This is a genomic window from Lysobacter claricitrinus (genome assembly GCF_045866565.1).
GTDB lineage: Bacteria > Pseudomonadota > Gammaproteobacteria > Xanthomonadales > Xanthomonadaceae > Cognatilysobacter > Cognatilysobacter claricitrinus.
Window position 1 is genome coordinate 217366 of sequence record NZ_BAAFZV010000002.1, and the last position, 54939, is coordinate 272304.

Consider the following 54939-nt stretch of genomic DNA (forward strand, 5'->3'; position numbering starts at 1 on the left):
AGGGGATTGCTCGCCGCATGCAGGCCGAGCACCTTGGTGCCCATCGCGTTGGCGATGTGCATGGGGCCGGAATCCGGCGTCATCACCAGATCGGCGCGGGCGAGCAGCGCGGGAAGCTGTTTCAGCGTGTCCTTGCCGATGAGGTCCAGCGCCGGGTGCGCCATCGCGGCGAGGATCGCGTCGCCGGTCGCGCGTTCGAGCTCACTGCGGCCGCCACATAGCACCACGCGCCAACCGCGTTCGACGGCGTGGTCCGCCACTGCTGCGTAGCGCTCGCTACGCCAGTTGCGTCGCACATGGCTGGAGCATGGCGAGATCATCAGCGTGCGGCGACCGTCATCGGGCCACTGCGCCGCGGCCCATTCGAACGCGTCAGGCGGCACCGGCATTTCCCAGCGCACGGGCAGGCGCGTGAGCCCGAGCGGTTCGGCGAAGCTGCCGATCGCGTCGAGCACGTGGATGCCCGGCCGATCGGGGATGCGTTCGCGCACGAACAGGCCGTGCAGATCCTTCGAACGCGAGCGGTCGTAACCGATGCGCCGACGCGCGGGCACGAATGCCGACAGCAGGTTCGCGCGCGCGGCCACCTGCATCTGCAGCAGCGCATCGAACGGGCGGTCGAAGCCGCGCCGCAGCGCGCGCATGCCGGCAAGGCCGCTCTTCTTGTCGTACTCGATGAACTCGACGTCCGGAAGTCCGTCGAGCAGTCGATGTTCGCCTCGCCCGATCAGCCACGTGATGCGGACGTCGGGAATGCCCGCGCGCAGCGTGTCGATCAGGGGCAGCACGTGGGTGACGTCGCCCAGCGCGGACAGGCGAAGCAGGCAGACGCGCGCGCCGGGCGGAAGCGGAAGGGGACGTGTCATGCGCTGCTAGACTCCGGCGATGGCGACCGCGCATGCCAACGAGGCACGGATCGAGTTCGACGGCCCCCAGGGCCGCGGCGTGATTGTGTTCGACCCCGAGCGCACCGGACAAGCGAAGCCCGAATGGTTCTCGCCCGGTGCATGGGGTGAAAGCGCGCGACCGGTCGCAACCGGCGGTCGCGGTGCGGCCTGGTTCGTCGATGCGCCGTTCGGCGCCTGCGTATTGCGCCAGTACCGGCGCGGTGGCCTTGCCGCACGCGTCAGCACGGCAGGCTACCTATGGCATGGCGAAGCGCGCGTGCGCAGCGTGGCCGAATACGAACTCGCGCGCGAAGCGCAGCGACGCGGCATCCCGGTACCGACGCCGCTCGCTGCGATCTACGAACGTCGCGGCCTTCGCTATCGCGCGGCGATCCTGATCGAGCGCCTGCTCAACGTCGAGACGCTGGCGGAACTCGCGATCGAAGGCGCGGCGCCCTGGCGCGACGCGGGCCGACTCATCGCGCGCATGCATCGCGCAGGCCTCGACCATGCCGACCTCAATGCCGACAACCTGATGTTCGATCGCAACGGCGGCGGTTGGGTGATCGATTTGGATCGCGGCGTGTTCCGCACCATCGGCAACGGATGGCGGCAGCGCAATCTCGCCCGCCTGCATCGGTCGCTGCTCAAGCGCCGCGGCGTGCGCGACGTCGGTGAAGTCGAGGAGGACTTCACTCGGCTGCAGCAGGCCTACGAGCAAGCGTGGAGCGCCGCATGAGCGACTGGACGCTGCGCCTGCATGGCGTCGGCAATGCGGCGGCGGTGACGCTGGGTTCGGCAATGGCGACGATCGAACGGCGCGGACGTCCATGGCTGACGATCGACTGCGGCGGCGAAGGGCTGACCCACTACCAGTCGATCTACGGCGAGTCACCGCGCGCGTTGTTCATCACGCATACGCACCTCGACCACGTCGCCGGTTTCGAGCGCCTGTTCGTCGACACGTTTTTCGACGACGCGCGTCGCGGCAACATCGTCGTCTACGTGCCTGCGCGGCTGGTGCCGCTGCTGCACCAGCGCATCGCGGCGTATCCGAACGTGCTCGCCGAGGGTGGCGTGAACTTCTGGGACGCGTTTCGCTTGGTGCCCGTCGTTGACGCGTTCTGGCATGACGGTGTCCGCGTCGATGTATTCCCGGTCCGTCACCACTGGCCTGATACCGCGTTCGGCCTGCGCCTGCGTGGCAGCGTGGTGTGGACCGGCGATACCCGGCCCATCCCCGAGATGCTCGCGTGCCATGCGGGCGAGGGTGAACTCGTCGCGCACGACTGCGGCCTTCACGGCAATCCGTCGCACAGCGGCATCGACGACCTCGAGCGCGAATACCCGCGCGAACTGCTCGATCGTTGCGTGCTCTACCACTACGCCAGCCATGCCGACGGCGACGCGTTGGCGGCGCGCGGTTATCGCGTCGGCCGCGCCGGCGAGGTGATCGCGCTCGCCGAGCCGACCGCCGACCGCGCCACGCCGTGGCCCGGCTGACCATCGCGCGATTCTTACGAGCGGCCGGTTAGCCTCGGCGGCTCCGATGATCTGAGGTCGCCATGTCCAAGCGTCGCCACCGCCTGCGCGTGTTCCTGACCGAGCCTGGCCGCATCGAGCTGGGCACCTTGCTGACGCCCTGGCTTCGCGTCGGGTCGGCATTCGGCGCATACGTCGAATGTCGCAAGGTCGATCTCGATGGCACCTACGTCGAACTGAGTCTCGACCTGCAGGGCAGCGACGACGAGAGCGTCGACGTGCACCTGTCGGTCCCTCACCACTGCGTGTCCGCGGTGCTGGAGACGGCGGACTTCGAGGCGTTCGCGGCGCTGTACGCGGACTGACGACGAGAGGTTGTCGCGGGCGGGGGCACCACCAGCGTCCGTGGAGATGTCGGGCGTCACGATGACTTGACCGGCTGGCGGCGGCACCGTCCCGAACGGCCGGCGCAAGTAAACGTCCAGAGCACCTTGCCGCAACGAACGTGCGTGCCGGTTCTCGAGCGGCCGAAATGGCGACGCCACGTCGCGTAACCGCGCCCACCGGAGTCGGAAACGGCGAAAGCGGCATCGCGCCGCAGCCCGCGACAGACCGCAGTGCCGGCTTCGATATCCAGAATGGCGATGACCCCGCCGGCTGGCCTCGGCACCCGCGTCAGTCGATACCGTTGCTGCCTTCCGGCCCTGGCGGGGTTTTCGACCTAGCGTCGCGAGGGGCCGACGGGGCCACCATAGAGACTTGCGTGGAACACGCCCGGAGCGGGGCGTCGATGTAATGGCGGAGAGAGGGGGATTCGAACCCCCGAAGCGCGGTTTAGACGCTTACACACTTTCCAGGCGTGCTCCTTCAACCACTCGGACACCTCTCCGCACCTGGCCTGAATGCGGCGTCCGGCCACGCTCAGGGCCGGTGATTCTACGCCGCGGCACCTCGCAGCCACAAGGCGCGCACGGGCTGCGACGGGCCTCTGGCACAATCGTTCGACCTCGCCGGATGCACCGGCGACCCCGCGTCCGGATCCGCATGTCCTATCTCGTTCTTGCCCGCAAATGGCGTCCGAAGCGCTTCGCCGAGCTCGTGGGACAGGAGCACGTCGTACGCGCGCTGACCAACGCGCTCGACAGCGGTCGGGTGCACCACGCCTTCCTGTTCACCGGCACGCGCGGCGTCGGCAAGACGACCATCGCACGCATCTTCGCCAAGTCGCTCAACTGTGAGCGCGGCACCTCCGCCGACCCCTGCGGCGAATGCAATTCCTGCCGCGACATCGACGCCGGCCGCTTCATCGACCTGCTCGAGATCGACGCGGCCAGCAACACCGGCGTGGACGACGTGCGCGAAGTCATCGACAACGCGCAGTACATGCCAAGCCGCGGTCGGGTGAAGGTCTACCTGATCGACGAAGTGCACATGCTGTCGAAGTCGGCGTTCAACGCACTGCTGAAGACGCTGGAAGAGCCGCCGGGCCACGTGAAGTTCCTGCTCGCGACCACCGACCCGCAGAAACTGCCGGTGACCGTGCTGTCGCGCTGCCTGCAGTTCAACCTCAAGCGACTGGACGAGGAGCAGATCCGCGGCCAGATGCGCAAGATCCTCGGCGCCGAAGGCATCGCGGTGGAAGAGGGGGCGGTGAAGCAACTGGCGCGCGCGGCCGACGGTTCGCTTCGCGACGGCCTGTCGCTGCTCGACCAGGCGATCGCGTACACGGGCTCGCAGCTCACCGACGAGGGCGTCGCCGCGATGCTCGGCACGGTCGACCGTGGTCGCGTGGGTGCATTGCTCGACGCGTTGTCGTCGGCCGATGGTGCGGCGCTGATGGCGGACGTCGAACGCCTCGGCGAGTTTTCGCCCGACTGGGACGACGTGCTCGAAGCGCTCGCCGAAGCGCTGCATCACTTGCAGCTGCGGCAGCTGGTGCCGGGCGCGGCGATCGAAGTGGATGGTGTCGATATCGACGCGCTCGCCGATGCGTTGCCGGCCGAAGTCGTGCAGCTCTGGTACCAGATGGCGTTGAACGGCCGACGCGATCTTCCGCTCGCGCCAAGTCCGCGCGCGGGCTTCGAGATGGTGATGCTGCGCATGCTGGCGTTTCGTCCGGGCGCGAGCGGTTCGACGTCGAGCGGTGAATCGCGACCGGAGCGCGCGTCTGCGTCTACCCGTGCCACGGGCAATGCCGCGGCCGCCGCGCGTGCCGCGCTCGATGCGTCCTCGCCAGCCCCCGCGGCGGAAACGGTCGGTGCGCCTCCGCGTGCGCGCGCCGTAGACGCCGTCGCTGCGCCGCCGGTCGTCGAGACGAAATCGGCGCCGGTCGAGGTTGCATCGATCGAGCGCGCGCCCGTCACGTCCACCGTCGCCGAGGCCGTGCGCAGCGAAGTCCGTGAACCGGTCGCGGCGGCACCTGCGTCCGCACCCGCTGGCGACGGCGGTCTGTCCGACGCCGATGCATGGCGCGACTGGGTCGAAACCTGCGACCTTCGCGGCCCCGCGCGCCTGCTCGCAGAGCACGTCGGCTTCGTCGGTTGTCGCGACGGCGTGCTGAGCCTGTCGATCGAGCCATCCGACGAGCACCTCAAGGGCACGGTGATGGTGAAGATGCTGGCCGACGCGCTCGCCCCGCGCTTCGGCCATGCGCCGCAGGTCCGCTTCGAGTCACCGGCGCGTCCGGTTGATTCCGTGCGCGTGCATGTCGAGCGCGCGCGCGACGCGAAGCAGGCGGCCGCGCAGCGCGACTTCGAGCAGCATCCCGACGTGCAGCGCCTCGTCGCCGCGGGCGGCCGCATCGTTCCCGAATCCGTGCGTCCGCTCGAGCGTTGACGCGACACTTTTCGTTACGGAGAAACTCCCATGCGTGGAAACATCGCCCAGCTGATGCAGCAGGCGCAGAAGATGCAGGAAAACCTGGCGAAGGCGCAGGAAGACCTTGCGAAGATCGAAGTCACCGGCAACGCGGGCGCGGGCATGGTCAGCGTCACGATCACCGGGCGCATGGAGTGCCGCAAGGTGCGCATCGATCCCAGCGTCATCAGTGACCCCGAGATGGCGGAAGACCTGATCGCCGCCGCATTCAACGACGCGGTGAACAAGGTCAATGCCGAATCGCAGTCGCGCATGTCGGCGGCGACCGCGGGTATGCCGATTCCGCCGGGCATGAAGATCCCGGGGATGTTCTGAGCGACGTGACCGCGTTGAGTCACGGCATCCACCGCTCGCGGAACGCGTCGAGATGAGCACGCTGCTCGACCAGCTGATCGAGGCGCTGCGCGTGTTGCCGGGCGTCGGCAACAAGTCGGCGCAGCGCATGGCCTACCACGTGCTCGAACGCGAGCGCGCGGGCGGACGCCAGCTCGCGCAGGTGCTTGCCGAAGCGGTGGAACGCATCGGTCATTGCGAACGCTGCCGCGACTTCAGCGAGAACGCGGTCTGCGACGTATGCGCCAGCGCGTCGCGCGACGTCGACCAACTTTGCGTGGTCGAGACGCCGGCCGACCGCCTCGCGATCGAACAGGCGACGGGTTATCGCGGCCTGTATTACGTTCTGCAGGGGCGGCTGTCGCCGCTCGACGGCATCGGCCCGCGCGAGCTCGGGCTTGATCGCCTGAGCGCACGGCTCGGCGAAGGCGAGGTGCGCGAACTCATCATCGCCACCAACCCCACCGTCGAAGGCGAGGCCACCGCGCACTACATCGCGCAGCTGGCACGCCAGAAGGACGTGACGCCCAGTCGCCTCGCCTACGGCGTGCCGCTGGGTGGCGAGCTCGAATACGTCGATCGCGGCACGCTGTCGCATGCGTTCGGCAGCCGCAGCGAAATCAGGGAGTGAGCGCCATGACCGACACGACCATCTTCGGCAAGATCATCCGTCGCGAAATTCCGGCCGATATCGTGTTTGAAGACGACGACCTCATCGCGTTCCGCGACATTGCGCCGAGCGCGCCGGTGCATGTGCTGTTCGTGCCGAAGACGCCGATCGCCTCGCTCGATGCGGCCAAGCCCGAACACGCGGAGGTGCTGGGCAAGTTGATGCTTGCGGCCGCTGCATACGCGCGACGCGAGGGTTTCGCGGACGATGGCTACCGCGTCGTGGTCAACACCAATGCGCACGCCGGGCAGACGGTGTTCCAGGTGCACCTGCACCTGCTCGCCGGTGCGGCACTGGGTGGATTCGGGGCGCGCGCCCGCTGATGACGCCCGCAGCGCCCGCCGGTTATTCGGGCAAACCGCTGTGGGCGAAGCTGGGCTACGCGGAATCGACCGTCGCGCTCGTCGTATCGGCGCCGGAGGATTACACGCAGATGCTTGCCGGCCTCCCGGCCGGCGTGGCCTTCGCGAAGACACCGAGCCGGCGCGTGCAGCTCGTGCACGTTTTCTCGCGATCGCTCGATGAGTTGCGCACCTGGCTGTCGGACGTCCCCCCATTGCTCGCGCCCGACGCGATGATCTGGGTGTCGTGGCCGAAGAAGGCATCGAAGGTGCCGACCGACATCACCGAAGACCGGATCCGCGACGTCGCGCTGCCGCTCGGACTGGTCGACATCAAGGTCTGTGCGGTGGATTCGGTTTGGTCGGGATTGAAGCTGGTGCGGCGCAAGGCGTTGCGCGTGCCGGCGTCGTGATCGACGTGATCGCACCCGGTAGCGCCGAACAAAAAGCCCGCGAAATCGCGGGCTTTTTTCGTGCGTTGCGATGCAACGCCGATTCGAGCAGATGGCCGGTTTACCACCAGCCCCACCACGGCCACGGCGCCGGACGTTCGACGACGTCGACGTAGTCGCGCACCGGCCACAGGTAGACGACGTCCGCGGCGACGCGCGGGACGCGGTAGTCGTAGTCGCCGATCCGACGGTTCTCGTAGCCGTCGATGTGGCCGGTGAACGTCACTTCGCGGTTCTTCTCGAACACGGCCGGGTCGTAGAAGCCGTTGCGACACGCGATGAAACGGCCGCCCACGTCGTCGCTCGCCCAGTACGGGCGACCGTAGGCGTCCAGGTGCGTCGAGATCATCTGGAAGCAGGTGCGGTTGCTCTGCGGCTCGACCTCGACGATGCGGCCGCCCCATCGCACCACCGTGCCCGCGTTGTCGTGGTCGGTCGCTTCGCGTGGCGTGATCGGCGCGTACTCGCCGACGAGGGGCTGCGGCAGCGTCGCGCAGGCCGCGAGGGCCATGGCGAGCGCGCCGGGAACGACGAGGGTGCGAAGTTTCATTGCGGCCTCCGGACGGGAGCGCGTCCAGCGCGTGATTCGGGTGGAGAAGGCCGATGCGCGCGCAGATCGCGAGCCAGCCTCCGCGCGGACGCCTCGTCCGCGACACCGGCAGCGTATCGCGAATTCGTGAAGCGGGCGGTGAGATCCCGCAGCCCGTCCGCAGCCTCGCCGCGCGCCTTCGTGATCCGTTCAGCCCACGCGGTCGCGGGCTCGTGCGGCGCGCGGCCGAGGCCGATGCGGGCATATCGCGCGCCGAGCTGGTGCCACGCGCGCAGCACGGGATCCTGCTCGCGCGGGGCACGCAGGCTCAGCCACACCATCAGCCCGAGCGCCAGCGACGCGGCGATCGCGAACATCAGCACCAGCTGCATGCCGCTCATCCGCCCGAACCCGAACGGTGCGAACAGGCGTTCCTGGCGGTCGGCGTTGAAGCCGAGCACGAGGTCGTTCCAGTTCTGCCGCATCCAGTCGCCGACCTGCGCCAGCCCGCGCGGCCCCTGCAGCGTTTCCAGCAGGCCGCCGGCGGGCAGCTGGTCGTCGACGGTGTCGTAGATGCGTTCGGGCGCGACCGCCGCCGTCGGGTCGACGCGCACCCAGCCGCGCTCGGGCAGCCAGACCTCGGCCCACGCGTGCGCGTCCATGCGGCGGATCATCCAGTAGCCACCCAGGCGGTTCCATTGACCGCCGACATAGCCGGTCACCACGCGCGTGGGAATGCCCGCGGCGCGCATCAGCAGGGTGAAGCTGCCGGCGAAGTGCTCGCAGTACCCGATGCGCGTCCGGAACAGGAAGTCGTCCACGGTGTCGCGCCCGAGCGGCGGCGCATTGAGCGAGTACGCGAAGTCGCGACGGATCCAGTCGAGTGCGTACTGCACGATCGCGCGATCATCGTGCAGGCGCGTGCGCAACTCGCGGCCGAGCGCGACCGTGCGCGGGTCGTAGCCGGCAGGAAGCGCGAGTGCGTGCTGGCGACGTGGTGCCGGAAGGTCCGGCTGCATCACCAGTGGTGGCGACGACGCCATGTTCCAGCGCGTGAGGGTGGCCAGCGGACGCTTCGCACGAAGGCTGTAGTCGGACGATAGCGACGCGCCTTCGGGAGCCGCGAGTGGCACGTCGAGCGCGACCAGTTGCGTGCTGTCGGTGGGCTCGATCTCGAGCGTGTACGTCCAACGAACGCGTCCGACCTGCAGGCGATCGCGCGCGCCGAGGCCGATGTTGTCCGAACGCTGCCACGTGCGGCCGTCGAAGTCGGACAGCACGGGGCCGCGCCAGTACATCGCGCTCTTCGCCGGCGTCGCACCCAGGAAACGAGCGCGCGCGGCGACGCTGTCGTCGGCGAGCAGGTCGACCCAGTCGCCGGGCGACATGCGGTCGGACAGGCCGACCTTGGCCTTCGCGCGATCCGGCACACCCCACAGCGGCGTACCGATGCGCGGGAACAGCCAGAAAATCGCGAGGGCGAGCGGGATGCCGTAGGCGAGCAGGCGCATCGCCTGGCGCATCGGCGGCAGCAGGCCGGGTGCGGGCATCTCGCCTTCGAGCGTCGTGAGCCGCTGCAACGCGCCGAGGCCGAGCATCGCGGCGACAAGGCCCAGCACCAGCGTCCACGGACCCTGGTCGAGCAGGAATGCGGAGAATGGTGCGAACAGTGCGAAGCCGACGAGGCTGCGGCCATCGCGAACGCTGACGGTCTCCGACGGCTTGAGCGCGATCATCGCGCCAAGCAGTGCGCAGCCCGTGTCACGCCCGAAGTTGAAACCGAACTGCGCGGACACCGCAGCCACGATCGCCACCGCCAGCAGCGCGCGCACCAGCGTCGACAACGGTTTGCGCCGCGACAGCGCCGCGATGACGACCGCCGTCACCGCGATCGCGAGCGCGGTCGGGCCGGGCAACTGCAGCAGCAGCGGCACGAGGCAAAGCCCTGCGACCAGCAGCGTCCAGCGCCGGCTGCCTCCGTCGAGCGGATGGGAAATGACGTCAGCCATGTGGCAGCAGCGCGAGTGCGCGCAGGCAGGCGTGGCGATGGGCGGGGCCGCGGTCGGGGCCGATCGCCGCCTGCGTCGGAAGCCAGAGGCGATAGCGACGACCGTCGCGTTCCGCGTCCTCCACCCAGCGCGCGAGGCGGGCGATGCGCGCTTCGTGCGACAGGCCGTACAGCTCGCGCCAGTCGAGTTCGATGTCGGTGCCGGTCGGCTGTTCGAACTCGCGTACCAGCAACGTGCCGCGTCGCGCGGAAGGCTTCCACGCGATCGCGCGTTGCGGATCGCCGGCGCGGTAGTTGCGCAGGTGGTGCACGTCGTCGCCCGCGGCATGCAGGCGGCGCGCGGCGGGATCGCCCGAACCGGTCGGCAAGGGCGGGGCGACGGCCTCCGGCGTCGGATACACCAGCACCGGCGTCTCGGGCCAGACGAACGACCACGCGCGTGCGAGGCCGAGCGGCCACGTCGTGTAGACACGGAGTCGTGGCGCTTCGAGCCAGCCGCGACGCTGCGTCGCGACGTCGAGCACGACTTCGCCGGAGCCGTCGCGCAGCGAGAGCGGCAGCGCGGTCACGTCTTCGTAGTCGACCTTGAGTCCCGAATGCGGGCGTCGATCAGCCGTGCGCGCGTGCACGCGAAGGCGCAGCGTGCGACCCGCGTGCACGGGTTCGGCGTCGACCGCGACGATGGACACGCCGCTGATCTGCAGCTGCGCCGACACCAGGCTCGCCATCGCCGCGCCCGCGAGCAGGAACGCCATCAGCAACGCAGGATTGTTGTTGTAGTTGAGGCCGCCGATCGACATCGCGGCGATCAGCGCGGCGAAGAACAGGCCGAAGCGTGTCGGCAGCACGTAGATGCGGCGACGGTCGAGGTGCGCGGGCAGGGCTTCGGGATCGCGCGGTCGCGCCAGCGCGAGCAGCCGCCGACGGAGGCTGCGTCTCGGCGCCATCAATCCACCGGTACGGAATGCAGGATGGATTTCGCCGCCGCGTCGTCGCTGCCGGCGTCGGCGTCGATGACAAGGCGATGCGCGGCGACGTGCGCGAACAGCGCCTGCACGTCTTCGGGCACGACATGGGCGCGACCCAGCAGCAAGGCATGGGCGCGTGCGGCACGAAGCAACGCCAGGCCCGCGCGCGGTGACAGGCCCACGCGCACGCCCGGATGCCGGCGGCTGCGCGCGAGCAGCGCCTGCACGTAGGCGATCAGCGCGTCGCTCGCGTGCACCTGCGACACCGCGGCACGCGCGGCGTCGAATTCGCCGTCGGCGAACTGCGGCGTGAGCTCGGCGATCATCTGGCGCCGATCGGTGCCTGCAAGCAGCTCGCGTTCGGCGTCCTCTCCGGGATAGCCGAGCGAGAGGCGCAGCAGGAAACGGTCGAGCTGCGAATCGGGCAGCGGATACGTGCCCGACAGGTCGACCGGGTTCTGCGTCGCGATGACAAAGAACGGCGGAGGCAGCGCGCGCGTCACGCCGTCGACGGTGACCTGGTGTTCGGCCATCGCTTCGAGCAGCGCGCTCTGCGTACGTGGCGGTGCACGGTTGATCTCGTCGGCCAGCAGCACCTGCGTGAACACCGGGCCGGGGTGGAACGCGAACGCCTGCTGCGTGGTGTCGAAGATCGACACGCCGAGGATGTCGGCGGGGAGCAGGTCCGAGGTGAACTGCACGCGCTGGAACTTCAGGCCGACCGTCGCAGCGAGTGCATGCGCAAGCGTGGTCTTGCCGAGGCCCGGCAGGTCCTCGATCAGGATGTGGCCATCCGACAGCAGCGCGACGAACGCGAGCCGCACCTCGTGCGCCTTGCCGAGCACGAGCGCATTGACCTGCGTCTGCGCGCGGTCAAGGGCGTCGCGGTGTGGGTGCGTTAGCATGCTCGCCGCCGTGCCTGGGGCCATGTTGTCTCCGTGCAGTGGAATCGGGCGGCATCCCGCCGCAACCCGAGTGTAGCGAGGTCGGATGAGGATGCAGTCGGAGCCCGTGGCGACGCGTGCGCGGCGCCAGTTCTGGGCGTTGTGGGCGGTCGTGTTCGTCGTGAAGGTCGCCGTTGCGACGCACCTGCCGTTGTTCGTCGACGAGGCGTTCTACTGGCAGGAAGGCCAGCACGCGGCCGCCGCGTATTCCGATCTTCCCGGCCTGACCGCATGGATGACGCGCCTGGGCGTGACGATCGGTGGCGCGCACACGCTGGCGCTGCGCATGCCGTTCCTGCTCGTCGCGATGCTGGTGCCGCTGCTTGTCGTCCGCATCGCACGGCGGACGTTCGGCGAATCCGAAGGTTGGCAAGCCGGTGCGTTCACCCTGTTGCTGCCGCTGGCCGGCACGCTCGGGCTACTCGCGGTGCCGGATCCGTTGCTGGCGCTCGCGACGCTGCTGTGCATGGATGCCGGCGCCTGCCTGTTGCGTCGCGTCGATGCCGGCCATGCGCTGGAGCTCGCGGCCGGACTCGCCATCGGCGCATTGAGCCACTACCGCTTCATCGCGGTCATCGGCGTGGGGTTCGTTGCGCTGCTTGCGACGCCGGAGGGACGGCGCGCGTTGAAGGACGTGCGCGTGATCATGGCGGTCGTGCTCGGCGCGGCGGCGTGGACGCCGCTGGTGTGGTGGAACTACGACAACGCCGACGCCGGCCTGCGCTTCCAGCTCGTCGAGCGCCACCCGTGGGCGTTCCATGCGACGGGCCTGTGGTTCATCGCCATCCAGGCGCTGCTGGTCACGCCGTTGCTGTTCGTCGCGCTGCTGCAGGCCGGTCGCGACGGCCTGCGCAGCCCGCTGCTGGCCGCGCGCTGGTGCGCGATGCTCGGGCTGCTCGTCGTGACCGGTTTCTTCGTGCTCGGCTTCTTCGCCGACACCGAGCGCGTCAGCTTCCATTGGCCGGTGCCGGGCTTCCTCGCGCTGATGCCACTCCTGCCGCGTTTCATCGCCGGCTGGCCCCCACTGTGGCGGCGCGCGACCGCCGTGCTCGCCGGCCTTGGCCTGATCTCGGTGATGGGTTACTACGTCGCGGTGTCGATTCCCGATGTGCGCGCGCGCGTCGCCGCCGAGAAGTGGTACCCGTCCAACTTCGCGGGCTGGGACGAAGTGGCCGATGCAGCGCGCGACGAACTGCGTCGCATGCCGCCCGGCACGCGCGTCGTCGCCGACAACTTCAAGCTCGGCGCCGAGCTGGGTTTCGCACTGGGCGATCGGGACATCGTCGTGCTCGACCACCCGCTCAACCGCAAGCACGGCCGCGCACCGCAGTTGCACCTGTGGGGCCTGGACGCCGATCCGCGCGAGGTGCTTTCGCACGGCCCGGTGCTGCTCGCCGTCGGCGTCAGCGAAGTGGAGTTCAAGAACCTGCATCGCCGCTATCTCGAGCTGTGCCAGCGCGTCGGTCCGCTGCCGGCGCCGCGCATCCTCAACGTCGACCATGGGCGCCAGCGCCTCGCGCTCTTCCGTCTCGACAAACCGCCGCAGGGTGCGTGCACGACGCCCGCGATGGCGTGGATCGATCGGCCTGCGATCGACGCGAAGGTCGGGCGCACCTTCGATGTATCGGGTTGGGCGTTCCGACACGGCGTCGGCTTGCTGCGCGTCGAAGCGACGCTGGATGGGCATGTCGTCGGTGAGCTGCGCTACGGCGTTCGCTATCCGGGCCTCGAGGTGTCGTGGCCCGGGTTGGTTGACCCGAACGCGCCCGCGCTCGGCTTCTCAGGCGCCGTCGACGCCACGAACGCATCGCCCGGCCGCCACTGGCTCGGCCTTCGCCTGCACGGTCGCGATGGCGCAGTGGAAGAGTGGCCGGAAGTCCCGGTCGAAATCGCGCGCTGAGTCAGGGCAGGGCGAAGCCGGCGTCGCGCAGCAGCCGTGCGGTCGCGATCAACGGAAGCCCGACCAACGCGGTCGGATCGTTCGTCTCGATCGCCTCGAACAGCGCGATGCCGCGACCTTCGGATTTGAAGCTGCCCGCGCAGTCGTACGGACGTTCGGCGTCGACGTAGCGCTCGATCTCCGCGTTCGACAGGTCGCGAAAGCGCACGACCGTGCGATCGACATGCAGGCCGATCTCGTTCTCGTCGCGCATGACGCAGAGCGCGGTGAGGAACGTGACGCGGCGTCCGGACATCGACGCGAGTTGCGCAACGGCGCGCTCGGGCGTGCCCGGCTTGCCCAGGATGCGGCCGTCGAATTCGGCGAGTTGGTCAGAACCGATCACGCAGGCGCGCGGGGTTGCATTCGCGACGGCACCTGCTTTCGCGCGAGCCAGTCGTTCGACCAGCGCTTGAGGTGACTCGTCGTCGCGTGGTGTCTCGTCGACGCCGGGCGCGATGCAGTCGAACGGCAGGCCGAGGCGCTCGAGGAGTTCGCGCCGGTAGCGCGACGTCGAAGCGAGAACCAGGCGCGACTCAGTCACGCGGCAGCCTCGCTTCCTCGATCTGCGTCAGCTGGTGCTCGATGCGGCCGCGCGCCTCGTCGATCGCGTCGCGAACGCGCGCGAGCTGCTGCGGGGTGGCGTCGTGGCCGTGGTCGCGCAGCCACAGCCGCTGGCGAAGCATCTCGCGCATCGCGTCGCCGACCGCGTTCGGGCCGTTGTCGCCCGCGACGGCCTCGATCTCGGCCTTCGCCACGCGCAGGCGGTCCTCGAGGGCGTCGGCGGCGTCCAGCACATCGCGCACCGCGCGCTGGTGGGGCGAGAGGCGGCGGGTGCGTTGCAGCAGGAACACGGTGACGAGTGCCGCGATGGCGGCGAGCAGCAAGGCAACAACGGTCACGGCGGTCTCCGGCTGAGGCCTCGCAGTCTGACGCCCCGGCCGGGCGGGCGGCAACGCGCCAGGCGTGACGCGCGTCTCCGGTTTGACACCACGAAAGCGCCTCCCTAACATTCCGCGGCTTATGTCCGCGCAGTCGCCCCGGCAGTCCGTTCCCGCGACCCTGGACGCCTGGCGCCAGGTCACCGCGCGGAGCGCGTTCGAGGGCCGCGTGCCTCTGGCATCGCTGCGCAGGCTTGCCAGCCTGCTGGAAGCGCCGGATGGCGATGCGGTGTTTTCCCTCGATTTCGATCGCGACAGCTTCGGCGTCGCCTACGTCGAGGTCCGCGTCGAAACCGAGCTGCCGCTGGTTTGCCAGCGAACGCTGGAGAGGTTCCTGCTGCCGGTCCACATCGACCAGCGCATGGGCCTGATCCGCGACGAGGCCGATGAAGCGGCCCTGCCGCCGGGTTACGAAGCCCTGCTGGTCGACGAGTCGGGCGAGCTTGAAACGCTCGCGCTGGTCGAGGACGAGCTGATCCTGGCGGTGCCGGTCGTTCCGGTGAAGCCCGGGTCGGAGGCTGTGGAGCATGAATGGGGCGACGACGAGGTCGTCGAGGTCGAGAGGCCGAACCCCTTCGCTGCACTGGCTGCATTGAAGAAGACGCCGGAGTAACGCTCCGGTCAGCCCGCCGGTGGCATGCGCCCCCGGGCTGGGCGATAATTTCCCTCTTTCGGCCCGGGCGCGACGCCCGACGCCGCCACACGTTGCACCGGAGCACCCCGATGGCCGTTCAGAAGTCCCGCGTTTCTCCCTCCCGCCGTGGCATGCGCCGCGCCCACGACGCGCTGAGCCCGAAGCAGCTGGCGACCGATCCGACCACTGGCGAGACGCACCTGCGCCACCACGTGACGGCCGACGGCTACTACCGTGGCAAGAAGGTCATCGACACCCGCTCGAAGGTTGCCGACGAGGAGTGATCGACGGGCGCCCCGGCGCCTGACGACACGGTCCGCGTCGATGGCACGGCCTCCGACGCGGGCGGCGGGTGATCCGCCACCGATCTCGATGCGACCTCCGGGTCGCATCGCCGTTTTTCCGGCCGCCGTACATACGGCGGCGTCCGCGAACGCTCCGCGTTCCGCGGTCCCGGCGAGGCAGGGGATGACCCAGACCATTTACGCGCGCATCGCGGGCACCGGCAGCTACCTGCCCGAGAAGGTGCTGACCAACGACGACCTCGCGAAGTTCGTCGAGACCAGCGATGAGTGGATCGCCGCCCGCACCGGCATTCGCGAGCGCCACGTCGCCGCCGAAGGCGAAACCACCTGCGACCTCTCGTTCCACGCCGCCACGCGCGCGATGGAAGCCGCAGGCGTTACCGCGGCCGATATCGACCTGATCATCGTCGGCACCACCACGCCGGACCTGATCTTCCCGTCGACGGCCTGCCTGCTGCAGCACCGCCTCGGCGCCCACGGCGTTCCGGCGTTCGACGTCAACGCCGCCTGCTCGGGCTTCGTCTACGCGCTGACAGTGGCGGACAAGTTCATCCGCTCGGGCGCGTCGAAGACGGCGCTCGTGGTCGGTGCCGAGACGCTGACCCGCATGCTCGACTGGACCGACCGCGCGACCTGCGTGCTGTTCGGCGACGGCGCGGGTGCGGTGGTGCTGAAGGCGGACACCGAAACCGGCATCCTCAGCACGCATCTGCACGCGGATGGCAGCAAGAAGGACCTGCTGTACAACCCGGTCGGTGTGTCGGTGGGCTTCAAGCCGGAAGAACACAACGCCGGCGTGCGCGTGATGATGACCGGCAACGATGTCTTCAAGTACGCCGTGAAGGCTCTGGATTCCGTCGTCGAAGAGACGCTCGAAGCCAACGGCCTGGATCGCCACGACATCGACTGGCTGATCCCGCACCAGGCCAACCTGCGCATCATCGAGGCGACCGCCAAGCGGCTCGACATGCCGATGGAGCGCGTGATCGTCACCGTCGACAAGCACGGCAATACGTCGTCGGGGTCGGTGCCGCTGGCGCTGGACGAGGCCGTGCGCTCCGGTCGCGTGCAGCGCGGCCAGCTGCTGCTGCTGGAAGCCTTCGGCGGCGGTTTCACATGGGGCAGCGCGCTGCTGCGCTACTGATTCCATCGTTCCGCGTCGCCGTCGAACGCCCGCCGCATCCCGGCGGGCGTTCGCATTTTCGGCAAACGGCCGTGGGATGCGCCGATCAGCGGCGTACGCCGGAGTACAGACACCGCGAACGCTTCGTCCGTATGATGGCGCGTTCCCCCTTCGGGCTGTCGCGCGTGACCGCTACGCAACTCGCATTCGTCTTCCCGGGCCAAGGCTCGCAGTCGGTCGGCATGCTGGCCGAGCTCGCCGCGGCTGATCCGGTGGTCGTGGCCACGTTCGCCGAGGCCAGCGAAGGCGCGGGCGTCGATCTCTGGGCGCTGAGCCAGAACGGTCCCGACACCGAACTCAATACGACCGAATTCACCCAGCCGGCGCTGCTCGCGGCGGGCGTTGCCGTGTGGCGACTGTGGCAGGCGCGCGGTGGCGCGATGCCCGCGCAGCTTGCGGGCCACAGCCTCGGCGAATACACCGCGCTGGTCGCGGCGGGCGCGTTGCCGCTCGCCGACGCCGCGAAGCTCGTACGCCTGCGCGGCCAGCTGATGCAGGCCGCCGCGCCGACCGGTACCGGTGCCATGGCGGCGGTGCTCGGCGCTGAAGACGCACTCGTGCTCGAGGTCTGCGAGGCCTGCAGCGGTCGCGAAGTCGTCGTTCCCGCCAACTTCAACTCCCCGGGTCAGATCGTGATCGGCGGCCATGCCGACGCGGTCGATCGCGCGCTCACAATGCTCGCCGAGCGTGGCGTTCGCAAAGCGGTGAAGCTCGCGGTCAGCGTGCCGTCGCATACGCCGCTCATGCGCGAAGCAGCGAACCGCCTTGCGGAGGCGATGAACGGCCTGCAGTGGTCGACGCCGCAGTTGCCGATCGTGCAGAACGTCGATGCCGAGGTCCGCACCGATGTCGCTTCGATCCGCGATGCGCTCGTGCGCCAGCTCTACCTTCCGGTGCAGTGGACGCAATGCGTCGAAGCACTCGTCGCGCGCGGCGCGGGTCGCATCGCCGAATGCGGTCCTGGCAAGGTGCTGACCGGGCTGATCAAGCGCATCGACAAGTCGGTGGATGCGCGCGCGCTCGGCACCCCGGCCGATTTCGACGCCGCACTCGCGGATTGGCGCGCCTGATTCCACGACGCCGACCGCTCGACGCGGTTCGCACCAACGCGGCGGGCGCGCCCCGCGCGCAGTAACGGAGATTCAACATGTCGGATGCATTGAAGGGCGAGATCGCACTGGTCACCGGCGCGACGCGCGGTATCGGCGCGGCCATTGCGGACGAACTCGCCGCGCAGGGCGCCATCGTGATCGGTACCGCGACGTCCGAATCAGGCGCGGCGTCGATCACCGAACGTCTCTCCGCGAACGGCGGCCACGGGCGCGTACTCAACGTCACCGGCGCGGGCGCGATCGAAGACCTCGTCGATGCGATCACGAAGGACGTCGGCCCGATCTCGATCCTCGTCAACAACGCCGGCATCACGCGCGACAACCTGCTGATGCGCATGAAGGACGAAGACTGGCAGGCGGTGCTCGACACCAACCTGACGAGCGTCTATCGCTCGTCGAAAGCGGTGATGCGCGGCATGATGAAGGCGCGCAAGGGCCGCATCGTCAACATCGCGTCGGTGATCGGTGTGACCGGCAACGCGGGGCAGGCGAACTACGCGGCCGCGAAGGCCGGCATCATCGCTTTCAGCAAGTCGCTGGCGCGCGAGATCGGTTCCCGTGGCGTGACGGTGAACGTCGTCGCCCCCGGCTTCATCGATACCGACATGACGCGCGGACTGCCTGAAGACGCCAAGGCGGGGATGCTCGACCAGATCGCGCTGGGGCGCCTCGGCGAGCCCGCCGACATCGCACGTGCGGTGGCGTTCCTGGCCGGCCCGTCCGCGTCGTACATCACCGGCGAAACCCTGCACGTCAACGGCGGCATGTACATGCCGTGAGGCCGCCCGAGCCGGCATCCGAACGACTTTTTCACGCGGCACCGGCCGCTATACTCCGGCCCGCCGCGATTCATTTAGACTTGTCCATCTAGCATCCCGTCCCGGGAGGAGAGAGATCCAATGAGCACCATCGAAGAGCGCGTCAAGAAGATCGTCGTCGAACAGCTCGGCGTGAAGGAAGAAGATGTCACCACCAACGCCTCGTTCGTTGACGATCTGGGCGCCGACTCGCTGGATACCGTCGAGCTCGTGATGGCGCTCGAGGAAGAATTCGAGTGCGAAATCCCGGACGAAGAAGCCGAGAAGATCACCACCGTGCAGCAGGCCATCGACTACGTGAAGGCTCACGTCAAGTCGTAATCCGCTGACGGGAGGCGGAAGGCCGTGGCGCTTCCGTTCTCCACGCAATACCGACGGGGCCGCATTGCGGCCCCGTGTTTTTGAAGTCACGCCCTACGGCGTCGTATCGCCGTCCAGACATCACCGCTCGCCGGTGTCTCGAGGTCGCAAGCAATGTCCAACCGTCGCGTCGTGGTCACCGGTCTTGGAATCGTCTCTCCGCTCGGCAATGACCTGGCGACGACGTGGGACGGCATCGTCAACGGACGTTCGGGCATCGGCCCGATCACGCATTTCGACACCACCAACTTCACCACCAAGATCGCCGGTGAAGTGCGCGACTTCGACGTCACCAAGTGGGTGAACCCGAAGGACGCGAAGAAGATGGACCCGTTCATCCACTACGGCGTCGGCGCATCGCTGATGGCGATCGAGGATTCGGGTCTGGTCATCGACGACAGCAACGCCGAGCGCATCGGCGCGCTCATCGGCTCCGGCATCGGCGGCATCCTCGGCATCGAGGAAACCGCGATCAAGTACAGCGAAGGCGGCCCGCGCAAGATCTCGCCGTTCTACGTGCCGAGCACGATCATCAACATGCTGCCGGGGCAGGTGTCGCTGCTCACCGGCATGAAGGGCCCGAATTTCTCCGCCGTGTCAGCCTGCGCGACGTCGAACCATTCGATCGGCATGGCGATGCGCATGATCCAGTACGGCGATGCGGACGTGATGATCGCCGGTGGCGGCGAGCGCGGTTCGTCGCCGACTTCGGTTGGCGGCTTCTGTTCTATGAAGGCGATGAGCACGCGCAACGACGACCCGACGCGTGCGTCGCGTCCGTGGGACACCGAGCGCGACGGCTTCGTGCTGGGTGACGGCGCCGGCATCCTCGTGCTCGAGGAATACGAACACGCCAAGGCGCGCGGTGCGCGCATCTACTGCGAGCTCGCCGGTTTCGGGGCGACCTCCGACGCGTTCCACATGACCGCGCCCAGCGAGGACGGCGAAGGTGCCGCGCGCTGCATGACCATGTCGCTGAAGGATGCGGGCGTGACGCCCGAGCAGGTCGGCTACGTCAACGCGCACGGCACGTCCACGCCGCTTGGCGATCTCGCGGAGACGATGGCGATCAAGCGCACGCTCGGTGACCACGCCTACCGCACGATGGTCAGCTCGACCAAGTCGATGACCGGACACCTGCTTGGCGCGGCCGGCGGCGTCGAGGCGATCTTCTCGGTGCTCGCGCTGCACACCGGCATCATTCCGCCGACCATCAACCTCGACAACCCGTCGGAAGGCTGCGACCTCGACTACGTGCCGAACACGGCGCGCGAGGCCAAGGTCGACGTCGTGGTCTCGAACGGCTTCGGCTTCGGCGGCACCAACGGGACGCTGGTATTCCGCCGGATCTGACCGAGGCGCGACCGCTGACCCCTCGAAGCCCGCGCCCGTCGCGGGCTTCGCCGCTTCGCGGTCGTGGATACGGCGGCCCGCGCGACCGGCGATAATCGAGATTCCGACGTTGCCGCAGCCGCGCATGCCTTTGCCGCCTCCCGTCCGACGCGTTTCCGAGCGCGGCGGCGACCTGCTCGACCTGCACCGGCTCGCGCCCGCGCGCTATCCCGTGTTGCTCGAATCCAGCGCGTCCGGCACGCGCATCGGCCGTCGCGACCTGCTGCTTGCAACGAATGGCGAACGCCTCGTGCTCGGACGCGACGGCCGCGTGCGCAACGCGAATGGCGTCGATGTGGGTGATGACTTCTTCACTGCGCTGGACGCCGCGTTCAAGGTGACATCGACGCCTCACGCGTCGCCCGTCGGCGGCTGGGCCTTGCTGATCGCCTACGAGGCCGCGGCGCAGGTCGAGCCGGTTCTTGACCTGCCGCCCGCGCCGGGGGCGCTGCCGGTCGCGATCGCGCTGCGCATCGACGCGGCAATCGAGCACGACCGCGCGGACGACACCTGCGTGCTGCACGCGATCGACGATGCGATCGCGGACGCCATCCTTGCCGATCTGCAGCGTGCGAACGACGCAATGCCGCTCGCCCCGTGGCGCAAACCTCTCGCCATCGACGAGGACGCGCCGGAGCGTTTCACCGACGGCGTGCGTCGCATCCTCGACTACCTCGTTGCCGGCGATGTGTTCCAGGCCAACCTGTCGCGCGCCTGGACGGCACACTTCGATGCCGATGTCGAACCTGCGGCGCTGTTCGCGCAACTGCGGCGCAACAATCCCGCGCCGTTCGCGGGCCTGTTCGCCGGAGATGGCTGGTCAGTCGTCAGTGCGTCGCCGGAGCGACTGGTATGCGTGCAGGGAGACCTCGTCGAAACACGCCCGATCGCCGGTACGCGGCCGCGGCTTCCTGGCGACGATGAAGCCTCGCGCGTGCAGGAGCTGGTCGGCCATCCCAAGGAACGCGCCGAGCACGTGATGCTGATCGATCTCGAGCGCAACGACCTTGGTCGCGTGTGCCGCGCCGGGACGGTCGAAGTCGACGAACTGATGACGGTCGAGAGCTACGCGCACGTGCACCACATCGTCAGCAACGTGCGGGGCCGCCTTCGCGATGGCGTGACGCCGGGCGAGGTCATTCGCGCGGTGTTTCCCGGCGGCACGATCACCGGCTGCCCGAAGGTGCGCTGCATGCAGATCATCGCGGAGCTGGAAGGCGTCGGCCGCGGCGCGTACACCGGCGCGATGGGCTGGCTCGCGCCCAATGGCGACATGGACCTCAACATCCTGATCCGCAGCGCGGAAGTGCAGGGTCGCGACGTACGATTCCGCACGGGCGCCGGGATCGTTGCCGACTCCGACCCGCACCGCGAACTCGACGAAACCCGTGCGAAGGCGCGCGGCATGCTGCGCGCGCTCGGCGTCGAGGGCTGACGTGGACGTGCGCATGTTCGAAGGCACGTCGCGCGTGGACGCGGTCGCGCCGAACGATCGCGGGCTCGCCTACGGCGACGGCCTGTTCGAGACGATGCGTGCATTCGGCGGCGACGTGCCGTGGTGGGATGCGCACTGGGCGCGCCTGCGTCGCGGCGCCGAAGTCCTCGCGCTGCGCCTGCCGGATGAATCGCACGTGCGCGCGGAGCTCGGTGCACTGCTCGACGGCGGCGATGGTGTCGCCAAGTTGCTGGTCACGCGGGGCGCAGGCGGTCGTGGATACGCGCCGTCGCAGGGGGCACCGTTCTGGATGTTGTCGCGCCACGACGTGCCGGTATCGCCGGCACGCATCGCGCTGCGGTGGTGCGACACACGCCTTGCCATCCAGCCCAAGCTCGCCGGCGTCAAGCATTGCAACCGGCTCGAGCAGGTGCTTGCGCGCGCCGAGTGGTCATCGAGTGACACCGCGGACGAAGGCCTGATGCTGGACACGGACGGCCACGTCGTCAGCGCAGTCGCGGGCAATCTTTTCGTGCTGAACGGGGCGGGGTGGTGGACGCCGGCGATCGATCGCTGCGGCGTGCGCGGCGTCTGTCGCGACTGGGCAATGGCGGCGCTCGACGCAGGCGAGACGCGGCTCACGCCGCGCGACGTCGAATCGGCCGACGCCCTGTTCGTCTGCAATGCCGTGCGCGGTATCCTCGAAGTCGCGCGGCTCGGCGATCACGCGTGGTCGCCGCACCCGCGGGTCGCTCGGCTTCGGGAACGCCTTGCGATCGAGCATCCCGCCTTCGCACTGACACCGGAGACGCCGTGAGCCGTACGCGCAAGCGCCGAAGTGGTTGTTTCAGCCTGTTGCTCCTGATCGCGCTGGTCGCGGCGCTCGCTGGCGCCTGGTACCTCTACGCTGAATTCGCCGATGCGCCGATGCGCGGCGTCAAACCGGGCAGCAGCCTGGTCGTGCGCCAGGGTGATTCGCTGCCGAAGGTGCTGCGCAAGCTGCACGAAGCCGGTGTCGAGGGCTCGACGCTCGAATGGACCGCGCTCGCCAAGCAGCTCGGCGCGGCAGGCCGCATCCAGGTCGGTGAATACCGCCTCGAACCCGGCATGACCGCGCGTGAGTTGCTGATCGACATGCGCGACGGCCACGTCATCCAGCACAAGGTCACCATCGTCGAAGGCTGGACCATTCGCGACGTCCGCAACGCGATCGCGAAGGCCGACGCGCTGGTGCACGACAGCGCGCAGCTCGACGACGCCGCGCTGATGGCCAAGCTCGGCCACGCCGGCGAGCATCCGGAAGGGCGCTTCCTGCCGGAGACCTACGTCTACACGCGCGGCGATACCGATCTCGACGTGCTGCATCGCGCCTACGATTCGATGCACAAGGCGCTCGACGCCGCCTGGCGTTCGCGCACGTCGGACAGCGTGCTGAAGACACCCGACGAGATGCTCACGCTCGCGTCGATCGTGGAGAAGGAAACCGGCATTGCGGAAGAACGGCCGGAAATCGCCGGGCTTTTCTCGCGTCGCCTGAAGATCGGGATGATGTTGCAGACCGATCCCACCATCATCTACGGCATGGGCAGCGCGTACGCGGGCAACATCCGCAAGGTCGACCTGCAGACCGACAGCCCGTACAACACCTATACGCGCGCCGGCCTGCCACCGACGCCGATCGCGATGCCGGGCGTCGCCGCATTGCAGGCGGTGGCGAATCCCGCGCCCGGCGATGCGTTGTACTTCGTCGCGCGTGGCGACGGCAGCGGTCGCCACTTCTTCGCGAAGACCCTCGCCGAGCACCAGCAGAACGTGCAGAAGTACCTCGTCAATTACCGCGCCGCGCTGGCCACGCCGCGATGACGCAGGCGGTTGCACTGCGACGCGAGCCCAAGCTCGTGACGCTGGAGGGCGGCGAGGGCGCGGGCAAGTCGACCGTGCTCGCCGCGCTGCGCGCGGAACTCGAGCGCGACGGCGCGGTGACCTGCACGCGCGAGCCTGGCGGCACGCCGCTCGCCGAATGCATCCGCGCGTTGTTGCTCGACCCGTCGCATGAACCGCCGTCCGATCGCACCGAGCTGCTGCTGATGTTCGCCTCGCGCGCGCAGCTGGTCGGGCAGGTGATCGCACCGGCGCTCGCGCGTGGCGACTGGGTGCTCAGCGATCGTTTCACCGACGCCAGCCATGCCTACCAGGGTGGTGGGCGCGGCTGCGATCCGCATCTGATCGACGTGCTCGAGCGCGAATTCGTGGGCATCGAGCCGGGTCTGACGCTGCTGCTCGACGTGCCCGTCGACGTCGGCCTCGCGCGCATGCGTGGGCGTGGCGATGCCGATCGCATCGAGTCGGAGCGCGTCGAGTTCTTCGAGCGCGTGCGTGCCGCATATCTCGCGCGCGCTGCGACGCATCCGCGCCGTTTCGTCGTCATCGACGCCTCGCATTCGCCGGAAGCGGTGAGTGCCGCGGCCGTCGACGCATTGCGTCGTCATCGCGCGTCGCTGGCATGAGCGCCATGGCGCCGTGGCAGTCGCGCATGTATGCACAGGTGGCGACGACGCTCGCATCCGGCCGCCTCGGCCACGCGCAGCTGTTCTGCGGCCCGGCGCAGCTGGGCAAGCGCGATGTCGCGATCCGGCTCGCGCGCCGCGTGCTGTGCGAAACGCCGAACGATCTGGAGGCCTGCGGTACCTGCCGCAGTTGCCGGTTGCTCGATGCCGGCACGCATCCGGACTACCGCTTCGTCAGCTTCATCCCGAATCGCGAAGGCACGAAGCTGCGCACCGAGATCGTCATCGACCAGATGCGCGAGCTGTCGGCGGCGCTGGCACTGACGCCGCAGTACGGGCGCGCGCAGGTGGCGATCGTCGATCCCGCCGATGCAATCAACACGTCGGCCGCCAACGCGTTGCTGAAGACGCTGGAAGAGCCGGTGGCGGGTCGCTACCTGTGGCTCGTGTCCGCGCATCCCGCGCGCCTGTCCGCGACCATCCGCAGCCGCTGCCAGCGCGTCGAGTTCCATCTGCCACCCGCGGACGAAGCGCGCGCGTGGCTGCTCGCGCGGGGCCATGCGGCGAAGGATGTCGACGAGGCGCTGCACGCGGCCAACGGTCATCCCGGGCTGGCGAACGACTGGCTGCGCAACGGCGGGCTCGATCTGCGACGCCGCGTCGCCGCCGACCTGCAGAAAATCGCGCGCGGCGAGGGCACCCCGCAGGAGATCGCGCAGCAATGGGCGGGCGATGAGCACACCAGCCTTCGCCTGCGCCACGCAGCCGACCTCGCCGTCGAACGCGCCCGCGGCTTGACCGACCCGCACGCGGCGCGCAGTCTGGCCACCTGGTTCGACAAAGCGAACCGCAGCCGCGACCTGTTGCGGACCACCGTCCGCGCGGACCTCGTGCTGATCGAACTGTTGACGGCCTGGCGCGCGGCATCGCGTGTCGGCCAGGAGATCCGCGACCGATGAGTGCAACTCCCGGCGGCGCGCGACAGGGCATCCTGTCGCTGGTCCTCAAGGACAAGTCCCAGCTGTACCAGGCGTACATGCCGTTCCTGAAGGGCGGCGGCATTTTCGTGCCGACGCCGAAACGGTATTCGCTGGGCGACGAAGTGTTCCTGCTCGTCACGCTGCCGGAATCGGGCGAACGCCTGCCGGTGGCCGGCAAGGTTATCTGGCTGACGCCGGTCGGCGCCCAGGGCGGGCATCCCGCCGGCATCGGCGTGCAGTTCCCGGAAACGCCCGAGGGCGACGCGGTGAAGGGCAGGATCGAGACGCTGCTCGCCGGCCTGCTCACCGGCGATCGCGCCACCCACACGATGTGAGCGACGCGGCCGGCCGTCGCATCCGCGCGTCCTCACCCATGCGCGGGTTTCCGTTGTCGATCGCGCTGATCGTCGCGCTCGCCGGCTGTTCGCGCAGCACGACGCCGCCTGCCGCGCCCACGTCACCTGTCGCCGCCGCGTCACCGTCGGCCCGCGAGCCGCGCGCGCCGCGGTTGGCGGTAACACCCCAGCGCGGGCCGTTGTCCGAATCCGCGATGCCGTCGCGACTCGACGACGTCGCCTTCGCGCACGACACCTTCGAAACCCTCGGCGCACGTTATGGCGCCGCCGCGATCGCACGCGAAACGCTGCACGGCGCGGAGGGTGCGGAAGCACCGGGGTGGGTGTTGTTCGCGACCGACCCGGCGCGACGCGTCGAGGTGCACCTGGACGAGGCGGCCAAGCATCCGGCCGCGCTCTACGTACGCAAACCGTCGACGTGGACGCGCGCCGACGGCGTGCGCACCGGCCTCACCACCATCGAACTCGAACGCCTCAACGGGCGACCGTTCGAGTTCGCCGGTTTTGGCTGGGATTACGGTGGGGTCGTCACCGACTGGCAAGGCGGCACGCTGTCGCACGACGGGCGCTTCGTTGGCCCGGTGACGCTATGCGAGCCGTCGAATCCGCCGGACGACTATCCGGCCGGCGATGGCGACTTCATGTCGGACCTGCCGATCGTGCGGAAGCTGCCGCCGACCGTATGCGAGATCGGCATCGACCTGTCGCAGCCGACGACGAACTGACGACCGGCGACGCGCGTCGAACCGATTGCCTCGATGACGAGTGCAAGCAACGTTCGTCGCGCCATTACGACGCGACGAACGCGTAGCCGTTACGCGCGCAGCGCCGGATTGTCCCAGCCCGGACGCGGCGCGAAGCGCGCGCCGTGCCGGGCTTCGAGCTGGCGCAGGCGCTGCAGCAGGACGTCGACACCGGTTTCGCGGACGTACTGGATGGGGCCGCCGCGGAACGGCGCGAAACCGGTGCCGAAGATCACGCCCGCATCGAGCAGATCCGCGTCGGCGACCACGCCGTCGTGCAGGCAGGCCACGGCCTCGTTGAGCAGCGGCAGGATCAGTCGATCCTCGAGGTCGTCCGGTGCGGTATAGCCCTGCGGAATCTCGGGTTTCACCGCCTTGCCGTTCTCCCATTTGTACAGGCCCTGGCCATCCTTTTTGCCGCGACGTCCGGCTTCCGGCGGCGTCGCCAGCGCGGCGGGAATCGGCAGGCCGAGGAACGGCGCGAGTTCCGCGCCCACACCTGCGGCGACGTCGAGGCCGACGGTGTCCACCAGTTCGATCGGCCCCACCGGCATGCCGAACTTCACCGCGGCCTTGTCGATCACCGGGCCGGGGATGCCCTCGGCATACGCGGTCGCCGCTTCGAGCATGTACGGAAACAGCACGCGGTTGACGAGGAAGCCCGGCGTACCCGCGACCGGCACCGGGAACTTGTCGATCGCACGACAGAAGCCGGCGAGCCGCTGCCCGGTGCGCGGATCCATGCCGTCGTGATGGATGATTTCCACCAGCGGCATCAGCGCGACCGGGTTGAAGTAGTGCAGGCCCGCGAACTGCGCAGGACGCGCAAGGCCTTCGCGCAGTTCGTCGAGCGGGATCGACGACGTATTCGTCGTCAGCAGCGAATCGGGTTTCATGCGCGGCTCGACGTCGCCATACAGCGCGCGCTTCGCATCGGGGCGTTCGATGATCGCTTCGATCAGCAGGTCCGCATCGGCAACGCCATCGCCCGCGACGTCGCCGCGCAGGCGTGCCGCGACGTCCGGACGCTTGGCGTCGTCCTTGACGCGTTTTGCGAAGAGTTCCGATGCGCGCTGCATCGCCGCGTCGACGAAGCGCTGCTCGCGATCGGCGAGCGTCACTTCGAAACCCTTGTAGGCCGACCACGCCGCGATGTCGCCGCCCATCACGCCGGCGCCGACGACATGCACGCGCTTGATGCCGTGATCCTTGATGCCCTGCGCCTTCAGGCGTTCCTGCAGGAAGAACACGCGGATGAGATTGCGTGCGGTCGGCGTCGACGAAAGTTTGACGACCGCCCGTCGCTCGTTGTCGAGCAGTTGCTTCGTCGACCCGCCTCCGCGACGCCAGCTTTCGATCAGCGCGTACGGCGCGGGGTAGTGCGCCTTCTTTGCCTTGCGCGACACCTGCTTCACCAGCTGCGGTGCGATCGCCTGCCGCGCGATCCAGGTGTTCGTCGCCCAGGCGAGCGCGCGCTGCTGGAACGGGCCCTCGGTGCCGCGCAGGGCGAGCCTGGTCGCCGCTTCCATCAACTGATCGACGGGCACGACGCGATCGACCAGTCCCATCGCCTTCGCCGCCTTGCCGCTCACGGTACGACCGGTGAGCATGAGGTCGAACGCGGCCGGAGCGCCGATGAGGCGCGGCAGGCGCACGCTGCCGCCCCAGCCCGGGAAGATGCCGAGCTTCACTTCGGGCAGGCCGATGCGCGTGGACGCATCGTCGCTGGCGACACGGTAGTCGCAGGCGAGCGAGATTTCCGTGCCGCCGCCCATGCAGAAGCCGTGGATCGCCGCGACGGTGCGGAAGGGCAGGTCGGCGATTCGCTGGAACACGCGCTGCCCGCGCGCGATCGCGTCGTTCACCGTGCCGCGCTGGTCGAAGACCTGGAATTCCTTGATGTCGGCGCCAGCGATGAATCCGCTGGCCTTCGCCGAGCGGATCACCAAGCCGTTCGGCGGTTCCAGCTGCAGCCGCTCGAGCAGGCCGTCGAGTTCGACGAGCACGTCCTGCGAGAACGTGTTGACGGAGCTTTCCGCCTTGTCGAACGACAGCACGACGACGCCGTCGTCACGGGACTCGGCACGCCAGTGGTGCATCGGCAGGCCGTCAAAGCGGGAGGGAGCGGGCATTCCAACCATCCGTTCACGTATGGAGCATCCGGCTATCATGCGAGTTGTTTCGCGTGCGTCAATCCGCGCCCCGTTCCGCGCCCCGCGCCCGCCGCGGTCGATGAACTTTTCCGCGATGGCGTTGTCCCAGTGCTCGGCGATGCCGGGCCGATACAGGAGTGCCGGCCCGACATGGCCGTAGAGGAAGGATCTGCAATGGAAGCCGGCACGGGGCGGGAGTCCCTGGACCGGGAGCTGGTCGAGCGCGTGCAGCGCGGCGACAGCTCGGCCTTCGATGTGCTGGTGCGCAAGTACCAGCATCGGATCGTCGGGTTGATCGGGCGCTACATCCACGACTGGAGCGAATGCCAGGACGTCGCACAGGAAGTCTTCATGCGTGCCTACCGCGCGCTGGGCAACTTCCGGGGCGACGCCCAGTTCTCCACCTGGTTGCACCGGATCGCCGTGAACACCGCCAAGAATCATCTCGTCGCACAACACAGAAGGCCGCCGACCGACGACATCGACGTCATGGACGCCGAGCAGTTCGATCCGTCGCTGCGCCTGCGCGATACGGACACGCCCGAGCACGAGCTGCTCCGGCAGGAGATCGAGACGACGGTGATGGACGCGGTGAACCGGTTGCCGGTGGAATTGCGCGAAGCGATCACGTTGCGCGAGGTCGAAGGCCTCAGCTACGACGAGATCGCCGAACGCATGGGGTGCCCGATCGGCACGGTTCGCTCGCGCATCTTCCGCGCCCGCGAAGCGATCGACGTGCAGCTCAAGCCCCTTCTCGACCCCGAACGCGAAACCCGAGCCCGGGAGCGGTAGCGATGAAGCCGAACGACACCCACGACCGTGAATCCCTGAGCGCGCTGTTCGACGGCGAACTCGAAGGCGAAGCACGCCTGTTCGCGATGCGCCGCCTGTCCCACGACGGCGGTTGGCAGGACGACTGCGGCCGCTGGCAGATGGTCGGCGATGCGTTGCGCAAGCAGGCGCCCATCGCGGCACCGGCCGACCTCGCGTGGCGCGTCCGTGCCGCGGTGGCGAGCGAAGCGCCGGTGCTCGCGCCTGCGCCGTCGATCGCGACGGTCGCGTCGCCGACACGGCGCCCGGCGCGTTTGTGGATCGGTGGCGCGCTGGCCGCTTCGCTGGCGCTGGTGGCGGTCGTTGCCACACGCGGCCCGAAACCTGTTGCGACGCCGTCGGGTCCCGCGGTTGCCGCGACCGCTTCTGTCCCGGCCGCGACGGCGACGCAGGCAGCGAGCGCGCCGTCCATCGAAGCCCCGGCCGTCGCAGCGACGATTCCGCCCGACGTCGCGCCGCCCGCGCGCACGCAGCTGGCATCGATCGAGCGTCCGCAGGCACGCACCGTGGCATCGCGCGCCGGGCGTCGTAGCGAGAGCACGACGCGTAGCGAACCCCTGTCGCCCACGACGGTCGCCGTCGCCGCGTTCACCCCGCCAGACGCGGCCAATCCTTTCCACGTCCCGGCCACCGATCCGCTGACCTCGCGTCCGTGGCCACGCGCCGCGCTGGGCAATGCAACCGCGCTCACCGCCAGCTACGGCGTGGCCGGCGAAAATCGTGGCGAGTCGCCGTCGTTCTACCCGTTCGAGCCGCGCTTGCATGGTGAGGCGGGCGGTCAGACGGTCACGCCCTGATCTCCATCCCCGATTCAAGGCCGGCAACGCCGGCCCTCCCGACTGTTGCCGAGGCCGATTCGATGAACCGACCGCTCCACACGCTCGCCCTCGTGGGCGCCATCGCACTCGCGCTGCCCGCGGCCTGCACGGCCCAGCAGCCACAGCCAGGCGCGGCGCTGCCTGTTCCGTCGACCGCGCCGCCGGCGGTGTCGATGGTGTCCGGCCTGCCGGACTTCACCAACCTCGTGCAGCAGGTGGGGCCGGCGGTGGTGAACGTCTCCGCTGAAATCCGTGGCGGCAACAACCGTCGCCTCGCGGACGAGGACGAAGAGATTCCCGAGTTCTTCAAGCGCTTCTTCGGCGAAGACCCGCCGGGCCCGGGCGGCCCGAAGGCGCCGCAGCGTCCAGACGACAGCCTGCAGGGCGTCTCGCTGGGCACCGGCTTCCTGATCTCCGACGACGGCTACATCCTCACCAACCATCACGTGGTCGACGGCGCCAGCGCGATCACCGTGCGCCTGTCCGACCGCCGGGAGTTCAAGGCCAAGCTGGTCGGTAGCGACGAGCAGTCGGACGTCGCGCTGCTGAAGATCGAGGGCAAGGGCCTGCCGGCGCTGCGCACCGCGACCGATCCGCCGAAGCCCGGCCAGTGGGTGGTCGCGATCGGCTCGCCGTTCGGCCTCGATCACTCGGTGACGGCCGGCATCGTCAGCGCGGTCGGCCGCTCCAATCCGTACGCGAACCAGCAGTACGTCCCGTTCATCCAGACCGACGTCGCGATCAATCGCGGCAATTCAGGCGGTCCGCTCCTGAACACGCGTGGCGAGGTGGTCGGCATCAACTCGCAGATCTTCTCGAGTTCCGGCGGCTACCAGGGCGTGAGCTTCGCGATTCCGATGGACCTGGCGGCATCGGTCGTCCAGCAGCTGCGTACGACGGGACGCGTCGCGCGCGGTCAGCTTGGCGTGCAGGTGCAGCAGCTGACGTCCAGCCTCGCCAATTCCATGGGTCTGCCCAGCGCATCGGGCGCGCTCGTCGCCGACGTTCTGCCCGACAGCGCCGCCGCGCGCGGTGGCCTGAAGCGCGGCGACGTGATCCGCGCGGTCAACGGTCGCGCGGTCAATGATTCGGGCGACCTCCCGCCGCTGATCGGCGCACTGCCCCCCAAGAGCAAGGCGCAGCTCACCGTCATCCGCGAGGGCAAGACCGTGCAGGTGCCGGTGGTGCTGGATGCGCTGACCGTCGCGGCCGCGGAAGAAGGTGAATCGTCCGCTCCGCGTGCGGCGGAAGCCGAGCCGTCGGCGAACGCCAGCCTCGGCATCGCCGTGCAGGACCTGACGGGCGCCGAGCGCAAGCGTCTTGGCCTCGAGAACGGCGAGGGCGTGAAGATCGGTCGTGTCGACGGCACGCCGGCGCGCGACGCCGGGCTGCAGCCGGGCGACGTGATCCTGCAGGTCGGCCGCAGCGCGGTCGGCAGCGCGGCGGACCTCTCCCGCGCGGTGTCGGCGCTGCCGCGCGGTCAGGCGATCATGCTGCTCGTGCGACGCGGCAATTCGACGCAGTTCGTCGCGGTCGATCCGACCGGCAACTGACGTTTCCTGCGGCGACCGCGGAAATCCCGCGGTCGCCCCGGGGCTGGACCGGGCGCCATGCGATAATCCCGCGTTATTTCGCCTAGGCCTCGCCCGCTTCATGCAGCAGATCCGCAACTTCTCCATCATCGCGCACGTCGACCACGGCAAGTCGACGCTCGCCGATCGCATCATCCAGATCTGCGGCGGCCTCGAAGCGCGCGAAATGGAAGCGCAGGTGCTCGACTCGAATCCGATCGAGCGCGAGCGCGGCATCACGATCAAGGCGCAGTCCGTCTCGCTTCCGTACAAGGCGAAGGACGGCAAGACCTATTTCCTGAACTTCATCGACACGCCGGGCCACGTCGACTTCAGCTACGAAGTCAGCCGTTCGCTTGCCGCGTGCGAGGGCGCGCTGCTCGTCGTCGACGCCGCGCAGGGCGTGGAAGCGCAGTCCGTCGCCAACTGCTACACGGCGGTGGAGCAGGGGCTCGAAGTCGTACCCGTGCTCAACAAGATCGACCTGCCGACCGCCGACATCGAACGCGCGAAGGCGGAGATCGAAGCGGTCATCGGCATCGACGCCGAGGACGCCGTCGCCATCAGCGCGAAGACCGGCCTCAACGTCATCGACGTGCTCGAAGCGATCGTCCACCGCATTCCGCCGCCGAAGCCGCGCGATACCGATCGCCTGCAGGCGCTGATCATCGACTCGTGGTTCGACAACTACCTCGGCGTGGTGTCGCTGGTGCGCGTCATGCAGGGCGAGATCAAGCCGGGCGACAAGCTGCTGGTGATGTCGACGGGTCGCTCGCACCAGGTCGAAGGCGTCGGTGTGTTCACGCCCAAGCGCAAGCCGCTCGACGCGCTGCGCGCAGGCGAAGTGGGTTGGGTCACGGCGTCGATCAAGGACGTCCACGGTGCCCCGGTCGGCGACACGCTCACCCATACCGCGAACCCGGCGCCCACCGCGCTGCCGGGCTTCCAGGAAATGCAGCCGCGCGTGTTCGCGGGCCTGTTCCCGGTCGACGCCGAGGACTATCCGGACCTGCGCGAGGCGCTGGAAAAGCTGCGCCTCAACGACGCCGCGCTCCGCTTCGAGCCGGAAAGTTCGGAAGCGATGGGCTTCGGTTTCCGCTGCGGCTTCCTCGGCATGCTGCACATGGAAATCGTGCAGGAGCGCCTGGAACGCGAATACAACCTCAACCTGATCACCACCGCGCCGACGGTGATCTACGAGGTGCTCAAGACCGACGGCTCGATCATTCCCATGGACAACCCGGCCAAGCTGCCGGCGGTGAACATGGTCGACGAGATCCGCGAGCCGATCATCCGCGCCAACATCCTCACGCCGCCGGACTACGTGGGCAACGTGATCAAGCTGTGCGAGGAAAAGCGCGGCGTGCAGGTCGGCATCAACTACCTCGGCGGCCAGGTGCAGATCAGCTATGAGCTGCCGATGGCGGAAGTGGTGCTCGACTTCTTCGACAAGTTGAAGTCGGTGTCGCGTGGCTATGCGTCGCTCGACTATCACTTCCTGCGCTTCCAGGCCGGCCCGTTCGTGCGCGTGGACACGCTGATCAACGGCGACAAGGTGGACGCGCTGTCGATCATCACGCATCGCAGCCATGCCGATCGCCGCGGTCGCGACCTGACCGAGAAGATGAAGGAGCTGATTCCGCGCCAGCAGTTCGACGTCGCGATCCAGGCGGCGATCGGCGCGCAGGTCATCGCCCGCACGACGGTGAAGGCGTTGCGCAAGAACGTGCTGGCCAAGTGCTACGGCGGCGACATCTCGCGCAAGAAGAAGCTCCTCGAGAAGCAGAAGGAAGGCAAGAAGCGCATGAAGCAGGTCGGGCGCGTCGAGATTCCGCAGGAAGCCTTCCTGGCTGTTTTGAAGGTCGACCAGTAACGCAAGTGCCGTCGGGCAGGCCGGGACTTCGGGAACCCCGGCGGCCGTCCACGATCCAAGCTCCCGTCACGAATTCCGTCTGCAGGGACTGCCATGCGCTGGTTCGAAATCACCCTCGTCGTGTTGACGCTCGCCAGTGGCGTCATCTGGCTGCTCGACAAGCTGTTCCTCGCCAAGCACCGCGCCGCACGCGACGGCCTGCTCGACAGCACCGACGAGCCGATGCTCGTCGACTACGCCAAATCGTTCTTCCCGGTGCTGGCCGCGGTGCTGTTGCTGCGCACCTTCGTCGCCGAGCCGTTCCGCATCCCGTCGAACTCCATGATGCCGACGCTGCTCACCGGCGATTTCATCCTGGTCAACAAGTTCAGCTACGGCCTGCGGTTGCCCATCAACAACGCCAAGGTCGTGCAGATCGGTGAGCCGCAGCGTGGCGACGTCGTCGTGTTCAAGCCGCCTCACCATCCGGAGCAGGACTGGATCAAGCGCATCATCGGCCTGCCGGGCGACCAGATCGCGTACCACGACCACCAGCTCTTCCTCAACGGCAAGCCGGTGCAGTCGCAGCCGATCGGCATCTACCAGGGCGTCGGCAACGGCGCGGAGATGACCGGCGCCGAGGAAAAGCAGGAAGCACTGCCGGGCCGCCCGCACCGCATGCTCGAACGCGCCGACCTGATCCGCATGGACGGGCAGGGCGAATGGACGGTCCCTTCCGGCCACTATTTCGTGATGGGCGACAACCGCGACAACAGCGAGGACAGCCGATACTGGGGCTTCCTGCCGGAAGCGAACCTGCGCGGCAAGGCCTTCCTCATCTGGCTCAACTGCGAAGGCTGGGTGTGCTCCGGCGCATTCGACGGCTCGCGCATCGGCACCACGATCCGGTGATACTGTCCGCCTCGCGGACCCTTGGGGAGAGAGTCATGAGACGCAATCAGCAGGGAATGACCCTGACCAGTTTCATCGTCGTGCTCGCCGTGGTCGGCGTGTTCGTGTACATGGCGATGAAGCTGATTCCGATGTATTCGGAATACTTCTCGGTCAAGAAGGCGCTCGAAGGCATGGCGCGCGAGCCCGGCATGGCGGCCAATCCACCGGAGCGCATCAAGGACCTGTTCTTCCGCCGCATGGAGGTCGACTACGTCGACGACATCAAGCCGGAGAACGTCAAGGTCGCGCGCAAGGAGGCGGGTTGGGTCATGACGGTGGACTACGAGGTGCGGAAGCCGCTGATCGCCAACCTCGACGTCGTCGGTCGCTTCAATGCTGAGAAGGAATTCCAGCGCACCGCGGAATGACCGTGGACGCGGCGCTCGGCCACTCGTTCCGTAACCCGGCGCTGCGCGACCAGGCGCTGCGGCATCGCAGCGCCGGCACGCCACACAACGAGCGGCTCGAATTCCTCGGCGACGCACTGGTCAACCTGTTCGTCGCCGAAGCGCTGTATGTGCGTTGGCCGAAAGTCGACGAGGGCGCGTTGACGCGTGCACGCGCCGAACTCGTCCGCGAGTCATCGCTCGCGCAGATCGCACGCAACCTCGACCTTGGTGCGAAGCTGACGCTCGGGCCCGGCGAGATGAAATCCGGCGGTCATCGACGCGATTCGATACTCGCCGATGCGGTCGAGGCGCTGGTCGCCGCGATCTACCTCGATTCCGACTTCGAAACCTGCCGCGCAGCGGTGCTGCCTTGGTTCGAGCCTGCGATGGCCGCGCTGCCGCCGCCGAACAAGGTCGGCAAGGACGCCAAGACGCGGCTGCAGGAATGGCTGCAGGCGCGCCAGCGGCCGCTGCCGGTCTATGCACTGCTGGCCGAGGACGGCGAAGAGCACGCTCGCATCTTCGTTGTCAGCTGCACGCTCGTGCAGCCTGAACTGGTGACCGAGGGCGAGGGCACGTCACGTCGAATCGCGGAACAGGCGGCCGCGGAAGCGGCACTGGCGCGTATCGACGCGATGCAGGGCGACCGCAAGGGCTGACGGCGACGTGTTTCCGGCGGCCCGACACGTCCCGCCCTTACAATCGCCTGATGGATCCCACACCCCACCGCGCCGGCCACGTCGCCGTCATCGGCCGCCCAAACGTCGGCAAGTCGACACTCGTCAATGCACTCGTCGGCGCGAAGATCTCGATCACCTCGAACCGCCCGCAGACCACGCGGCATCGCTTGCTCGGCATCGCGACGTTTCCCGAAGGCCAGCTGGTGCTGCTCGACACGCCAGGGCTGCATCGCGAGCAGAAGCGTGCCATGAACCGGATGATGAATCGCGCGGCGCGCGGGGCGCTGGAAGGGGTGGATGCGGTGATGCTGGTCGTGCAGGCGGGCCGCTGGGATGACGAGGACGGCCTCGCCTACGACGCAATCAAGGCAGCGGGCGTTCCCGTGGTGCTGGTCGTGAACCAGGTCGACCGCATGAAGGACAAGACCGCGCTCCTGCCGTACCTGGCGAAGGTCAGCAATGGTCGCGAGTTCGCGTCCGTGCATCCGATTTCCGCATTGAAGGAGCAGGGTCTGCAGGGACTCGTGCGCGCCGCGCTCGCACTGGTTCCCGAGCAGGACGCGCTATATGGCGAGGACGAAATCACCGACAAGAGCCAGCGCTTTCTCGCCGGCGAGATGGTGCGCGAACAGCTCATGCGCCAGCTCGGCGATGAGCTGCCGTATGCGACCACCGTCGAGATCGAGAATTTCGAAGTCGACGGCGCGCTGCTGCGCATCGGCGCGGTGATCTGGGTGGAGCGCGCGGGCCAGAAGGGCATCGTCATCGGCAAGGGCGGCGAGCGCCTTCGCGAAATTGGCGCGCGTTCGCGCCAGCAGATGGAAAAGCTGTTCGACTCGAAGGTGTTCCTCGAGACGTGGGTGCGCGTGCGCGAAGGCTGGTCGGACGACGAGGCGGCGCTGAAGTCGCTGGGTTACCACGACTGACCGTCGCGCCATGGTCTTCGCGTCGCCGGTGCCGCGTTAGCCGTGTCGACAGTTCGCTACGCCCAGGAAAACGCGTTCGTCCTGCACGCGCGCCCGTACCGCGAGACGAGCCTGCTGCTCGAGTTGCTGACCGCGCAGTACGGACGCATCGGCATGCTTGCGCGCGGCGTCACCGGTCCGCGGCGCCAACTTCTGCGCGCAGCGTTGCAACCGCTGCAGTGGATCCGTTTCGATGCGGTACAACGCGGCGAACTCGCGCAACTTGCCAATGCGGAAGCGGTCGATGCCGCGCCACGATTGATCGGTGATGCGGCGCTCGCCGCGTTCTATCTCAACGAACTCACCCTGCGCCTCGCGCCGCGCCACGATCCGCAACCCGACCTGTTCACTGCCTACGCGCGCGCGCGGGAGCGACTGCGCGCCGGCGAGCCGCTGGCGTGGACGCTGCGTCGCTACGAGCGCGATCTGCTGCAGGCACTTGGTCTCGGCTTCGACTGGACGAGCGATGGCGACGGGCAGCCGATCGATCCCGCTGCCCGTTATCGGCTCGACCCCGAAAACGGCCCACGTCGCCTGCTGGGTGATCGCGGCGCGGCCGATCGCAGCGACGCGCCGAGCGGCCAGGCGCTACTCGCGCTCGCCAACGACGAAATGCCCGCATCCGGCGATCTCGCCGCTTTGCGACGCGCCATGCGGCGCGTGCTCGAGCACCACCTCGGTCCACGCGGGCTGACGTCGTGGCAGATGCTCGGCGAACTGTCGCGCGTCGGTGCCGGTGGTCAGGCGTCGGGAAACTGATCGAGCGTCGCGCGCATCACGGCGTCGAATGCGGGCCACCCCGCGCGCGGTTCCGCGGCGGCGAGTCGCGCGGCGGCGTCGCCCAGGCGGGCGGCCCCCACAAATCCGCAGCTCGCGCGCAGGCGATGCAGGAGCGATCGGATCTCCGCGCGGTCATCGGTATCCACCGCGTTCGCGAGCGAGACGCGCACGGTGTCGAGTTCCGCGCGAAACAGGCCGCGCAGCGCGACGAGATGGCCCCGGTCCCCGAGCAGCGCGGATAACGCGGACGCGTCGTCCCACAACGGCAGGTCCGGGTTTGCGACTACGGGGGCGTGCAGCGATGCATCGAGACCCAGCGCCATGCGTGCGGCGGCGACCGTCTCGGCCGTCGACAGCGGCTTCACCAGCACTTCGAGGAAGCCCGCGGTGAGCAGCCGTTCGTGTTCCTCCGCCTCGCGCGCCGCGGTGTGCGCGATCGCCGGCGTCGCGAGGCCCTGCGCCCGCAGCGCGAGAAGCAGCGCGTCGCCGCGACCGTCCGGCAGGTTCGCGTCGAACACCCACAGGTCGTGCGTGGTCGATGCGGCGAGTTCGCGCGCCGCGGCGCAGTTGCGGGCGACGTCGACGTCGAGCGGGACGCGCGCCAATGCGGCTTCGAGGAAGGCGGCGCTCACCGCATCGTCTTCGACGAGCAAAGCGCGGGGGTGTCGATGGTCCGTCATCGTGAGTCGGCGTCCTGTCGGTATGCTCGCGGCGATGCCCATCGTACGCGCGATCGTCGCGGTGCTGCTGGCCGCCACGATGCTGGCGGCCGCGCCCGCGCACGCGCGTTCGGCACAGGCCCGTATCGCGCGCATGACGCTGCCCAGCGGCGAGATGCGCGGGGTGCGCATCGATCTCGATTGGCCGCCCACGGCGAAGCAGGGCGCGCTGCGCCTTCGCGCGGAAAGAGTCGACGCGCCGGACCTGGGCTATCACTTCATCGCCGTCGACTGGCATTGCATATTGCGGCGCGACGGTTGGAGCGGGTGGCACTGCGATGGCCCGGCGATGACGGGCCAGGGCGCGATGCGTCTGCGAATCGATCTCGCCGACTCGGGCGTGCAGGCGCAGCTCACGCGGGGCGCCAGCGCGATCCGCGTCCGGCGCGACGACACCACCGGCGACGCCACGCGCGTAGACCTCACCGCGATTCCGCTTGCATGGATCCGCGGCCTGCTCAAACAGGCGTGGCCCGAGGCCCAGCTGAAAGCAGGTTCGGGCGATGCGCAGCTGGCCGTCACCACGCCGAATCACGATCTGCGCGTCGTCGGGCCGATGACGCTGCGCGACGTCGCGTTCGATACGCCGGACGGGACGATCGCCGCCGACGGCCTCGACGCGCAGCTGGACCTCGACATGACGCTCGGCGCGACCGATCGCGTCGCTCTGCGTGGCCGGCTCGGCGGTGGCGAAGCGTTGTTCGGGACCACGTACTTCGCGCTCCAGGATCGCATGGGCGAGCTATCGATCGATGCGGAACAGCATGGCGAATGCTGCTGGCGCATTCCGCGATTCGAGTGGCGCGACGACGGCGTGCTGCAGGCATCCGGCGCGGCGGCGTTTGGGCCGGATACCACGCTGCGATCGCTGCAGGCCGACGTCCGCAGCAGCGATCTTGCGGGATTGAAAGCACCGTATCTGAGCGGCTGGCTGGGCGCGGCCGGACTCGACGACCTCGCGATGCACGGCGGGCTCGCTGCGCACGTGGACGTCGGCGAGGCCGGCCTGCAGGCGGTCGACGCGCGCTTCAGCGATATCGACCTCGATGACCCCAAGGGCCGCTTCGCGTTCCACGGCCTGCAGGGCAACGTGCGCTATTCGGCGAGTGCGCCCGTCGACAGCGAGCTGCATTGGACGTCCGGACATGTGTACGGGCTCGCGTTCGGCACATCGGCGCTGCCGATGCGCAGCGAGCAGGGGCGGCTCGTGTTCGCGCAACCGGTCGACGTGCCGATGCTGGGCGGCCTCCTGCGATTCGACCATTTTGCGATCCAGCCACCCGGCCCGAACGGCGGCGCGAGCGCGGAGTTCGGTCTCGATGTGCGGAACCTGGACATCGGCGAACTCGCGAAGGCGCTCGGCCTGCCGGCGTTCACAGGCCAGCTGTCAGGGCGCATTCCCAACGCGCACTACGCCGCGCAGCAGCTGGTGTTCGACGGCGGCCTGTCGATGGCGCTGTTCGGCGGCCGGCTCGACGTGTCGGCGCTGTCGATGGAGCGGCCGTTTGGCGTCGCGCCCACGCTGAGCGCGGACATCGCGTTCGACGACCTCGACCTCGAATCGCTCACCGGCGTGCTCGGCTTCGGCAGCATCACCGGCAAGCTCGATGGCCACCTCAACGGCCTGCGTCTGGTCGACTGGCAGCCCGTCGCGTTCGACGCCCACCTGCGCACCGACAAGCACACGGGCGTGCGCCAGCGCATCTCGCAGCGCGCCGTGCAGGACCTCTCCAGCGTGGGCGACGCCTCGTTCGCAGGCGGCCTGCAGGCGCGCCTGATCGGGCTGTTCGACGACTTCGCGTACTCGGCGATCGGCATCGACTGCCGGCTCGCCGACGAGGTCTGCGAGATGGACGGGCTGGGCACCCGCGGTCCCAACAGCTTCACCATCGTGCAGGGCGGCGGTATCCCGTGGCTCACCGTGGTCGGCATCAACCGGCGCGTCGACTGGCCGACACTGGTCGAGCGCCTGGTCGCCGTCGGCAAGGGCGAGGCGAAGCCTGTAGTGAAGTAAGGTCGCCCTGTTCACGTTTCGCCTCGCTTCACGCATGCTGCGGCACGATCGCCTCAACCGACTGGAGAACTCCCATGCGTCGCTGGATGATGCTCACGCCTTTTGCCGTCGCGCTCACCGCGTGCGTGACGATCAACGTCTACTTCCCCGCCGCCGAGGCGCGTGAAGCGGCGAAGCAGTTCGTGGAGAAGGTGATCGCGGATCCGAACGCGAAGCCGGTCGAGCCGATAAAGCCGGGCGGTGGCAGCGCGTCGATCGACACCCCGTGGAGCGAACGCGCCGCGTCGCAGCTGGCGCGCGTCGACTTCGCTTCGCTGGTGGGCATCGGCAGCGCGCAGGCGCAGGGCCAGCCGGACATCACGATCAAGACGCCGGCCATCCAGGCGATCCAGTCGCGCATGGAGCAGCGTTTCGACGGCCAGCTACGTGCGGGTTTCGAGGCAGGCGCGCTCGGGTTCACGTCCGATGGCATGGTCACCGTGCGTGACGCGTCCAAGCTCGCGTTGCCGGACCGCGTCGCGATGAACAAGGCCGTGGCCGACGACAACCGCGACCGCGCGGCGGTGTACCGCGAGATCGCCGTCGCCAACGGCCACCCCGAATGGGAACCGCGCATCCGCGAGGTGTTCGCGAAGCAATGGATCGACAGCGCCCGCAGCGGCTGGTGGTACCAGAGCGGCGGCGCCTGGAAGCAGAAATAACGGTTTGAAGAGGCGCCCCGGGGGCGCCGAACGGCGGCCCGCTTTGGCGGGCCGTCGCCTTTTGCGGAACCGGTTACGGGCGCGCCGGCGCTTTCTGGGACAATTCGCGGCTGTCTTCCCGTTGCTCACGCCGTGGCCCGTCTCGATCTCACTCCTTTTTCCGTCGATATCACCGACCTCACGCATGACGGGCGCGGTGTCGCGCGCCTGCCCGACGGCAAGGCCGTGTTCGTTGCCGGCGCGCTGCCGGGCGAGAAGGTCGTCGCCGTGCGCACCGGCAAGCACCGAACGTTCGACGAGGCCCGCACGGTCGAAGTGATCGACGCCGCAGGCGAGCGCGTCGATCCGCGCTGCCCGCACTTCGGCACCTGCGCGGGCTGCGCGCTGCAGCACTACGACGAGTCGAAGCAGATCGTCGCCAAGCAGCGCGTATTGATGGAAAACCTCGAGCGCATCGGCCACGTCACGCCGAAGACCGTGTTCGAACCGCTGACGGACGCCGCCTGGGGCTATCGCCGCAAGGGCCGGTTCTCGGTGCGCCGCGTCGAGAAGAAGGACAAGACGCTGGTCGGCTTCCGCGAAACCGATCCGCGCTTCGTCGCCGACATCGCCGAATGCCACACCGTCATCCCCGAGATCGGTACGAAGATCGGCGCGCTGTCGGCGCTGGTCGACGGCATGGATGGCCGGCGCGACATTCCGCAGATCGAATTCATCGCCGGCGACGACGCGATCGTGCTGACGTTCCGTCATCTCGCGCCGCTTTCCGACGGCGATCGCGCAAGACTGGCCGCATTCGGCCGCGAGCACGGGTTTGCGATCTACCTGCAACCGGGCGGGCTGGAGACCGTGCATTCGCTGGATGGTGCCGAGCCCAAGCTCGCGTTCCGACTCGACGAATGGAACGTCGAACTGAACTTCCGGCCGCTGGATTTCATCCAGGTCAATGCGGGCCTCAACCATCGCATGATCCAGCGCACGATCGAGTTGCTGGACCCGCGGGCGGACGAGCGCGTGCTCGACCTGTTCGCCGGTCTCGGCAATTTCACCCTGCCGCTGTCGCGTTACGCGCGGGAAGTGGTGGGTGTCGAAGGCGACGCCGGCCTGGTGCGCCGCGCGCGCGACAACATCACGCACAACGGCATCGCCAATGTCGAGTTCCACGCGGCCGACCTCGCGAAGGATCTTTCCGGCGAACCGTGGATGCGCGAGTCGTTCGACAAGTTGCTGCTCGACCCGCCGCGTTCGGGCGCCGATTTCGTGCTGGCACACCTGCCGCTCAAGCAATTCAAGCGGATTGTCTACGTCAGCTGCCATCCGGCATCGCTGGCGCGCGATGCGGGTTTTCTCGTCAACGAGAAGGGCTGGGTGCTGAAGGCCGCAGGCGTGATGGACATGTTTCCGCATACGGCGCACGTCGAGTCGATTGCGGTGTTCGAGAAGAAGTAACTTGCGCCGCTGTGCGTTGCTGCAGTTCGGGGTCGTAGGCGACGTGATTGGCGATGCTTCGGCTTGCACTCCGACAGCTGAGCCAATCGTTAGGACCGCGAAGCGGCGGCCATCGACGGCCGTCGCCCTTCGCGTCTCACAATCGATCTCCGCGCTCGAAGCAACGCAAAGCCGCTGAACGCCCGACGCGCGGGATCGGTTTCGAGACGTCACGTCGCCCGCGCAGTCGACACCGCTTAAGGTAGTCGACCCCGGTCGTCGGCCAGCCATCCCATGCCCCTCGAAATCGAACGCAAATTCCTCGTCACCTCCGACGCCTGGCGCGTTCAGGCCTCGAAGCGCGTCGAGATGGCGCAGGCCTACCTCAACGACCTCGCCACGCTCGACGCCGGCGCCATGAACGTGTCGGTGCGCGTGCGTATCCAGGGCGACGAGGCGTTCCTCAACATGAAGTCGCGCGAGCTGGGCACGACGCGGCAGGAGTTCGACTACCCGATCCCGGTCGACGATGCCCGCGCGCTGCTGAAGCTCGCCGTCGGCGGGAAGATCGAGAAGGTCCGCCACTACGTCGAAGTCGGCGGCCGCACGTTCGAGGTCGATGAGTTCCTGGGCGACAACGCCGGCCTCGTCGTCGCCGAGCTCGAGCTGGACGACGCCGATGCCGCCTACGAGCGACCGGGCTGGCTGGGCGAGGAAGTGACCGACCAGCCGCGCTACTACAACCTCGCGCTCGCCAGCCGGCCGTATTCCACCTGGTAGGCCGCCGCTGCGCGTCGACGCCGTCCGGGGCACAATGCCGGCCCGAATCGAAAACCGGAGTGTTGCGACATGCTCGTAATCGGCGTGGCCGGCACCGAACTCACCGCGCAGGAACGCGACTGGCTGCAGCACGATGCCTGCGGTGGCGTGATCCTCTTCAGCCGCAACTTCGCGTCCAAGCAGCAGGTTGCGGAACTCAGCCAGGCGATCCGCGAAGCCACGACGCGCCCGCAACTGGTGTGCGTCGACCAGGAAGGCGGCCGCGTGCAGCGCTTCCGCGACGGCTACACCGCGTTCCCGCCGCTGGAAAAATTCGATGCGCTGTATCGCAGCGACCGCGACGCGGCGCTCAAGCTCGCGACCGAACACGCATGGCTGATGGCCAGCGAAGTGCGCGCGACCGGCGTCGACCTCAGCTTCGCGCCGGTGGTCGACCTTGGCCGCGGTAACCGTGCGATCGGTGACCGCGCATTCTCGGCCGACCCGAACGTGATCGCCGAATTCACCCGCGCCTACGTCGCCGGCATGCATGCCGCCGACATGGCGGCCACGCTCAAGCACTTCCCCGGTCACGGCTCGGTGCTGGAAGACACGCATTTCGACGACGCCGTCGATCCGCGCCCGCTCGAGGAAATCCGCGCGCTCGACCTCGTGCCGTTCGTGGCGGGCATCGAAGCAGGCGCCGACGCGGTGATGATGGCGCACGTCAAGTATCCGGCCGTCGATCCCGACCCGGCCGGCTATTCGAAGCGCTGGATCGAGGACATCCTGCGCAAGGAAATGGGTTTCCGCGGCGTCGTGTTCTCCGACGACATCGGCATGGCGGCCGCGTTCTCCGCGGGCGGCATCAAGGCGCGCATTGACGCGCATCTGGATGCCGGTTGCGACGTCGTGCTCGTCTGCCATCCCGAACTCGTGCCGGAATCGCTCGCCGCGGTTGAAGGCCGCACGCTCAACACGGCGGCGATGGCGTCGCTGATCGGTCGCGGCCCGTTCGGTTGGCGCGAACTGCTCGCCGACGAGCGCTACGACGCCACCAGGCAGCGCATCGAAGGCCTCGCCTGACATGGCGCGCGACCTTGCCTGGGCGCTGGCCAACAGCGACGTCATCCACGATCGCACTGCGCTCGAGGCGGCGATCGCGCGGATGGCGCAGCCGATCGCGCGCGACTTCGCCGGCAGCGTGCCGGTCTACCTCACGGTGATGCACGGCGGCCTGCCGTTCGCGGGCCGGCTGGCCATGGAAGTCGGCGCGCTGGGTGTCGACTTCGAGTTCGACTACCTGCACGCCACGCGCTATCGCGGCGCGACGAGCGGCGGCGACCTGACATGGAAGCATCGTCCCGCGACGCCGCTTGCGGGCCGTCGCGTTCTGCTCGCCGACGACATCCTCGACGAAGGCCACACGCTGCGCGCGATCGTGCAATGGTGCCGCGAGGAAGGCGCCGTCGACATACGCATCGCCGCACTCGCGGTGAAGCGACACGACCGTTGCGTCGAAGGCGTGCGCGCGGACTATTTCGGCGTCGACGTGCCGGATCGTTACGTCTTCGGATACGGCATGGATTTCCAGGAACAGGGCCGCAACCTGCCGGCGATCCACGCGCTGACCGACGAGGCGCTCAAGGCACTCTGACGCGACACCGTTTACGCACCACGACTTCGCACGGACACGACATGAGCGACATCGCACTCGCCGTCATCGGCGGCACCGGGCTGTATCGACTCGCCGAACTGCACGACGTCGAGTCGTACGAACCCGATACGCGCTTCGGGCGCGCGTCCGGGCCGGTGCGCGTCGGCACGATGGCGGGCCATCGCGTCGCGTTCCTCGCGCGGCACGGCGAAGGACATTCGGTGCCGCCACACCTCGTCAATTACCGCGCGAACCTCGCGGCGCTGGAGGCGGTCGGTGCCCGGCGCGTGCTCGCGCTCAACACGGTGGGCGGGATCACCGAGCGCTTCGGACCGCGCGTACTCGCGTGCCCGGACCAGTTGATCGACTACACCTGGGGCCGCGTCTCGACCATCTGCGAAGAGCCGGGTACCGAGGTCGTGCACGTGGACTTCGGCGAGCCGTACACACCGTCGCTGCGCAACGCAGTGCTGGCGGCAGCGCAGGACGCGGGCGTGCCGCTGGTCGACGGCGGTTGCTACGGCGCCACGCAGGGCCCGCGCCTGGAAACGCGCGCCGAGATCGCGCGCATGCGCCGCGACGGCTGCGACCTCGTCGGCATGACCGGCATGCCCGAAGCCGGCCTCGCGCGGGAAATGGAACTCGACTACGCGTGCCTGGCGATCATCGCCAACTGGGCCGCGGGCGCGGGTCCGCAGGTGGACGAGGTGATCACCCTGCAGGACGTGCTGGACAACGTCGCCGCCGCGTCGGCGCACCTGCCCGCACTGCTCGGCGCGCTGCTCGACCGCATGTCCGAAGCTGCCCGCTAGGACGATTGTCAACCGGCTGCAGCGTTTGCATACTCGGCCGCGCGGCTGCGACCCGTACGGGCCACCGCGGCGCGCCAACGCTCACAGCATGAGGTCATCAAGGATATGCAGTACGGCACCGTGAAATGGTTCAACGATGCGAAGGGATTCGGTTTCATTTCGCCTGAAGACGGAACTGCGGATGTGTTCGTGCACTACTCGGCGATCAATTCCAAGGGTTTCCGCAGTCTCCAGGAAGGACAGCGCGTGTCTTACGAGGTCACTCAGGGCCCCAAGGGCATGCAAGCTTCGGGCGTCGTTCCGACCTGACGGTTTGCTGCGTACCGTTTCCCGAGGCCCCGCTCCGGCGGGGCCTTTTTATTGCGCGCGTCCCGAGCATGTCGTGGCGTGGTCATACGGCGACCGGCGGACCAAGGCGCCGGGCCTTCGCGCGCCCGCAATCGCGAAGCGCGCGGTTTCGGCAGCCCGCGTACGTGTGGATGCGCGGCGACGCCGCCGCGATGCGACGCCGCTCAGTCGATGAACTGCAGCCGTGCGAGTTCGGCGTACAGCCCGCCCTGCGCCATCAGGTCGGCATGCGTGCCTTCCGCGACGATGCGGCCTGCATCCATCACCACGATGCGATCCGCCTTCAGCACGGTGGCCAGTCGGTGCGCGACGACCAGCGTCGTGCGGCCTTCCATGAGTTCGTCGAGCGCGGCCTGCACCGCGGCTTCGCTCTGGGCGTCGAGCGCGCTGGTGGCTTCATCGAGCAGCAGGATCGGCGCGTCGCGCAGCACCGCGCGGGCGATCGCGATGCGCTGCTGCTGGCCGCCGGACAGGCGTGCGCCGCGTTCGCCGACCGTGGTGTCGAGGCCCTGCGGCAATGCATGCACGAAGTCGGCGGCGTGCGCGGCAGTGAGCGCGCGTTCGATCGCGGCGTCGTCGGCGTCGAGTCGGCCGTAGCGCACGTTCTCGCGCACGCTCGTCGCAAACAGCGTCGGGTGCTGCGCGACCAGCGCGATCGCGCTGCGCAGGTCGGTTGGATCGACGGTGTTGATCGCCGTGCCGTCGATGCGGATGGCGCCCGCAGTGACGTCATGGAAGCGCATCAGCAGCGAGAAGACCGTGCTCTTGCCGGCGCCGGATGGACCGACCAGCGCGACGGTTTCACCGGGACGCACGCGCAGGCTGAAGTCGCGCAGCACGTCGCGCGTGGGCTCGGCCGGGTAGGCGAAGCGCACGTTGTCGAATTCAATGCCGCCGGTCACCGGTGCAGGCAGCGCCCGCGGCGATGCGGGCGCGGTGACGTTCGGCGTTTCCTGCAGCAGTTCGGCGATGCGTCCCATGCCGCCGGTGGCGCGTTGCAGCTCGTTCCAGACTTCGGCGAGCGCACCGACCGAACCGCCGCCGACCACGGCGTACAACAGGAACTGCAGCAACGTGCCGGCGGTCATGCGATGCGCGAGCACGTCGTGCGCGCCGAGCCACAGCACCATCACGATCGCGCCGAACACGAGCGAGATGGCGACAGCGGTGACGAGCGACTGTGCACCGATGCGCTTGCGCGCCACCGCGACCGCGGCGCGCACGGCGTCGCCGAAGCGGTGGCGTTCGTACGATTCGCGTGCATGTGCACGCACGGTCGCGACCGCACCCAACGTCTCCGCGGCGATGGCGTTCGCGTCGGCCACGCGGTCCTGGCTCGTGCGCGCAATTTTCCGCAGTCGCCGTGCGCCGATCACGATGGGCGCGACGGCGAGCGGAATACCGATCAACGCGTACGAGGCCAAACGCGGGCTGGTCGCAAACAGCATCACCAGGCTGCCGACCACGGTCACCGCGCTGCGCAGCGCGATCGACATCGTCGACGCGACGAGGCTGCGCAGCAGTTCGGTATCTGCGCTGAGCCGCGACACCAGCTCGCCCGATCGCGTGCGGTCGTGGAACGCGGCGTCGAGCCCCAGCAGGTGCGCATAGAGCTGGTCGCGCAGGTCGGCGACCACGCGCTCGCCAAGCAGCGACACGAAGAAGAACCTCGCGGCGGTGAAGAGTGCGAGCAGCAGCACGACGCCGCCCAGCGGCAGGAAGGCGACGTTGATCGCGTGCGACGTGCCGTTGGCGAAGCCGTGGTCGATCACGCGGCGGAACGCGACCGGGAGTGCGAGCGTCGCGGCCGACGAGATGCCCAGCGCAACCAGCCAGCTGACCAGCAGCGGGCGATGGCGCTGCACGAAGGGCCACAGCATGCGCAGGCCAGCGAGGCGCGAAGCGGGGGAGGCGCCGGCGGGGGCGTCAGGCATCGGAGGAGGTTTCCAGCAGGCGGACCCGGTCCCGGGTGGCGTCGCGCAGGTGCGCTTTCAAGGTGTGCGCGCGATCGGCGGGCAGGCGGACGACGAGTTCGACACCGTCGCCATCGAAATGTTCGTCGAGACGTTCGACGCCGGCTGCGGACAGTACCGCGTGCACGGCGCCGGTGTCCGCGAAGGCGAAGCGCAGCCGCAGCATCGCGTTCTCGATGCGCGCGATCTTTTCGGCAAGCCGGAGGCATTCGGCCGCGCAGCCGCCGTAGGCGCGTACCAGCCCGCCGGCGCCGAGCTTGATGCCGCCGTACCAGCGCGTCACCACGGCGACGACGCCATCCACGCGCTGGCCATCGATGGCCGCGAGGATTGGACGCCCCGCGGTGCCGGACGGTTCGCCGTCGTCGCTGCAGCGGTAGTCCTGGCCGATGCGATACGCCCAGCAGTTGTGCGTGGCCGCGGCGTCGCGCACCTGCGCGAGGAAGGCGAGCGCATCGGTCGGCGACGCCACCGGCGCGGCGTGCGCGACGAACCGGCTGTGCTTGATCTCGAGCGTGGCCGACGCGGGGCCGGCGAGGGTCAGCATCGATGCGTCACGGCGACCACGGATCGTCGTCGCGCAGCAGCGGACGCAGGTCCGCAGGCACGGCGACGCGCGGGTGCGCGATGACGAAGCGGGCCAGGCTGGCGCGCGCGCCGGCGACGTCACCGGTGTCGCGACGCTCGCGGATGCGGGTGAGCCAGTCGCGCGTCGGCAGGCGGGCGTCGGTGGCGACGTCCGGGAGCGGGGCGGTGACGCTGGCTTCGCGACGCTGCGCGCGCGGAGAAACTGCCGCAGCCTGCGGCGCGGCCGCGGACGCGGCGTCGGCTTCAGGTGCAGCCGAATTACCGGAGAACGCGCGCGCCTCGGCCGCCGGCGCGGGCGGCGGAGGAGGTGGTGGCACGGCTTCGTCGACGAACTCGCGCGACGACGGACGCGTCTTGGCCGCGCGATCAGCGACGACGGGCGCGGCGGCGCGCGGTGCGCCACCGCCGACGACGGGAGGCGCCTTCCGCGCGGCAGTCGCCGGCGCCGGCTGCGCGGCGGTGTCACCGGCGGCGGCCACCGGTGCCTCACGGCGCGGCACGGCTTGCACCTGCACGACGGTGTCGGACTCGGCGCCCGCGCCATTCGCGTCGCCGGCGTGTTCGGAATTCACGATGGGCGCCGGCAGCTGGAACATCGGCCGCAATTGCCAGGCCAGCCCGACCGCAGCGACCAGCACCGCTGCCGCGCCCACCGCACCCGGCCAGCGACGCACCGGCCGCCGTGGCGCATGCGTCTGCGTCGCGGCGGGCGTGGCGGCACGCGCCGCGGCGAGGATGCGGGCGTCGAGCGCGGCCGACGGCCCCGACGCGGCGTCGAGCCGGGCCAGGCGCGCGGCGAGGTCGCGCTCCTCGGCGGACAGCGCGTCGTGATCGGGCTCGGGCGGGCGGGCGGTCATGTCGAGAGTCTCGTGCGCAGCTTGTCCATCGCGTATCGAAGGCGCGACTTCACGGTCTCGCGGCCGGCACCGGTGATCTCCCCGATCTCTTCCAGGGTCAGTTCCTGCTCCAGCCGGAGTAGCACGACTTCGCGCTGCTCGGGCGGCAGTTCGTCCAGCGCCATCCGCAGGCGGCGGCGTTGTTCGAAGTCACTTAACGTCCGTTCCGGCGATTCGGGGTCCGCCAGCGCCTCGATCCGTGCTTCGGCGTCGGCCGGCGCGGCCGGGCGGTGCTTGGCGGCGCGCCAGTGGTCGCCCAGCCGATTGTGGGCGATGCGGTACAGCCACGTACTGAACGCGGCGTCCGGGCGCCAGCTTTCGCGCGCCGCGATCACGCGCTGCCAGACGTCCTGGAAGATCTCGTCGGTCAGCGCCGGGTCGCGCAGCTGGCGCAGGATGAACCGGTACAACGGCCCCTTGTGCCGGGCGTAGATCTGCTCGAATGCGCGCACGTCGCCCGCGCACCAGGCGCGCATCAGCTCATCGTCGGTGGCAGCGGCCGCACCGTTCATCGGCGGCAGGGTACGGGGGTGGCCGCTTGCGGTACAGCCCGGGCGCCAGTGCCCGGTCGGGCAGGCCACTTCAAACCGCGCAACGATCACGTATTCTCGTCTCAGCCCGCCTTGCGGGCGGGACCGGCGGCCAGCCGCAAGGCCGGCCCGGGACCGGGCGCAGGCCCGGCATGGCGACAGGGGGAGTCGGCGTTGCGAAAGCCCGATCCAGCGGACAATCCGATGCGTCGCGCCCGGCGGCGCGAACTCGTCGCGGCGCTGGAAGCGGGACTGCCGGTCGACACCAGCGTCGCGGCCGGTTGGCGCGAACGCGAAGGCGTCACCGTCTACACCTCCGATGAAAGCGACGACGCGCTGGCGGACGTCGTGCGCAATGCGCTTCTCGGCGCGACGCCGATCGACGTCGCCGATGGTTGCCTGATCGAGCGCTGGCCGTTGCCGGGGGGGCGCCACGGCGCGGTGGCCGCGCGAATGCAGAGTCCGCTCGACGCCGACGTGCGCATGACCTGGTCCGAGATGTCGCGCGCGCTGATCGCGGCGTATCTCGACGCGGACCGCGTGCAGCGTCGCGCCGACTCGCTGGAAAAATCCGAACGCCTTCAGCAGGCGCTTTACGAGATCGCCGACCTCGCGGGTTCCGGCCTCGAACTCTCCGCGATGCTGCGGATGATCCACCACGTGATCGGCGGCCTGATGTACGCCGCGAACTTCTACATCGTGCTGTACGACGACGCGCGCGACACCGTGCGCTTCGTGTACTTCGCCGACGAGCGCGACGACTACGTCGCCGAGCCGGACCGCGAGATTCCGTCGGACGAGATGCCCAACAGCCTCACGCTCGCCCTGCTGCGTCGCGGCGAGCCGGTGCGCGGCCCGTCCGACGTCGTGCGCGACCAGCTCGGCGTAGTGCGCGACGAGTCGCACGGCCCCGACAGCGAGGACTGGCTCGGGGTGCCGATGCGCCGCGACGACCACGTCTGCGGCGCGATCGTGGTGCAGAGCTACGACCGGCCGGGTGTCTACGGCGAGGAAGAACGTGCGCTGCTGGCGTTCGTCGCCCAGCACATCCTGACCGCGCTGGAGCGCCACCTCGCGCGGCAGGATCTCGAGCATCGCGTCCGTGAGCGCACGCACGCCCTTGAGCGCCTCAACAACGAGATGCAGGCGGAGATCGAAGAGCGCCAGCGCGCCGAGCAGCTGCAGAGCGCGCTGTTCCGCATTGCCGAACTGTCGATGAGCGCGCCGTCGCTCGACGACTTCTATCGCGAAGTGCACGCGATCGTCGGCGAGCTCCTGTACGCGCGAAATTTCTACATCGCGATGATTTCCGAGGACGGCGAACGCCTCGAATTCCCGTATTCGATCGACGAACGCGACGGACGCCGCGTGGCGCGCCCGCTCGGTTTCGGGCTTACCGAATATGTGTTGACGCGCCGCAAGCCGCTGCTCGTCGGTCGCCCCGACATCGAGACGCTGACGCGCGAAGGCGAGCTGATCAGCCGTGGCGCCCTGGCGTGCTGCTGGCTCGGCGTGCCGCTGTGGCGAGGCGACCAGGTCGTCGGCGTCATCGCGGTGCAGAGCTATTCGCACCAGGTGACGTTCACCCGGCGCGACCAGGAACTGCTGATGTTCGTCGCGCATCACATCGGTATCGGCCTGGAGCGCAAGCGCTCGCAGGAAACGCTGATGCTCGCGCACGCCGAGCTCGAGGAACGTGTCGACGCGCGAACGCGTGAACTCGCACGCGCGAATCGCGAGCTGGTCGCGCAGATTGGCGAACGCCTGCGCGCGGAACAGCGTCTCACCCATCAGGCGCGCCACGATTCGCTTACAGGCCTGCCGAACCGCACGCACCTGGTCGACGCGCTCACTGAATCGATCGAGCTCACCCAAACGCATCCGCACACGCTGTTCGCGGTGCTCTACCTCGATCTCGATCGCTTCAAGCTGGTGAACGACAGCGCCGGTCATTCCGCCGGCGACGAGCTGCTGATGGAAGCGTCGCGGCGCATCGCCGCGTGCGTGCGTCCGGGCGACGTCGTCGCACGCCTCGGTGGCGACGAATTCGCGGTGCTCGTGCACGAACTCGATGGCGTTGCGAGCGTCGAACGCCTCGCCAGCCGCATCCTCGAAACGCTCGGCCAGCCGTGGTGGGTCGCCGGCCGCGAGGTGTTTCCGTCGGCGAGCATCGGCATCGCACTCTGGCACCAGCGCTATCGCAGCGGCAGCGAACTGCTGCGCGACGCCGACGCCGCGATGTACCGCGCAAAAGCCGCTGGCCGCGGCCGCTGGGCCACGTTCGACGAGGCAATGCGCGAGGAAGCCATGCGGATCCTCGACCTCGAAGCCGACCTGCGCCGCGCGATCAACGGTGACGGCTTCGTCGCGTTCTACCAGCCGATCGTGCGGCTATCCGACCGCAGCATCGTCGGCCACGAAGCGCTGCTGCGCTGGAGCCATTCCAGCAGCGGCCTGCTGACGCCGGCGTCGTTCGTGGGTGTCGGCGAGAACAGTTCGCTGATCGAAGAGGTCGATTGGCTGGTCTACGCGCAGGTCGCGGATCGCATCGCACACACCGAGGGTGGCTACATTTCGGTCAACGTGTCGCCGCGCCATTTCCGCGACAGCGCGTTTGCCGATCGCCTGCTGCGCATGCTCGACAAGGCCAAGGCCGACCCGCGCCGCCTGCGCATCGAGATCACCGAAGTGGCGCTGCTCGAAGAAGCACCGCGCGTGATGAACATGCTCAATCACCTGCGTGGCCATGGCGTGCTCGCGCAGCTCGACGACTTCGGCACCGGATTCTCGGCGCTGTCGTACCTGCACCGCTTCCCGATCGAATGCCTGAAGATCGACCAGAGCTTCATCGCTGGCCTCGGCAGCGAAACACGCGTCGAAAGCGAAGCAGTGGTGCGTGCGATCCAGGCGCTCGCGGGTTCGCTCGGCATCCACACCGTCGCCGAAGGCATCGAGAACCTGCACCAGCAGCGCGTCGTGCGCGAACTCGGCTGCACGCTTGGCCAGGGCTATCTGTACGGCCGCCCGATGCCGGAGCTGGTCAACGAGATCGACGCGGTCGCCAGCCTGGTCGGCTGATCGGCGCGGCGCCAGCGAGTTACGACGCCGGCGGATCCTTGATGACCAGCAGGCGCACCTCGGTCATCTCCTCGATGGTCGACCGCACGCCTTCGCGGCCGACGCCCGAATCCTTGACGCCGCCGTACGGCATGTTGTCGACGCGCACGCTCGGCACGTCGCCGACCACCACGCCGCCCACTTCGAGCCGGTCCCACGCGCGCATCGCGTGGTCGACGCGCGCGGTGAACACGCCGCACTGCAGGCCGAAGTGCGAGTCGTTGGCGCGGTCGAGCGCCGCGTCGAACGAATCGACGCTCTCGATGACGGCGACCGGGCCGAACGCTTCCTCGCGATACAACTTCGCGTCGTGCGCGACATCGGCGAGCAGCCACGGTGCGAGCATCGTTCCGTCGCGACGGCCTTCGACGAGAACACGCGCGCCGCCCGCACGCGCTGCGTCGATCCATTCGGTGAGCCGCTTCGCGGACGCGTCGTCGATCACCGGGCCGATGTCGGTCGATTCGTCGTGCGGGTCGCCGCAGCGCAACGCGCGCACGGCCTCGGCGAGCGCGCTCGACAACCGTTCCGCGATGGCGCGATGGGCGATGATCCGCTGCACGCTGATGCAGCTCTGGCCACTCTGGTAGTAGGCGCCGAACACGATTCGCTTGATGAGGTGATCGAACGGAACGCCCGGGTCTTCGTCGACGATGCACGCGGCGTTGCCGCCGAGTTCCAGCGCGACCTTCTTGCGCCCGGCGCGCGAACGCAGCTCCCAACCGACCGGGCCACCGGTGAAGCTGAGGAACGCGATGCGCGGGTCTTCGACCAGTGGCGCGGATGTCGCGGTGCTGCAGACGAGCACCGACCATGCGTCGCGCGGCAGGTCGGTCTCGGCGAGGATTTCGCCCAGCACCCGCGCGCCGAGTGGTGTGCGCTCCGATGGTTTCAACACGAACGGGCACCCTGCGGCGATCGCAGGCGCAACCTTGTGCGCAACGAGATTGAGCGGGAAATTGAACGGCGTGATCAGGCTGCAGGCGCCGATGGGTACGCGCCGCGTCATGCCGCGGAAACCGCGGGCGCGCGGCGACACCTGCATCTCCAGCACGTCGCCGCCGATGCGCGTGGCTTCGCCGGCCGCGATGCGGAACGTGTCGATCAGGCGGTCGACTTCACCGCGCGAGTCACGGATGGGCTTGCCCGCCTCGGTGCAGAGCAGGTCGGCGAGTTCGTCGCGGCGCTCCTCGAAGCGGCGCACGCAGTGCTCGAGCACGTCGCGGCGTGCGTCCGGAGGAAGCGCGGCCATCGCGGCGCGTGCACCGTGCGCAGCGGCGATGGCCTGCTCGACGTGCGAGGCATCCGCGCGCGCGACCTGGGCCGCGACCTTGCCGCTGTACTTGTCGGTGACGTCGAGCCAGTCGCCGGTGGTAACCGGCTGGCCGGCGATGTAGATCGGAAGCTGCGGAGCGGACATGGCGGCGTTCGTCGGTCGCGGAACGGCGATCATGCGCCCGCGGCCGTTGGTCCGCGTCAAACGTCGGCGTGCATGTGCTCAGTCGCGCGGCTTGCGCGATTCGACGCGCATGCCAAGCTCGCCGTCCCGCACGCGTGCCGTGATCGCGTCGCCTGTCGCCACGTCGGCGATATCGCGGACGATCGCGCCGTCGCCACGGCGCAGGATGCTGTAGCCGCGCGCCACCGTCGCGAGCGGGCTCACCGCCTCCAGCGAGCGGGCGATGCCGCGTAGTCGCAGTGCTTCGTGAGCGAGTCGCCGTGCGATCGCCGCCTGCGGGCGGTTCGACACCGCCGCCACGCGCTCGCGCAGGCGCGCGAGGCGACGTTCCGGATGGCGCGCGCGCAGGATCGCGTCGGCATGGCGCAGGCGCGCGTGCTCGCGCTCGAGTCGGCGCTTCCAGGCGACGTCCAGCCGGCGGAATGCCTCGGCCTGTCGTCGGCAAAGCATCTGCACGTAGGCCTGCGGGCGCAGCGCATTGAGCTTGAGCGCCGCGCGGTCGGTGCGTTGCATCGCATCGCGCAGCGTCTGCGCCTGGCGCGCATGAAGGCGGCGCTGCAACGCGTCGATCCGGCGCACTAGGTCGTCCCGGTTGGGCACCAGCAATTCGGCGGCGACCGACGGCGTCGGCGCGCGGCGGTCGGCTGCGAATTCGGCGAGGCAGAAATCGGTTTCGTGGCCGACGGCGCAGATCACCGGCACCGTACTGGCCGCTACGGCGCGCGCGACGATCTCTTCGTTGAACGACC

General features: G+C 68.9%; 56 protein-coding genes, 1 tRNA gene and 1 other RNA gene (2 of these 58 cut by a window edge). 41 read left to right on the plus strand and 17 right to left on the minus strand.

Annotated features, from left to right (window positions below):
* Positions 1-866, minus strand: partial view of a glycosyltransferase family 9 protein gene (locus ACKTTN_RS05735; RefSeq protein WP_407908922.1) — the 5' portion only. 190 nt of this gene lie to the left of the window's left edge; only the first 866 of its 1056 coding nucleotides appear in the window; its start codon is at positions 864-866; the stop codon falls past the left edge of the window.
* Between the two features lie 19 nt (positions 867-885).
* Here ACKTTN_RS05735 and ACKTTN_RS05740 point away from each other — a divergent pair, with 19 nt between their 5' ends.
* The 3 genes from ACKTTN_RS05740 to ACKTTN_RS05750 all read left to right on the plus strand — a co-directional run bounded on the left by ACKTTN_RS05740 (position 886) and on the right by ACKTTN_RS05750 (position 2734).
* On the plus strand, positions 886-1626 hold the full coding sequence (locus tag ACKTTN_RS05740; RefSeq protein WP_407908923.1) for a 3-deoxy-D-manno-octulosonic acid kinase: 741 nt from the start codon (positions 886-888) through the stop codon (positions 1624-1626).
* Positions 1623-2390, plus strand: a complete 768-nt coding sequence (locus ACKTTN_RS05745) for an MBL fold metallo-hydrolase (protein ID WP_407908924.1) — start codon at positions 1623-1625, stop codon at positions 2388-2390. The genes ACKTTN_RS05740 and ACKTTN_RS05745 overlap by 4 nt, the downstream gene beginning before the upstream one ends.
* A gap of 62 nt (positions 2391-2452) precedes the next feature.
* A complete protein-coding gene (locus ACKTTN_RS05750; protein WP_407908925.1) occupies positions 2453-2734 on the plus strand; it encodes a hypothetical protein in 282 nt (93 codons plus the stop codon).
* Positions 2735-3016: 282 nt separating this feature from the next.
* Here the strand turns inward: ACKTTN_RS05750 and ffs are convergent.
* Positions 3017-3113: signal recognition particle sRNA small type (ffs, locus tag ACKTTN_RS05755), an RNA gene on the minus strand.
* Positions 3114-3165: 52 nt separating this feature from the next.
* Positions 3166-3258 (minus strand) — tRNA-Ser (locus tag ACKTTN_RS05760).
* 155 nt (positions 3259-3413) lie between these two features.
* Here ACKTTN_RS05760 and dnaX point away from each other — a divergent pair.
* Genes dnaX through ACKTTN_RS05785 form a run of 5 tightly spaced genes read left to right on the plus strand, consistent with a single transcriptional unit; the run spans position 3414 to position 7003 of the window.
* A complete protein-coding gene (dnaX, locus tag ACKTTN_RS05765) occupies positions 3414-5204 on the plus strand; it encodes a DNA polymerase III subunit gamma/tau (RefSeq protein WP_407908926.1) in 1791 nt (596 codons plus the stop codon).
* 30 nt (positions 5205-5234) lie between these two features.
* Positions 5235-5561, plus strand: coding sequence for a YbaB/EbfC family nucleoid-associated protein (locus ACKTTN_RS05770; protein WP_407908927.1), 327 nt, complete (start codon positions 5235-5237; stop codon positions 5559-5561).
* Positions 5562-5613: 52 nt separating this feature from the next.
* The gene (gene recR / locus ACKTTN_RS05775) at positions 5614-6210 is read left to right on the plus strand and encodes a recombination mediator RecR (protein ID WP_407908928.1); all 597 of its coding nucleotides are present in this window, start codon (positions 5614-5616) and stop codon (positions 6208-6210) included.
* 5 nt (positions 6211-6215) lie between these two features.
* Positions 6216-6572, plus strand: a complete 357-nt coding sequence (locus ACKTTN_RS05780) for a histidine triad nucleotide-binding protein (RefSeq protein WP_407908929.1) — start codon at positions 6216-6218, stop codon at positions 6570-6572.
* Entirely contained in the window at positions 6572-7003 is a 432-nt protein-coding gene (locus ACKTTN_RS05785) for a DUF3052 domain-containing protein (RefSeq protein WP_407908930.1), read from the plus strand. Before ACKTTN_RS05780 ends, ACKTTN_RS05785 begins: the two co-directional genes overlap by 1 nt.
* Positions 7004-7103: 100 nt before the next feature.
* Here the strand turns inward: ACKTTN_RS05785 and ACKTTN_RS05790 are convergent, their stop codons facing one another.
* The 4 genes from ACKTTN_RS05790 to ACKTTN_RS05805 are packed head-to-tail and all read right to left on the minus strand — an operon-like array spanning position 7104 to position 11476.
* A complete protein-coding gene (locus ACKTTN_RS05790) occupies positions 7104-7592 on the minus strand; it encodes a Slp family lipoprotein (protein WP_407908931.1) in 489 nt (162 codons plus the stop codon).
* Positions 7589-9580, minus strand: a complete 1992-nt coding sequence (locus ACKTTN_RS05795) for a transglutaminase TgpA family protein (protein WP_407908932.1) — start codon at positions 9578-9580, stop codon at positions 7589-7591. The genes ACKTTN_RS05790 and ACKTTN_RS05795 overlap by 4 nt, the downstream gene beginning before the upstream one ends.
* Positions 9573-10529: a DUF58 domain-containing protein gene (locus tag ACKTTN_RS05800; protein ID WP_407908933.1), complete on the minus strand. Its 957-nt coding sequence runs from the start codon at positions 10527-10529 to the stop codon at positions 9573-9575. Before ACKTTN_RS05800 ends, ACKTTN_RS05795 begins: the two co-directional genes overlap by 8 nt.
* Complete coding sequence (locus tag ACKTTN_RS05805; RefSeq protein WP_407908934.1) at positions 10526-11476, minus strand: AAA family ATPase; 951 nt, start codon at positions 11474-11476, stop codon at positions 10526-10528. The genes ACKTTN_RS05800 and ACKTTN_RS05805 overlap by 4 nt, the downstream gene beginning before the upstream one ends.
* Positions 11477-11543: 67 nt before the next feature.
* On the opposite strand from ACKTTN_RS05805, the gene ACKTTN_RS05810 reads away from it, so the two are divergent.
* Complete coding sequence (locus ACKTTN_RS05810; RefSeq protein WP_407910019.1) at positions 11544-13391, plus strand: ArnT family glycosyltransferase; 1848 nt, start codon at positions 11544-11546, stop codon at positions 13389-13391.
* Between the two features lies 1 nt (position 13392).
* Here ACKTTN_RS05810 and ACKTTN_RS05815 read toward each other — a convergent pair whose 3' ends face one another.
* Together ACKTTN_RS05815 and ACKTTN_RS05820 are read right to left on the minus strand one after the other, a co-directional pair.
* Entirely contained in the window at positions 13393-13974 is a 582-nt protein-coding gene (locus ACKTTN_RS05815; protein ID WP_407908935.1) for a Maf family protein, read from the minus strand.
* Entirely contained in the window at positions 13967-14332 is a 366-nt protein-coding gene (locus tag ACKTTN_RS05820) for a hypothetical protein (RefSeq protein WP_407908936.1), read from the minus strand. Before ACKTTN_RS05820 ends, ACKTTN_RS05815 begins: the two co-directional genes overlap by 8 nt.
* Positions 14333-14453: 121 nt before the next feature.
* Here ACKTTN_RS05820 and ACKTTN_RS05825 point away from each other — a divergent pair, with 121 nt between their 5' ends.
* From ACKTTN_RS05825 to ACKTTN_RS05890, 14 genes are all read left to right on the plus strand, one after another.
* Positions 14454-14984 (plus strand): YceD family protein, encoded by a 531-nt coding sequence (locus ACKTTN_RS05825; RefSeq protein WP_407908937.1) that lies wholly within the window; start codon positions 14454-14456, stop codon positions 14982-14984.
* Between the two features lie 110 nt (positions 14985-15094).
* Positions 15095-15289 carry a 50S ribosomal protein L32 gene (gene rpmF / locus ACKTTN_RS05830; RefSeq protein ID WP_407908938.1) on the plus strand — a complete coding sequence of 65 codons (195 nt, stop codon included), beginning with the start codon at positions 15095-15097 and terminating at the stop codon, positions 15287-15289.
* A 184-nt stretch (positions 15290-15473) separates the two neighbouring features.
* Positions 15474-16454 carry a beta-ketoacyl-ACP synthase III gene (locus ACKTTN_RS05835; protein WP_407908939.1) on the plus strand — a complete coding sequence of 327 codons (981 nt, stop codon included), beginning with the start codon at positions 15474-15476 and terminating at the stop codon, positions 16452-16454.
* Positions 16455-16618: 164 nt separating this feature from the next.
* Positions 16619-17563 (plus strand): ACP S-malonyltransferase, encoded by a 945-nt coding sequence (gene fabD / locus ACKTTN_RS05840; protein ID WP_407910020.1) that lies wholly within the window; start codon positions 16619-16621, stop codon positions 17561-17563.
* Positions 17564-17640: 77 nt separating this feature from the next.
* Entirely contained in the window at positions 17641-18384 is a 744-nt protein-coding gene (fabG, locus tag ACKTTN_RS05845) for a 3-oxoacyl-ACP reductase FabG (protein ID WP_407908940.1), read from the plus strand.
* Positions 18385-18504: 120 nt separating this feature from the next.
* Positions 18505-18744, plus strand: coding sequence for an acyl carrier protein (gene acpP, locus ACKTTN_RS05850; protein ID WP_133498343.1), 240 nt, complete (start codon positions 18505-18507; stop codon positions 18742-18744).
* Between the two features lie 153 nt (positions 18745-18897).
* Positions 18898-20136 (plus strand): beta-ketoacyl-ACP synthase II, encoded by a 1239-nt coding sequence (gene fabF / locus ACKTTN_RS05855; protein ID WP_407908941.1) that lies wholly within the window; start codon positions 18898-18900, stop codon positions 20134-20136.
* A 124-nt stretch (positions 20137-20260) separates the two neighbouring features.
* Positions 20261-21610 carry an aminodeoxychorismate synthase component I gene (locus ACKTTN_RS05860; RefSeq protein ID WP_407908942.1) on the plus strand — a complete coding sequence of 450 codons (1350 nt, stop codon included), beginning with the start codon at positions 20261-20263 and terminating at the stop codon, positions 21608-21610.
* Between the two features lies 1 nt (position 21611).
* Positions 21612-22427, plus strand: a complete 816-nt coding sequence (gene pabC / locus ACKTTN_RS05865; protein WP_407908943.1) for an aminodeoxychorismate lyase — start codon at positions 21612-21614, stop codon at positions 22425-22427.
* Positions 22424-23473: an endolytic transglycosylase MltG gene (gene mltG, locus ACKTTN_RS05870; RefSeq protein WP_407908944.1), complete on the plus strand. Its 1050-nt coding sequence runs from the start codon at positions 22424-22426 to the stop codon at positions 23471-23473. The genes pabC and mltG overlap by 4 nt, the downstream gene beginning before the upstream one ends.
* The gene (gene tmk / locus ACKTTN_RS05875) at positions 23470-24117 is read left to right on the plus strand and encodes a dTMP kinase (RefSeq protein WP_407908945.1); all 648 of its coding nucleotides are present in this window, start codon (positions 23470-23472) and stop codon (positions 24115-24117) included. Before mltG ends, tmk begins: the two co-directional genes overlap by 4 nt.
* On the plus strand, positions 24114-25076 hold the full coding sequence (locus ACKTTN_RS05880; RefSeq protein WP_407908946.1) for a DNA polymerase III subunit delta': 963 nt from the start codon (positions 24114-24116) through the stop codon (positions 25074-25076). The genes tmk and ACKTTN_RS05880 overlap by 4 nt, the downstream gene beginning before the upstream one ends.
* A complete protein-coding gene (locus ACKTTN_RS05885) occupies positions 25073-25432 on the plus strand; it encodes a PilZ domain-containing protein (RefSeq protein WP_407908947.1) in 360 nt (119 codons plus the stop codon). Before ACKTTN_RS05880 ends, ACKTTN_RS05885 begins: the two co-directional genes overlap by 4 nt.
* Positions 25429-26178, plus strand: a complete 750-nt coding sequence (locus ACKTTN_RS05890) for a hypothetical protein (RefSeq protein WP_407908948.1) — start codon at positions 25429-25431, stop codon at positions 26176-26178. Before ACKTTN_RS05885 ends, ACKTTN_RS05890 begins: the two co-directional genes overlap by 4 nt.
* 89 nt (positions 26179-26267) lie before the next feature.
* Here ACKTTN_RS05890 and ACKTTN_RS05895 read toward each other — a convergent pair whose 3' ends face one another.
* Positions 26268-28328: a 3-hydroxyacyl-CoA dehydrogenase NAD-binding domain-containing protein gene (locus tag ACKTTN_RS05895; RefSeq protein ID WP_407908949.1), complete on the minus strand. Its 2061-nt coding sequence runs from the start codon at positions 28326-28328 to the stop codon at positions 26268-26270.
* Between the two features lie 195 nt (positions 28329-28523).
* Between ACKTTN_RS05895 and rpoE the strand changes: the two genes are divergently transcribed.
* The 9 genes from rpoE (at position 28524) to recO (ending at position 37168) form a co-directional block, all read left to right on the plus strand.
* Positions 28524-29141, plus strand: coding sequence for an RNA polymerase sigma factor RpoE (rpoE, locus tag ACKTTN_RS05900; protein WP_407910021.1), 618 nt, complete (start codon positions 28524-28526; stop codon positions 29139-29141).
* 2 nt (positions 29142-29143) lie between these two features.
* Positions 29144-29977, plus strand: coding sequence for an RseA family anti-sigma factor (locus tag ACKTTN_RS05905; protein ID WP_407908950.1), 834 nt, complete (start codon positions 29144-29146; stop codon positions 29975-29977).
* A 62-nt stretch (positions 29978-30039) separates the two neighbouring features.
* Positions 30040-31551 (plus strand): DegQ family serine endoprotease, encoded by a 1512-nt coding sequence (locus ACKTTN_RS05910; RefSeq protein WP_407908951.1) that lies wholly within the window; start codon positions 30040-30042, stop codon positions 31549-31551.
* 100 nt (positions 31552-31651) lie between these two features.
* Positions 31652-33442 carry a translation elongation factor 4 gene (gene lepA, locus ACKTTN_RS05915; RefSeq protein WP_407908952.1) on the plus strand — a complete coding sequence of 597 codons (1791 nt, stop codon included), beginning with the start codon at positions 31652-31654 and terminating at the stop codon, positions 33440-33442.
* A 93-nt stretch (positions 33443-33535) separates the two neighbouring features.
* Positions 33536-34333, plus strand: coding sequence for a signal peptidase I (lepB, locus tag ACKTTN_RS05920; protein WP_407908953.1), 798 nt, complete (start codon positions 33536-33538; stop codon positions 34331-34333).
* A 35-nt stretch (positions 34334-34368) separates the two neighbouring features.
* Positions 34369-34743, plus strand: a complete 375-nt coding sequence (locus tag ACKTTN_RS05925; protein WP_407908954.1) for a DUF4845 domain-containing protein — start codon at positions 34369-34371, stop codon at positions 34741-34743.
* Positions 34740-35423, plus strand: a complete 684-nt coding sequence (gene rnc, locus ACKTTN_RS05930) for a ribonuclease III (RefSeq protein ID WP_407908955.1) — start codon at positions 34740-34742, stop codon at positions 35421-35423. The genes ACKTTN_RS05925 and rnc overlap by 4 nt, the downstream gene beginning before the upstream one ends.
* 50 nt (positions 35424-35473) lie before the next feature.
* Positions 35474-36370: a GTPase Era gene (era, locus tag ACKTTN_RS05935; protein ID WP_407908956.1), complete on the plus strand. Its 897-nt coding sequence runs from the start codon at positions 35474-35476 to the stop codon at positions 36368-36370.
* 42 nt (positions 36371-36412) lie between these two features.
* Positions 36413-37168, plus strand: coding sequence for a DNA repair protein RecO (recO, locus tag ACKTTN_RS05940; protein ID WP_407908957.1), 756 nt, complete (start codon positions 36413-36415; stop codon positions 37166-37168).
* Here recO and ACKTTN_RS05945 read toward each other — a convergent pair.
* Complete coding sequence (locus ACKTTN_RS05945; protein ID WP_407908958.1) at positions 37150-37869, minus strand: response regulator; 720 nt, start codon at positions 37867-37869, stop codon at positions 37150-37152. The genes recO and ACKTTN_RS05945 overlap by 19 nt on opposite strands.
* A gap of 34 nt (positions 37870-37903) precedes the next feature.
* Here ACKTTN_RS05945 and ACKTTN_RS05950 point away from each other — a divergent pair, with 34 nt between their 5' ends.
* From ACKTTN_RS05950 to ACKTTN_RS05985, 8 genes are all read left to right on the plus strand, one after another.
* Complete coding sequence (locus tag ACKTTN_RS05950) at positions 37904-39922, plus strand: translocation/assembly module TamB domain-containing protein (RefSeq protein WP_407908959.1); 2019 nt, start codon at positions 37904-37906, stop codon at positions 39920-39922.
* Positions 39923-39996: 74 nt separating this feature from the next.
* Complete coding sequence (locus ACKTTN_RS05955; RefSeq protein WP_407908960.1) at positions 39997-40623, plus strand: DUF1318 domain-containing protein; 627 nt, start codon at positions 39997-39999, stop codon at positions 40621-40623.
* Positions 40624-40755: 132 nt separating this feature from the next.
* Positions 40756-42072: a 23S rRNA (uracil(1939)-C(5))-methyltransferase RlmD gene (rlmD, locus tag ACKTTN_RS05960; protein WP_407908961.1), complete on the plus strand. Its 1317-nt coding sequence runs from the start codon at positions 40756-40758 to the stop codon at positions 42070-42072.
* 273 nt (positions 42073-42345) lie between these two features.
* On the plus strand, positions 42346-42831 hold the full coding sequence (locus ACKTTN_RS05965; RefSeq protein WP_407908962.1) for a CYTH domain-containing protein: 486 nt from the start codon (positions 42346-42348) through the stop codon (positions 42829-42831).
* 69 nt (positions 42832-42900) lie between these two features.
* A complete protein-coding gene (gene nagZ / locus ACKTTN_RS05970; protein ID WP_407908963.1) occupies positions 42901-43896 on the plus strand; it encodes a beta-N-acetylhexosaminidase in 996 nt (331 codons plus the stop codon).
* Position 43897: 1 nt separating this feature from the next.
* Positions 43898-44467: a hypoxanthine-guanine phosphoribosyltransferase gene (locus ACKTTN_RS05975; RefSeq protein WP_407908964.1), complete on the plus strand. Its 570-nt coding sequence runs from the start codon at positions 43898-43900 to the stop codon at positions 44465-44467.
* A 41-nt stretch (positions 44468-44508) separates the two neighbouring features.
* Complete coding sequence (locus ACKTTN_RS05980; protein WP_407908965.1) at positions 44509-45279, plus strand: S-methyl-5'-thioinosine phosphorylase; 771 nt, start codon at positions 44509-44511, stop codon at positions 45277-45279.
* A gap of 105 nt (positions 45280-45384) precedes the next feature.
* Positions 45385-45588 (plus strand): cold-shock protein, encoded by a 204-nt coding sequence (locus ACKTTN_RS05985; protein WP_407908966.1) that lies wholly within the window; start codon positions 45385-45387, stop codon positions 45586-45588.
* Between the two features lie 203 nt (positions 45589-45791).
* On the opposite strand, the gene ACKTTN_RS05990 is transcribed toward ACKTTN_RS05985, so the two are convergent.
* Genes ACKTTN_RS05990 through ACKTTN_RS06005 form a run of 4 tightly spaced genes read right to left on the minus strand, consistent with a single transcriptional unit; the run spans position 45792 to position 49596 of the window.
* Complete coding sequence (locus tag ACKTTN_RS05990) at positions 45792-47561, minus strand: ABC transporter transmembrane domain-containing protein (RefSeq protein WP_407908967.1); 1770 nt, start codon at positions 47559-47561, stop codon at positions 45792-45794.
* Positions 47554-48147, minus strand: coding sequence for an IMPACT family protein (locus ACKTTN_RS05995; RefSeq protein ID WP_407908968.1), 594 nt, complete (start codon positions 48145-48147; stop codon positions 47554-47556). The genes ACKTTN_RS05990 and ACKTTN_RS05995 overlap by 8 nt, the downstream gene beginning before the upstream one ends.
* 7 nt (positions 48148-48154) lie before the next feature.
* The gene (locus ACKTTN_RS06000) at positions 48155-49045 is read right to left on the minus strand and encodes a hypothetical protein (protein ID WP_407908969.1); all 891 of its coding nucleotides are present in this window, start codon (positions 49043-49045) and stop codon (positions 48155-48157) included.
* A complete protein-coding gene (locus ACKTTN_RS06005; protein ID WP_407908970.1) occupies positions 49042-49596 on the minus strand; it encodes an RNA polymerase sigma factor in 555 nt (184 codons plus the stop codon). Before ACKTTN_RS06005 ends, ACKTTN_RS06000 begins: the two co-directional genes overlap by 4 nt.
* 222 nt (positions 49597-49818) lie before the next feature.
* On the opposite strand from ACKTTN_RS06005, the gene ACKTTN_RS06010 reads away from it, so the two are divergent.
* Complete coding sequence (locus tag ACKTTN_RS06010; protein ID WP_407908971.1) at positions 49819-52692, plus strand: bifunctional diguanylate cyclase/phosphodiesterase; 2874 nt, start codon at positions 49819-49821, stop codon at positions 52690-52692.
* 19 nt (positions 52693-52711) lie between these two features.
* Here the strand turns inward: ACKTTN_RS06010 and ACKTTN_RS06015 are convergent, their stop codons facing one another.
* Entirely contained in the window at positions 52712-54151 is a 1440-nt protein-coding gene (locus tag ACKTTN_RS06015; protein WP_407908972.1) for an aldehyde dehydrogenase family protein, read from the minus strand.
* 78 nt (positions 54152-54229) lie between these two features.
* Positions 54230-54939 carry the 3' portion of an exodeoxyribonuclease VII large subunit gene (xseA, locus tag ACKTTN_RS06020; protein ID WP_407908973.1) on the minus strand. It continues 640 nt past the right edge of the window, so 710 of the gene's 1350 nt are visible here — the last part of the coding sequence; the start codon falls outside the window, past its right edge — the gene reads right to left on this strand; the stop codon is at positions 54230-54232.

What these genes read in the sequence shown, in the direction of transcription:
- ACKTTN_RS05740 (WP_407908923.1), top strand. Translation starts at nt 886, where the DNA reads ATGGCGACCGCGCATGCCAACGAGGCACGGATCGAGTTCGACGGCCCC.
- ACKTTN_RS05745 (WP_407908924.1), top strand. Translation starts at nt 1,623, where the DNA reads ATGAGCGACTGGACGCTGCGCCTGCATGGCGTCGGCAATGCGGCGGCG.
- ACKTTN_RS05750 (WP_407908925.1), top strand. Translation starts at nt 2,453, where the DNA reads ATGTCCAAGCGTCGCCACCGCCTGCGCGTGTTCCTGACCGAGCCTGGC.
- dnaX (WP_407908926.1), top strand. Translation starts at nt 3,414, where the DNA reads ATGTCCTATCTCGTTCTTGCCCGCAAATGGCGTCCGAAGCGCTTCGCC.
- ACKTTN_RS05770 (WP_407908927.1), top strand. Translation starts at nt 5,235, where the DNA reads ATGCGTGGAAACATCGCCCAGCTGATGCAGCAGGCGCAGAAGATGCAG.
- recR (WP_407908928.1), top strand. Translation starts at nt 5,614, where the DNA reads ATGAGCACGCTGCTCGACCAGCTGATCGAGGCGCTGCGCGTGTTGCCG.
- ACKTTN_RS05780 (WP_407908929.1), top strand. Translation starts at nt 6,216, where the DNA reads ATGACCGACACGACCATCTTCGGCAAGATCATCCGTCGCGAAATTCCG.
- ACKTTN_RS05785 (WP_407908930.1), top strand. Translation starts at nt 6,572, where the DNA reads ATGACGCCCGCAGCGCCCGCCGGTTATTCGGGCAAACCGCTGTGGGCG.
- ACKTTN_RS05790 (WP_407908931.1), bottom strand. Translation starts at nt 7,592, where the DNA reads ATGAAACTTCGCACCCTCGTCGTTCCCGGCGCGCTCGCCATGGCCCTC.
- ACKTTN_RS05795 (WP_407908932.1), bottom strand. Translation starts at nt 9,580, where the DNA reads ATGGCTGACGTCATTTCCCATCCGCTCGACGGAGGCAGCCGGCGCTGG.
- ACKTTN_RS05805 (WP_407908934.1), bottom strand. Translation starts at nt 11,476, where the DNA reads ATGGCCCCAGGCACGGCGGCGAGCATGCTAACGCACCCACACCGCGAC.
- ACKTTN_RS05810 (WP_407910019.1), top strand. Translation starts at nt 11,544, where the DNA reads ATGCAGTCGGAGCCCGTGGCGACGCGTGCGCGGCGCCAGTTCTGGGCG.
- ACKTTN_RS05825 (WP_407908937.1), top strand. Translation starts at nt 14,454, where the DNA reads ATGTCCGCGCAGTCGCCCCGGCAGTCCGTTCCCGCGACCCTGGACGCC.
- rpmF (WP_407908938.1), top strand. Translation starts at nt 15,095, where the DNA reads ATGGCCGTTCAGAAGTCCCGCGTTTCTCCCTCCCGCCGTGGCATGCGC.
- ACKTTN_RS05835 (WP_407908939.1), top strand. Translation starts at nt 15,474, where the DNA reads ATGACCCAGACCATTTACGCGCGCATCGCGGGCACCGGCAGCTACCTG.
- fabG (WP_407908940.1), top strand. Translation starts at nt 17,641, where the DNA reads ATGTCGGATGCATTGAAGGGCGAGATCGCACTGGTCACCGGCGCGACG.
- acpP (WP_133498343.1), top strand. Translation starts at nt 18,505, where the DNA reads ATGAGCACCATCGAAGAGCGCGTCAAGAAGATCGTCGTCGAACAGCTC.
- fabF (WP_407908941.1), top strand. Translation starts at nt 18,898, where the DNA reads ATGTCCAACCGTCGCGTCGTGGTCACCGGTCTTGGAATCGTCTCTCCG.
- ACKTTN_RS05860 (WP_407908942.1), top strand. Translation starts at nt 20,261, where the DNA reads ATGCCTTTGCCGCCTCCCGTCCGACGCGTTTCCGAGCGCGGCGGCGAC.
- tmk (WP_407908945.1), top strand. Translation starts at nt 23,470, where the DNA reads ATGACGCAGGCGGTTGCACTGCGACGCGAGCCCAAGCTCGTGACGCTG.
- ACKTTN_RS05880 (WP_407908946.1), top strand. Translation starts at nt 24,114, where the DNA reads ATGAGCGCCATGGCGCCGTGGCAGTCGCGCATGTATGCACAGGTGGCG.
- ACKTTN_RS05885 (WP_407908947.1), top strand. Translation starts at nt 25,073, where the DNA reads ATGAGTGCAACTCCCGGCGGCGCGCGACAGGGCATCCTGTCGCTGGTC.
- ACKTTN_RS05895 (WP_407908949.1), bottom strand. Translation starts at nt 28,328, where the DNA reads ATGCCCGCTCCCTCCCGCTTTGACGGCCTGCCGATGCACCACTGGCGT.
- rpoE (WP_407910021.1), top strand. Translation starts at nt 28,524, where the DNA reads ATGGAAGCCGGCACGGGGCGGGAGTCCCTGGACCGGGAGCTGGTCGAG.
- ACKTTN_RS05905 (WP_407908950.1), top strand. Translation starts at nt 29,144, where the DNA reads ATGAAGCCGAACGACACCCACGACCGTGAATCCCTGAGCGCGCTGTTC.
- ACKTTN_RS05910 (WP_407908951.1), top strand. Translation starts at nt 30,040, where the DNA reads ATGAACCGACCGCTCCACACGCTCGCCCTCGTGGGCGCCATCGCACTC.
- lepA (WP_407908952.1), top strand. Translation starts at nt 31,652, where the DNA reads ATGCAGCAGATCCGCAACTTCTCCATCATCGCGCACGTCGACCACGGC.
- lepB (WP_407908953.1), top strand. Translation starts at nt 33,536, where the DNA reads ATGCGCTGGTTCGAAATCACCCTCGTCGTGTTGACGCTCGCCAGTGGC.
- ACKTTN_RS05925 (WP_407908954.1), top strand. Translation starts at nt 34,369, where the DNA reads ATGAGACGCAATCAGCAGGGAATGACCCTGACCAGTTTCATCGTCGTG.
- rnc (WP_407908955.1), top strand. Translation starts at nt 34,740, where the DNA reads ATGACCGTGGACGCGGCGCTCGGCCACTCGTTCCGTAACCCGGCGCTG.
- era (WP_407908956.1), top strand. Translation starts at nt 35,474, where the DNA reads ATGGATCCCACACCCCACCGCGCCGGCCACGTCGCCGTCATCGGCCGC.
- ACKTTN_RS05945 (WP_407908958.1), bottom strand. Translation starts at nt 37,869, where the DNA reads ATGACGGACCATCGACACCCCCGCGCTTTGCTCGTCGAAGACGATGCG.
- ACKTTN_RS05950 (WP_407908959.1), top strand. Translation starts at nt 37,904, where the DNA reads ATGCCCATCGTACGCGCGATCGTCGCGGTGCTGCTGGCCGCCACGATG.
- ACKTTN_RS05955 (WP_407908960.1), top strand. Translation starts at nt 39,997, where the DNA reads ATGCGTCGCTGGATGATGCTCACGCCTTTTGCCGTCGCGCTCACCGCG.
- ACKTTN_RS05965 (WP_407908962.1), top strand. Translation starts at nt 42,346, where the DNA reads ATGCCCCTCGAAATCGAACGCAAATTCCTCGTCACCTCCGACGCCTGG.
- nagZ (WP_407908963.1), top strand. Translation starts at nt 42,901, where the DNA reads ATGCTCGTAATCGGCGTGGCCGGCACCGAACTCACCGCGCAGGAACGC.
- ACKTTN_RS05975 (WP_407908964.1), top strand. Translation starts at nt 43,898, where the DNA reads ATGGCGCGCGACCTTGCCTGGGCGCTGGCCAACAGCGACGTCATCCAC.
- ACKTTN_RS05980 (WP_407908965.1), top strand. Translation starts at nt 44,509, where the DNA reads ATGAGCGACATCGCACTCGCCGTCATCGGCGGCACCGGGCTGTATCGA.
- ACKTTN_RS05985 (WP_407908966.1), top strand. Translation starts at nt 45,385, where the DNA reads ATGCAGTACGGCACCGTGAAATGGTTCAACGATGCGAAGGGATTCGGT.
- ACKTTN_RS05990 (WP_407908967.1), bottom strand. Translation starts at nt 47,561, where the DNA reads ATGCCTGACGCCCCCGCCGGCGCCTCCCCCGCTTCGCGCCTCGCTGGC.
- ACKTTN_RS05995 (WP_407908968.1), bottom strand. Translation starts at nt 48,147, where the DNA reads ATGCTGACCCTCGCCGGCCCCGCGTCGGCCACGCTCGAGATCAAGCAC.
- ACKTTN_RS06000 (WP_407908969.1), bottom strand. Translation starts at nt 49,045, where the DNA reads ATGACCGCCCGCCCGCCCGAGCCCGATCACGACGCGCTGTCCGCCGAG.
- ACKTTN_RS06005 (WP_407908970.1), bottom strand. Translation starts at nt 49,596, where the DNA reads ATGAACGGTGCGGCCGCTGCCACCGACGATGAGCTGATGCGCGCCTGG.
- ACKTTN_RS06010 (WP_407908971.1), top strand. Translation starts at nt 49,819, where the DNA reads ATGCGTCGCGCCCGGCGGCGCGAACTCGTCGCGGCGCTGGAAGCGGGA.
- ACKTTN_RS06015 (WP_407908972.1), bottom strand. Translation starts at nt 54,151, where the DNA reads ATGTCCGCTCCGCAGCTTCCGATCTACATCGCCGGCCAGCCGGTTACC.